This window comes from Flavobacterium sp. MFBS3-15 (assembly GCF_026107645.2).
Lineage (GTDB): Bacteria > Bacteroidota > Bacteroidia > Flavobacteriales > Flavobacteriaceae > Flavobacterium.
Map to the genome: position 1 here is coordinate 1 of NZ_JAPCHV010000002.1, position 57,671 is coordinate 57,671.

A 57,671-nucleotide genomic window follows, 5' to 3' on the forward strand; every position below is an offset into this window, starting at 1 on the left:
CACGATGTAGAAACAGTCTTTGCACAGATAAAAAACAATAAAGGCTTCCGCAGGTATAACCTGCGCGGCAAAGCCAAGGCTGAAGTGGAAACAGCATTGCTTGCTATCGCCCACAACCTCAAAAAATGCCCTGCAAAAGGGTAATATTGCAGGGTTTTTATCTTTTTTAAAACGTATAACCTTTTATGGGCTAAAAAGGAGACTTTAAAATGTCAAAATCAGCATGCAAAGAAAAGTAAACTTAATTAAAATGAAAAAGGGGCTATCCTTTTGAGACAGCCCCTTTATTTTTATGCACTATTCAGGTTTATTTATCGTGGTTATTCTCATTAAAGCTCATCATCCAGTTGATGCCAAACTTATCAGTTAGCATCCCGAAGTAATCGCCCCAAAAAGTATTTTCCAAAGGCATCGTTACCTTTCCGCCCTCTGACAGTGCTTTGAAAATTGTATCGGCCTCATCTTTGCTATCGGCAGTAACTGAAACTGCAAAGTTATTGCCCTGTACAAACGACGGAGCCCAGTCGCCGCCTGTATCGCTGCCCATCAGTACTGATTTACCGATTGGGAGTGAAACGTGCATGATCTTGTTTTTATCTCCCTCAGGTACAGTGTAGTCATCGCTCGGAGGCATTTCGCCAAAACGTCCGATGTAGGTGAACTCGCCGCCGAACACGCTTTTGTAAAAGTTGAACGCCTGCTCACAGTCGCCGTTAAAGTTCAGGTAGGTGTTTGTTGTTGCCATAGTTTTTGTTTGTTTTGGTTGGTAAGTATCTTAGATTAATCGTTTACTGCATATTTTTCGCGCAGGTAGGCTATAGAGGCATCCATCAGTTTTTTTAGTTGGTTAATATCAATGTTCGAAAGTTTTTTTACGTAAATGCAGGCTTTTCCCATTTTAAATTTCCCCAGGCCTTCCAGCAGGTGTTCGTGCTCTTGCAGCCCTGTAAATACATACAGTGATATAGCCGATTTTCGTGGAGAAAACCCGGCTATTGGCATTGCCCCGCCATGGCCGCTATCGTACTTGTAGTCATACCTGCCAAAGCCCACAATGCTCGGCCCCCACATTTTTGCCGGATGCCCGGTGTGCTCCTGCATGATTTTTATCAGCTCAAAGCTGTCCTGTTTCTTCTGTTCGGTATCGGCAAAGGAATTGATGAACTCTTCTACATTTGCCTCGCTTGCTTTGGTTTTTATTTCTGCCATGGTAAAATGTAATTATGGATAGCTAAGTTAATTAAAAACTCGGAATACCATTTTGTCAATTTATGAAGAACATTTTCCCGGCAGTATTTTGCTAAAAAATCTTTCTCTTTATTCTGCTTAGTGTCTCCGGCTGGATTCCCAGGTAGCTGGCAATGTAGTGCTGCGGGATTTCGGCAATGATTTCAGGGCGTTCCTTAAAAAGCTTTAGGTAGCGCTCTCTGGGCTGGTCATAGATGAGGCTTAGCTGGCGCTTTTTGCTTCGCAGCAGTAGTATCTCATAAAGCTTAAAGAAAACGTTAAGCAGGTTAGGGTAGCGAACAATAAGGGCTTCGAGTTCGTCAATAGATATTTCATAGCATTCGGTATCCCGTAAAGCCTGAAGGTTCATGGCGGTAGGAACTTTTTCCCGTAGTGAAAAAATATCAGTCATTATGAAGGGCGCAAAATGGAATCCCGAAGTTATTTCGCGGCCTTCATTCATATAGTAGCTCCTCATCACTCCATGATCCAGGTAGTAAATATGCTTAACCAGATGGCCTTCGGTAAAAATATGGTTCATGCGCTTTACCTGCATGGGGCGGAATAGCAAGGCATAGGCTTCAAATTCCTCATCGGTAAGCGTGGCCATTGTTGCGGTAAAGGTTTTAAGGCGTTCTTTCATAAAAAAGGAAACGTTAAAATATTCGTTTGCGTATACGGCTAAGCGTTTCGGGCTGTATGCCGAGGAAACTTGCAATGTAATGCTGCGGAATTTCGGCAATTACATTGGGGCGTTCCTTAAACAGGTTCACATAGCGTTCGGTAGGGGTGTCGTATATGAAGGAGATCTGCCGCTTTATGCTCAGCCGGAATAAATGCTCATACATCTTAAAGAAGACCTTTAGCAGGTCTGGATTTTGGAAAGCCAATTCCTCAATTTCAGCAAAATCCACCTCATAGCATTCCGAATCTTTTATGGCCTGTACGTTCATCAGGGTGGGAACATTATCCCGCACTGAGAACAGGTCGGTCATCATATAGGGACTGAAGAAAAAATTGCACGTATGCTCCACACCCTCTTTCAGGTAATACCCCCGCAACACCCCGGTATTTACATAATACAGCTTGTTTACATTGTCGCCTTCGCGGAAGAGATGGTCCAGCCTGCGCACGTTTACAAGCCGGAACAAATCGGCATACCGGTTAAAATCCTCGTCGGACAGCGGTGCAAATTGGGTGGTAAATGCCTTTAATGCTTCTCTCATAATGATGGTAATTAACGGTTAAGATAACACTTATTATCATACGCGCCTGAAATTCAAATTTGGTTATGATTATAGCTCAAATGCGACACTTTTTTGGTGTAGCGACGTTGCATTGCAACGTCGCTATGGATATAAGAACATCTCGATTAGGGATCAAAATTTTTAAATTCGTGTAGATCCGTCCAAATCTGCGTCATTCGCAGCCTGTCCAGCTTTAGCAGGGTCCCATTTAAAACTGGACCTTATACCCAAAATCAGGAAAAAAACCTATCTGGTCTACCTGGTCTACCCGATTGGTAAGCCGGTTGTACTCACGTGCGAAGACGTTCTCGTTATTCGTCACGTTTTGCAGATCGATGTAAAACTGGTGCGATACCTTTTTGCGGCTGCTGTTCAGCTTCATGCCAAATTTCAGGTCCATACGAAAATACGCATCATACTGTTGGCTGAAAGCTTTATCATCCTGTAAAATTTCATAGCCCGCTGCCTGGCTTGCCTGAAGGTCTACCGGTGTGTAGTGCCTCCCACCTGCAGTGCTGAGGCGCGAATCGACAAATATAACATTCCTGCCGCTGCCCACCTTAAACTCTTTCCCGCCAAGGATGTTGAACACATAACCGTTATTGAATGGCGAATCGCGCTCTATGCCATCGCTGCCGGTGTATTTGGCTTCAAACAACGAACCCGTTGCAAGGCCGTACCATCCGTCTGACAGGAATTTTTCTACGGTCAGTTCGAGTCCCATATTGTGACCCGTGCCTTTGCTCACCAATCCGAATTTATCAATGCTGAAACCGAAATCTGCTCCTTCGGTCAGTGAGGAATAGCTGCCAGGTGTCGCTTCAACAGCGGCACGGCTGATGTCCTGGTAGTAGGCTTCGATCTTGGTACGCCATCCGTTGCCGGGCCGGAAATCATACCCCACTACATAGTGGTTGCTGCGTACCAGGTCTAGGTCACGGTTGGTCTGTACCAAGTTGCCGCCAATGTTTTCGTTAAGGAAGAGCAGGGGAGCAGCCACATTCTGGTGGTGCAGGCCGTAGCCAAAGCTAATGCTGTGCGATGGCGTCATGGTCCAGGTGAGTGAAGCGCGGGGTTCAGCAACGAATTCCTCATTGAGGGAGAAATACTGCGCGTGCAACCCGGCATTCAGCACAAGGCTTTCCACCAGGCGGAACTGTCCCTGCGCATAGGGCTGGAATACGGTGTAATTGTCATCGGTATCGATGAGGTTTACAAAATCCTCATAGCCGTCACCGTCATTGTCGGCCTGCCTTTCGCGTGAGGACAGCTCGGCGCGAAGACTGTACTGTTCCAGCATCACGCCGCTGCGCAGGGTAAAGCGGTTGCTGAATTTGGCATTGTAAACCGAAGAGATGGTAAACCGGGTTTCGTTATTGTCCACATCGGCATAGGGAAGGGGATTGGCCTCTGGTGTGCCGTAATTGAAAATGCGTTCCTGCTCCACGGTATTGCCGCTGAACGAGCCTCCTATGCTGGTCTTTACAGAAGAAAAATCGTTGAGGGCAACTGAGTGTGTCAGTCCTAATACGCCGAATTGCGATACCACATCCATGTTCTCATCTTTCGCTGCAAAAAGGTCGTCCTCATCTACCTCATTACCCCTGAAGTCGATGTAGGAACGTGCGGCTATGCCAAAGAGCGAAAAGCTGCCAATCTTTGTCTTTCCAAAATCAATGTTGAAAGAGAAGTCGGCATAGTTGGGTTGCGCGCTCGTACCGCCCGCGCCTACAGTGCCCGCAAGGCCGTACCTTCCGTTCACCAGGAACGATCCCTCTTTGCCCATCGGCCCTTCCGCCATGGCTTCGGCACCGCTGAAGGCGCCCGCGGCAAGAGTGTATTCATAATTGTCGCTGTTCCCCTTCCGGAAGGCAATGTCGAAAACCCCGCCCAGTGCATTGCCATACTCTGCCGGAAAGGCTGAGGTGATGAAGTCGGAGTTGGCCATCATGTTGGCATTCAGCGCCGATACAGGGCTTCCTGTTGTGCCCAGCGATGCAAAGTGGTTGGGGTTGGGCACAGGTATGCCCTCAATGCGCCACAGCAGGCCGGTAGGGGAGTTGCCGCGCACCACAATGTCATTACGGCTGTCATCGGGGGCAGATACGCCGGCAAAGTTGGTCGCAAGCCGTGCCACGTCGCTCCGCCCGCCTGCATATTTGGTGATTTCCTCCACGCTTACCTGTCGTGCGCTAACGGCGGCCAGCTTGTTACGCGGTTTGTCCTTGGATGGCCCGGCGGTCAGTACCACTTCATCCAGGGTGTTGTAGCTTTCGGCCATGCGCACATCGGCAGGAACATCCTTTCCGCTTACTACATCGATGTCCGCCAGCAGGAATGTTTCATAACCCATATACCTTACTTTCAGGCTTACACGCCCTACAGGCAGGTTGTCCAGGCGGTAGTCGCCATTGGCGTTGCTCGTTGCGGTAACGGTGCTGTCGGCAAGGAAAATTACGGTCGCACCCTCAAGCGGCTGGTCGGTAATGTTGTCGGTAATACGGCCGCGGATAGCCCCGGTTTGAGCCAATGCGCCTACTCCGGAAAACACCAGTAAGATAAAAAGGAATTTCTTCATAATGAGAGATTTTTGATTGATATCGCAAATCTATCAGCGGAACAAAGTTACGGACGTTGACTTTTGTCAATAAATTTTAGTGTATAAAAAAATGTAATTCAGACCTCACCCCCCGGCCACCTCTCCGAAGGAGAGGGGAGCCACTCATACGTAACTAAGATTCTGCTGCATGAGTGTAGCTGCTCACCTCTCCTTTGGAGAGGGGCTGGGGGTGAGGTTTATTAGGCAGGAGTGTTACGCCCCGTCACCTTCCCCTTGTGGGAGGGCCGGGGAGGGGACTAACCCTGCTCCCTCTCCCCTTCACAAAGTGGAGCCGCGATTGCTTCTTCGTATCCCTTCAACGCATCTTCCAGCTTTTTTTTAATGCGCCTTTTCAGGTCGTGGGGGGCGAGTACTTTCAGGCCTTCGCCAAAGCCTATCAGCAGGCGCTCCAACTCATAATTCCGTTTGACGTGCAACGATACGACAACGCTGCCGTCATCATTTTGCTGTTCCAGTACCTGCGAGGGATGAAAAGGCTTCGTCAGTACATAAGGCGCATTGTGGCAGTCAATCCAAAGCTCGACCTTTTGGGTTGGCATCCCCTGGTTTACCGTAATGCCCACCACGTTTTTATAAAATACTTCGGCATCAAAATCTTCGTCGATGTAAGGTGTCCTGAAATCAAAGTCAATGGCGATGATCCTGTCGAGCGCGAGGTTTGTTATGTTGCGTGCCCTTATCTTCCGGCCAACCAGGAACCAACGGTTATTGAATTCCTTTAGAATAAAAGGCGTGAAAATGAATTTGTTTTCGACGGTTGAGGTAAACGACCGGTAGGTTATGACCAGCACCACCTTTTTCACAATGGCCTGGTAAAGGGTATCGAGGAAGTGCAGGCCTTTCAGGTTCTCATTCTTATCCAGGTAAATAACCGGGCGGGTGTGCGATTTTTCGGCATAGATCTTATCCTCGAGCCGCTGGAGAATGTCCGACACATCGCTGAAAAGCGAAAAATCCTTGAACTGCTTGAGCATCGACACGGTTTCGGTCAGTACATTGATGTCGGTTTCCGTTAGCGGGATGTCGGTTATGGAATAGTCGTCGTCATCATATTTATAGTACTTCTTATCATATACTACGATGGGTGCATTATACCCCAATTTTTCGCTGCGCATCAGCTGTATGTCGAGCTGCGTGGTGCGTTTGCTCACGGGGTTTTCCTTACCTTCATATTCAAACAGGGCATCGGAGCACGCATCCATCAGGTCTTCCAGAGTCCATTGGCGGTAGCGGTTTTGCAGGCATTTATCGATGGCTTTATAGCGTATGAGGGCATTTTTGTTTTGTGCCATTTGGAGGGCTTTGTTTAAAATTTTAATTTTAACCACATAGGTACATAGGATTATAGTAGTACATGATTCTAAAACAGGTAGTCAAACATAGTGAAGCGAAGCTTCAGGCTTTGTGTCCTTTACTGACACTTTTTAACCATGCCAATAGCTATGTATCTATGTGGTTAAAATAATTTCTGAGGTTTGATTATCCAAAAATAAAATTTCTTTTTTACTGCGCAAAATAATTGCGCAGCTGGGTTTGCATCTTTGTACCATCAAAATAAAACAACCATGAGTACAATGATCAACGGAAGCGACCTGTTAGCTATAGGTTATTCAGAAGGGAAAATTTTAGGCCTTGCACTGCGTATCAACCGCGGAAGGAACGGCTACACCCGCGAGCAGATGATGCAGCACTATGCGGCGATATTGGCCAACCCCGAAAGCTATGTTGGCGACCGCGTGTTCGGGAAGCTGGCAGCGTTAATGATTGAAAAGGCCAACGAGAAGCCGGAAGATTTTATCGCATTAAATGAAAGCCCTGTAGCTTTCTCAGCGTATGGCCTTGACCATATTGAAGAAGGCGCGCTAAAGCAAATGAGGACTGCCATGCAGCTACCCGTAACGGTTGCCGGTGCGTTGATGCCCGACGCCCACCAGGGGTACGGCCTGCCGATAGGCGGGGTATTGGCAACACGAAACGCAATCATTCCGTATGGTGTGGGTGTGGACATTGGGTGCAGGATGGCGCTTTCGGTATACGATATTACTGAGGATTATTTTTACCAGAACCACGATATTTTTAAAAGAGAGCTGATGGAGCACACCAAGTTTGGTGCGGGCCACGGATTCAGCGGACAATATAAATCGGAGCACGCTGTACTGGACAGCAGGGATTTTGATACCAACCCGTTAACCAAAAGCCTGAAAGACAAAGCCTGGTCACAACTGGGTTCGTCGGGTGGCGGTAACCACTTTGTGGAATTCGGGATCCTTGAGTTTGAAAAGGACGATGCGGCACTGAACATCCCTAAAGGGAAGTACGTGGCCTTGCTGACACACTCGGGTTCGAGGGGATTCGGCGCTACCATCGCCGGGCATTATACCAAAATGGCAAAGGCAGTTTGTAAATTACCGGATGTCGCCAGTAACCTTGCCTACCTCGACATGTCGTCTGAACTGGGGCAGGAATACTGGATCGCGATGAACCTTGCGGGCGATTATGCTTCGGCGTGCCACGAGGTGATCCACAACAAGCTGCAAAAGGCGCTGGGCGCTACTGTGCTGGCCAAAGTGGAGAACCACCATAACTTCGCCTGGAAGGAAATGCATAACGGCGAGGAGGTCATCGTCCATCGAAAAGGGGCAACTCCTGCAGGTAAGGGCGTGATGGGTATCATTCCGGGAAGTATGACGGCACCGGGATTCCTGGTGAGGGGTAAAGGCGAGGAGAATGCCATCAATTCGGCATCGCACGGCGCGGGAAGGCAGATGAGCCGTACCCAGGCCGAGAAGACCATTACCCAAACGCAGATGCACAACATCCTTGCCGACCACGGCGTAACCCTGATAGGCGCGGGCCTTGACGAAGCGCCGATGGCTTATAAGGACATCAATGTGGTAATGGCCTCGCAGCAGGAGCTGGTGGATGTGGTAGCGAAATTCACCCCGAAGATGGTGAGAATGGCGGATGACGGGAGCAGGGAGGATTGATAATACTTAATGTAGTTGATGAAGATATTCTTCTTTTGTCTTGAAACAAAAGAAGCAAAAATTCAAGGCTCCAAATATTTCACTTAAAATCTACGGCAAAGCTTCTGCCATCGCGACCCAAGCCGCTTGAACAAAGTTCTTCGCTCGTGGGTCACTCTCCACCGGCCGGCGCTGAACCTTCGCCTTGATTTTTACGTGAAATATTTAAGGCCAAGCTTCACTCAGATGCACTTACTCATGTTTTAAAACGATGATTTGCAGCACGAGTCTTACGTCCCGTCACCCTCCCCTTTGGGGAGGGCCGGGGAGGGGACTGGCCGGCATGAGTGTAGCTGCTCCCCTCTCCTTTGGAGAGGGGCTGGGGGTGAGGTCTATAACGGTTAGCTCAAAAAAACCTCGTCAATTAAAATATTTTCCTACTTTTGCACCGCAATGAGAAACAATTTTTTACATACAAGCCTGTCTTTTGGACAAATAAGCGAGCGCAAAGACGGATATCTTCCGGCCACGCGTTACGGATGCGGCATGTATTGTAGATTTTTGGAGCAGAATTTATAGTCCCAACTTACAATAATTACATGAAAGCGTCCTGGTTACAGGGCGCTTTTTTTGTTTAAAGGCTTATGAACAGAACGAAAAACAATAACAAACGAAAAAAAATAAAAAATAAACCATCTCAATGTTTAATGCATAAATGCAATAGCGAAATATAACATTGGAAAGTAATTGGATGAGAGACAGTCATTTGATGCCAACCGGGAAATCTGCAGGAGTGCGGACAGGATTTGTTTTGCCTGAAAATAAAACATAAGTAATTGATAATCAACAAATTAATTTAAAATTTATTTGCACGATAAAAATATTTGACATTATCTTTGCCACAGAAAATCAGGAGATACTGATAAGCGTTTAAATAATAAATAAAAGCAATAATGCGTCATTATAACAACATAATAGATTTAAAAGACCTTAGCCTGGATGGGCATAAAGGATTTGGAAAGCCGGGCTTCGATCCGGACAAGATAAGCAGGTGCAATCACACGTGACATAGGATATCTATATCTTATAGCATTATGAAGCACCTTTTACGGGTGCTTTTTTTATGCCCAAAAATTACTAACCGTTTGAAAATTATTTAACCACATAGGTACATAGGGTTTCTATCACTCACTAATTATTGAGGATAAGGGTACATAATCACACACAGTGAAGCGAAGCTTCAGGCTCTGTGAACTTAATTTGGCCTTGTGGCCGGCATCTGACAGCTATGTATCTATGTGGTTAAAATTAATGGCTGTTAACTTAATGATCTAGTAGCTTAACCAGGTAGAGCAGCCCGCCGCGGCGGGAAGGTTGCAGGTTCAACTCCTGCCGGGATCACTTACGTTCTTAGAAAGGAACAGGCTCATTGGGGTAATGGCTATCCTTCCCGGCTGTCTCCCGGGAGATACGGGTTCAATTCCCGTATGAGCCGCACATGGTGCTTTTAGTTTAAGCGGTAAAATCCCGGATTGTGGTTCCGGAGTTCGCGGGTTCGATTCCCCGAAAGCACCCAAATTTATTGAATCCGGGAAGATAACGGTGGCTGCGTCCCGCTTGTGGGCGGGAAGGCCGCAGGTTCGAATCCTGCTTCCCGGACAAAACGGAAGTACGCCAAAGTTGGAGCGTTGGGGCAGACTGTAAATTTTGCCAGGATTTGTTTAACCAGATAGGTACATAGTTTTTGACGGATGCTATAGTGTGTAACGTAGTCACACAGAGCCTGAAGCTTCGCTTCACTATGTTTGCCTATATCCATTTAGAATGGATCACAAATGCTATGAAGCCTATGTTTCTATGTGGTTAAATAAATTTTAAGGCAGTTATTAAATCTGTCGTTGTTAGTTGTACCTAGCAGGTTCGAATCCTGTTACTTCCACAAAATTGCAGGAGTGGCGGAATGGAAGACGCGGCTGATTCAGGGTCAGTATTTTGGGAGTTCGACTCTCCCTTCCTGTACAAAAGGAACAGTGGTGTACAAGGTGTTGCACGCTTGTTTGAAGCACAAGAGGCATCCGTTCGATTCGGGTCTGTTCCACAAAAACAATGAAGTTTAATTTTAAAAACAAGAAACCATGAGACAGGACATTTTAAAGCGATTTTTGACCAATACCGATGAAACAGGGCGCTTCCTGATGAAGTCGCGCTACACGGGCATCATCTATTTTGTTGAGCCTGTCTACAATGGCAAGACCCCGGAATGGGGCGATGTAGACCCGGCCACGAAAAAGCTGACGGGCAATTACGGCTCCAAATATACGGGCGCGGTCACTAAGAAAGAGTCCCTGATAACCGAAGAAAACGGCTTTACCAACATAGGCTATTTCAAGGGCAGCCCCTTTGGGGCGATAGAGATGCGGGACCGTGAGCACCAGAAAAGGATGGGGCTTTTGTAAATAATTTTTACTGCGCAGAATAGTTGCGTACAAAGGAATGAACCTTTGTAGCATAAATACGAAACAGTAAATTAAAATATCAGGCGGGTCGTGTTGGGTGTTTCTGTATAACACTATTGCAGGATGCCTTGCCCGAAAGGGTATCGGGCGTTCCTGTCCAACCCGGCCTGAAGGTTTCCGGGAGGTTTTCCAAATAACGCCCCACCATAGGATCTATGGGTCGCGGGTTCGACTCCCGTTCACATCTCAAAAGTGTGATAGCTCAGTTGGTAGAGCAATAGACAAAATCAGGTTCGATTCCTGTACCGTTTTACGGTGACAATTGGATGTCAGTCACACTTCCACGTGTGATCAGGAGCAGCATAAGCTCTTTAAAGAAATGCACCTTGGAAAATAGGGTTGCGGCTGTCGGCCAAGCACTTTACTGTGTAAGGCACTATTGGAGAGGCCAGCAAAAACAGCCGGGATCTTTGGCGAAGGCCAGGGCCAAAGGCAGGAGGGGAGCAGGAGTGCCTGTTCTTTCGGAATGCACAACGCAATGGCCGGGACTGGGGAGCAGGTTGTTTTTCCGCCTGTCCGGGAGGAGGGCCGCAGCTTGTTTTCCTTTTAAAAATAATGTTGAATCAATTAACGGCTAATTATTTAACCACATTGATACATAGGATTAATAGTAGAGAAATTAGAGGGAACATATTTGCACATAGATGAAGCAACGCTTCATGCTTTGTGTCACTTATCCCTAATCCTTGGAAATATATAAGGGCTATGTCCCTATGTGGTTAAAATTTAGGCGGTTGCTAAAAAAAATAGAAATTATGTTCAGAAAATTACTAATTAAGGCATACCAGGTAGGACTGGTATTTAAAAACAGGAAATTGATCGAAGTGTTGCAGGAAGGCGACTACTGGATCTGGGGAAATATGGACGTGCTCATTTACGACATGGCGCTGCCTTTTACACCTTCCATTGAGCTCAACGTGCTGTTGCAGAACGAAAAGCTGGCTGCGATGCTGGAAGTGGTTGAGGTAGCCGACAACGAGATCGTGCTGCAGTTTGTAAACGGCAACTTTAAGGAAGTGCTTACGGCAGGGCGTTATGCGTTCTGGAAAGGGTTCGTCAACTACGGCTTTGTCAGGGCCGGCCTTTCCAAAGCTGAGATCACCGAGGGCATTGCGGTGGCGCACCTTGAAAACATCAGGATCAGGCCTTATGTGAGGAAATTCCAGGTGCAGGCGTTTGAAAAGGGGTTGCTGTACATCAACGGCGCTTTTGCAAAGGAGCTTGGTGCGGGTACGCACTACTTTTGGAACAACGCCATCTCTGTGGAGGTGAAGACGGCCGACATGAGGCAGCAGCAACTGGAAATTGCCGGGCAGGAATTGCTGACCAAAGATAAGGCGGCGGTGCGTATCAACTTCTTTGTGAGGTATAAAGTTACCGACATCGTGAAGGCGGTGGAGGACAACAAAGACTTCGAAAAGCAGCTGCATGTAGCGATGCAGCTGGCATTGAGGGCCTTTGTTGGAGGATATACGCTTGACGAACTGCTTGGCAGGAAGGATGCCGTGGCGCAGGAGATACTGGCCAATGCCGAAGGGAAAATCGAAGGCCTGGGCATCGCGGTTTCCGATGCCGGCATCAGGGACATCATCCTGCCCGGAGACATGAAGGAAATCATGAACCAGGTGCTTGTGGCCGAGAAGAAGGCACAGGCCAACAGCATCATGAGGCGTGAAGAGACGGCAGCGACCCGCAGCCTCCTGAACACAGCAAAGCTGATGGAGGAAAACGAAATGCTGTGGAAATTGAAAGAGATGGAATACGTTGAAAAGATTGCCGACAGGATTGGGGAAATCACCGTGTCCGGCGGCGGAAACATCGTAGGCCAGCTTAAAGAACTATTTTTTAAATAATGTAAAAAGCAGCTGAGTGCAGAAATTTTTTTAGGTGCACCCTAAAATCATATTGATTATACCCCTAAAATCATCATGGGGGACCTCAAAAGCCTGCATGCGGCTGCTTTAAAATACCCTAAAAACAATGAAAATAACACATAAAATCATCATCATCGACCTCGAAGCCACGTGCTGGAAAAATGAGGTCCCGCCGAAAGGCCAGGAGAGCGAAATCATAGAGATCGGCCTCAGCGTACTGAATACCGAAACCGGTGAAATCACCCAAAATCAGGGCATATTGGTAAAGCCCACCCGCTCGGAGGTCAGCCCGTTTTGCACGGAACTAACGACTATTACACAACAACTGCTTGATGAGCAGGGTGTTTCGTTTGAAGAAGCCATTGAAATGGTCGCCGACCAGTATGACCCTAAGGAGCATACCTGGGCAAGTTACGGCCAGTATGACCTGAACATGCTGCGCAGGCAGTGCCGTAACCGCAATATCCCGTACCCGATGGGGGAGGACCACATCAACGTGAAGACGTTCTTTACACAGGTGCGGGGCTTAGCGCGGCCTACAGGCATGAACGGCGCGCTCAACATACTGAATATCCCGCTGGAAGGCACCCACCACCGCGGCGTGGACGATGCGAAGAACATCGCTAAAGTGCTGAACTGGTGCGTACAGAACTATTAAATGCGGTTTTTTGGATTTGAATTGGGAAGCGGCTGTCCGGAAGGATGGCCGTTTTTCATTTATAGAATGTTGTTAATCAGTTGGTTGTTGGTTTATTCCGGTTAGTTTCAGTTCGGAGCTTTTATCCATAATGATGGTTTGGGTTGGGTAGGCAAAATCGATGCTTTCCTTTTCGAATGCGGCAAAAATGTCGAGGTAAACCGCCTGCTGGTTGTCCATGTAGGTGTTATAATCAGGGTCGGTTACATAATACACAAACTCGAAATTGAGGCTTGAATCGCCATAACCTGAAAAGTGCCCCCTGTCAAACTGAAGCTGTGGCTTACTTTCTATTATTTCTTTAACCATTCCGGGTATCTTAGCCAATTGACTGTGAGTGGTTTGGTAGGTTACCCCCAGTGAAAACACAATCCTCCGTCTTTCCATGCGCTTGTAGTTGCGCAGCCTGGAGTTGGTAAGGTCGGTATTGGAACATATTAGCTGCTCACCGCTAAGGGTACGTATTCTTGTAGTCTTGATACCGATATATTCAATGATTCCATTGTCATTGTTGAGGGTAACAAAGTCCCCTATTTCAAACGGCCGGTCAAAAAAGATGACGAAATAGCTGAAGAGATCGCCCAGTACTGCCTGCGCCGCCAGCGCTATTGCGATACCACCAACTCCCAACCCGGCAATGAGTGTGGTTACATTATAGCCAAGATTATCGATAAGGAAGATGATTCCGCACATCCAAATGATGATATTGATGATAGCAATCAGGCCACCGGCCTGTTTTAGCTTGCTTTCACTGTCTTCGCCATGGTCTATGAAGGAATACACGAACTTTTTGAAAGCTGCGCTTATGATTTTGAGTACAAAAAAGGTAATGCTGACCAGGTAGGCAATGTGGATGATCTTGTCTGCTGTAGGATTGAATTTAAGTGTAAGCAGCGAAAAATAGACAGCACTGATGTAAAGCATTGGCAACACTGATTTTTCAATGATCTCCAGAATGAAATTATCCCAGGTAGTTACTGTCCTGAGTGCCCATTTTTTGAGCCTTTTTATGACATAAAATTTAACTATTTTAAGAAGTATAATGGCCGCAGCAATAATCCCTGCCGCTATAATCCATTGTAAAACAGTATTGTTTAGAAATGTTGTTTGTAAAATGTTGTCCATGCTTAATTTTCCTTAAATGAAAGCACTCAGAAGGAAAGAAGGTATTTAAAACGAAGTAAACTTATCTTTGGCTGTGGGGTTTAGGATGAGAAAATTTCATAAACCAAAGATGCAGCAATAACGAATTATGTACACTCCCATTACATCCTGAATGTGTGCTGATAATCTGTATTTTCAAAAATAGTCATTCAAAAGACCGTATCCAAGCCATCCCTGAAAAAAGCCTTATTTTTAAGACTATTTAACCATTTCGAAACATTGTAATACCATGGAGTTTTAATTGCAGGACTTTGGAAAACGGGTGCGGGGCAATGTAAATTTTATGAATATTAGTTTGCCGGATTTTACCTTAAAGCATCGCGTACAGATTCCTCTTCTGTTATGAATGACAGATTAATAGCGGTTTCAATCAAAGCCAGGTGCGAATAGGCTTGTGGGAAATTACCCAATAGCCTCTTAGTCTCAAAATCAATATCTTCACTGAAGAGGCCCAGGTGGTTGCTGTATGAGAGCAGCTGTGCAAACAGGGTTTCTGCTTTTTTCTTTTCCCCGATTTTAAACAGGCTGTTGATGAACCAAAAAGTACAAATTGTAAATGAAGAAGTAGGCAGGCCAAAGTCGTCCTTGTTCTTATATCGGTACAGCAGGCCATTGTGGCTCAGTTCTTTATCTATTGCTTTGACGGTCAAAACATATCGTGGATCCATAGCTTCGATAAATCCATAGTTTTCCATTAACAGGACTGACGCATCAAGGTCGGATGAACCATACGATTGGGTAAAGGCTTGTACTTCCTCATTCCATGCATTTTCTAATATATCTTCACGGATGGCCTTAGCTATAGTCTCCCATTTGTCAGCTTTGTTGTTTTTGCCAAAGATGCGGGCTACTTTTATGGCCCTGTCTATGGCCGTCCAGCACAACACTTTTGAAAATGTGAAATGGCGCTCTTCGGTACGGAACTCCCAAATTCCCTTATCGGGCTCCTGCCAATGGCGCTCTACCACCCATACAATACCTTTTGTGATGTTCCATAGCTCTTCTCCGTTTTCGATATCATTGCTAAAATGTGTTAGCTGTTGGTAAATAACGTCCATCAGGATGCCATAAATGTCGTTTTGGCGTTGAGAATAGGCTGCGTTTCCAATGCGTACAGGTTTAGAACCCATATATCCTGATAAATGATCCAGTGTTTCTTCTGTAAGCTGCTTTTCACCATTAATGCCATACATGATCTGGAGTTTTTCATCTTTATCAGGCACCAGGTTGATAATGAAGCGAAGGTAGTCTTTCGCCATTTCATTGTGTCCAAGTTCATGTACTACTTTCACAACCATTGAGGCATCGCGTATCCAGCAGAAACGATAGTCCCAGTTACGTACCTCTCCAATTGTTTCCGGCAGCGAAGTTGTAGCTGCTGCCAGCACAGCGCCAGTTTTTTCATAGCACAATAGCTTTAATGTAATGGCGCTACGGGCTATCTGTGAATTATATTTCCTATATGATGTGGTTCGGTCACTCCAGTCGAGCCAATAGGTTTTAGTGCGTTCATATTCCAGTCTCACTTTATGGAGGCTAGGCAGAAATATTTTTTCATTATACCCCAAAACGATAAAGCTGTCATCTTCGAGCAGTATTTCTTCACCTTTCTTAATGGCCTCCTTAGACAAACCGGTGTAGAGAAACAATGAGTCAAATTTTGTAGTATTTGTAACACTTACTATAAATTCATTCTTTACATAACTTTGTGTTTCATCCTGGGCGTACTCAAGCTTTGGGTCATAATGGATGCTGAAGCGGGGATGGCCTGAAATTTTCCTGATATACCTGATGATTTCGGGAGGGGAGTGGTATTTGCCATTGTCTTTGCGGTAACGGGGCATAAAGTCTATTACTTCGAAAGCGTTCCTGCCATTATTAAAAGTAGTAGACATAATAGCAGTATTGTCAAGATATTGTTGGTTTATCACATAATCGTCAGCTACAATTATGTTAAAACGACCGCCTTTTTTTTCGTCAAGTATGCTTGCAAAAATGGAGGGAGAATCAAATTCAGGGAGGCAGCACCAATCAATAGATCCTTTGTCAGATATTAATGCCGCGCTTCGGCAATTGCCTATTATGCCGTAATTCAAATTAATCATAAAGTCCTGTTTTGGATAGGTTTTGGCTTCTATTTTTTTTAAATTTACAAAAAGCATCTTACTAATCCAAAACACTTTTGATGAATAAAACAATAATAGTATCTAACAGATTGCCTATTGACCTACAATTAAACAACAACGAATTGCAAGTAAAAGCCAGTGTGGGCGGGCTTGCCACAGGGATGAAGTCAGTACATGCCGAAGGTAACGGCATATGGATAGGCTGGGCCGGGCTTACTGAAGAACAAATTGGCCCTGGGCTTGCTGAAAGTGTAGATTCCGCATTGTCTAATGAAAAGTGTGTACGCGTTCCGTTAACGGCACAGGACATTGAAAACTATTATTATGGATTTAGTAATAAAGCCTTATGGCCTTTGTTTCATTATTTTCAGGCGTATACCGAATTTGAGCTGGCAGATTGGGAGTCATATCGTGAGGTGAATCAAAAATTTGCGGATGTTGTACTACGGCATGCCAATGAGGGAGACACGGTTTGGGTGCACGACTATCAGTTGCTATTGCTGCCGAAGCTTCTTCGCGAAAAAAGGCCTGACCTTATTGTTGGCTTTTTCCTCCATATACCTTTTCCCTCCTACGAACTTTTCAGGACCTGCCCGTGGCGGGATGAATTGCTTCACGGTATGCTGGGAGCTGATTTAATAGGTTTTCATACTTATGATTATGTACGCCATTTCCTTTCATCGGCCAGCAGGCTGGCCGGCCTTGAAATACGGATTAATGAAATAACCTACGGAGAGAGGGTCATAAAGGCCGATTTTTTCCCGATGGGAATAGATTATAACCGCTTTCAGGAGGCCGCTAATCGACATTATTCACGTAAAGGAGAGTCAAAATCCGATTTGATGCGCAGTATTGAGCAGCACCATTCCTTTAATAATGATGCCCGGCTGGTGCTGTCCATTGACCGTATGGATTATACCAAAGGCATTCCTAACCGCATATTGGCGTTTGAGTATTTTCTCAATAAGTATCCCAAGTATAAAGAAAAGGTACGCCTTGTAATGCTTGCGGTGCCTTCAAGGGAAAACGTACCACAGTATCAAAAGCTAAAACGGGAAACAGATGAGCTTGTAGGCAGGATAAATGGTAAATTTGCCACGGTTAACTGGACTCCTATTTGGTATTTTTACCGTTCGATGCCGTTTGAAAACCTGATCGACTTGTATGTGAGTTCTCATGTCGCGATGATTACACCCATTCGCGATGGAATGAACCTTGTGGCTAAAGAATATGTGGCTACAAGAACTGAAGGCACAGGAGTACTGATATTGAGTGAAATGGCGGGGGCAGCGAAAGAAATGCACGATGCATTATTGGTAAATCCCAATAATTTTGAACAAATTGCGAATACACTCAACTATGCGCTGGAAATGCCTGCTGAAGAGCAAAAATTGAGACTTAAGTCGTTACAGGAACGTTTGTCGCGATACAATGTAGAACGTTGGGCCGATGCATTCCTGACATCGCTGGGAACAATAAAAGAGCATGTGCAGCCGTCATTGTCGGTCAAACTGGAGCAAAGCCATGCTGAGGCTATGAAGAAACAGTTCAATTCGGCTAAAAAAAGGTTGTTGCTGCTGGATTACGATGGTACTCTGGTTGGCTTTAAAAATCATCCTTCTGAAGCTATACCTGATGAGGAACTGTATTCTTTGCTTGACACATTTGCCGCTGATCCGGATACAGACCTTGTAATAATAAGTGGCAGGGATCGTAACACGATTAATACCTGGTTTGGCGGTAAAGATTATACATTGGTTACGGATCATGGTGTCTGGCTTCGAAGAAAAGGCAAAGAATGGGCAAGCCTTGAGCGGCTTAACAGTGAATGGAAAGAAAGTGTAAGGCCTATAATGGAGAGTTTTGCAGACAATACCCCGGGTACTTTTGTAGAAGAAAAAGACTTTTCACTGGCATGGCACTACAGGCGTGCGGATGCCGACCTGGCCGCATTCAGGACAATGGAGATTAAGCATGTGCTTACCGGATTGCTTGGAAACAATTCACTGTCTGTTCTGGAAGGAAATAAGGTAATCGAAGTAAAGAGCAGTAACATTAATAAGGGCCGGGCTACTGCCAGGCTTTTAGCTGATATAGGCTACGACTTTATTTTTGCCATTGGAGACGACTGGACAGATGAGTATATGTTTGAGGAGTTGCCAACTAATGCATGGACGATTAAGGTGGGCAGCAAGAAGACAGCTGCGAAATATTTTATAAAGGAAACGGATGAGGTGAGGGTGATACTTGCAAACCTAACTAAATAAAGCCGAAAAACCTGTACGGTTTTTATTTAATACGCTTGCTTAATCCTAAGCTGATGCCTAAATTTGCGGATATGGCAAAACTTATCAACCTCAAAATTTTCGCACATTTTTTCCAATCCTCATCCGCTGGGGGAATTTTACTGCTTATATGTGTCGCGATTTCCCTGACGATAGCCAATACCGGCCTCGCAGACGGTTTTAACAATCTGCTTACTTCGGAAATTGGTTACGATAGCGCAAACCTGCATTTGCGCTATCCTGTTATTTTGTGGATAAACGATGGCCTCATGGCTATCTTTTTCCTGCTTGTAGGCCTCGAAATAAAAAGGGAAATAGTAGAAGGGGAGCTGTCTTCTATCCGGCACGCATCATTGCCGGTGCTTGCTGCTATAGGCGGTGTAGTAGTACCGGCACTTATATATTATGCATTCAATACAGGCCTGCCTTCTTCAAAAGGCTGGGGGATACCTATGGCCACCGATATTGCTTTTGCCCTGGGTATAGTTTCCTTACTTGGCAATAAAGTGCCTTCCGGACTAAAAATATTTCTGGCAGCCCTTGCCATTGTAGATGACCTGATGGCCATACTTGTCATTGCAATATTCTATTCTTCAGAGCTTCACCTAAGTTATCTTGGATATGCCGGAGGTGTATTTGCTTTGTTGGTGGTCTTTAACAGGACAGGAGTGAAAAACATTTTTTTCTACATTATCCCTGGTATCATTATGTGGTATCTTATTCACCATTCCGGCATACACGCAACTATTGCAGGTGTTCTTACAGCCATTACGCTTCCTACAAATGATACCGATGAAGATTCGCCTCTTGAAAAGCTCGAACACGCCCTTACAAGGCCTGTAAACTTTTTGATCATGCCGCTGTTTGCAATTGCCAATACCAATATCACTTTTGAGTCGGGAATGGTAGACGGACTTGCAGGCAATCTGGGACTTGGAATCCTTTTGGGGCTTTTTCTTGGGAAGCCTGTCGGCATTTTTCTTATGTCATGGCTTTCGGTTAAAGTAAAGGTCTCCGAACTTCCTGAGAATACCAGATGGCCTCATGTACTTGGAGTAGGAATACTTGGCGGTATCGGTTTTACAATGTCTATATTCATAGCGTTGCTTTCTTTTAGCGATCCTTTTAGGCAAACAGAGGCTAAATTTGCGATCCTTGTAGCATCGGTGCTTTCCGGTATAGCAGGTTTCATGCTTTTAAGCCTTTATAATAAAAGAAAAAAGAACAAAGCATAATATAATTCTGATAATCAGTCTTATAAGTCCGGTTTCTGAGAAGCTTCCGGACTAAAAATCTATGGGATTATTTTTCTGGTTTTGAGCCAGGAAATGCAATCCAGCGTCCAAAATTTGCTTGTTCCTTCAACACCAAGCCCAAATCCGTGCTTTCCTTTCTCATATATATGCAGCTCAGCAGCTACGTTGTTTTTTTTCAGAGCCAAAAAATAATTAATGCTGTTTTCAACAGGTACCGAAAGATCGTCTGATGCATGAACGAGGAATGTGGGGGGAGTTTCTGTACTGACTTGTGATTCATTGGAATGTTTTGCAACCAGTTCAGCTGAAGGGCTGGCTCCTAACAAATTTTTTCTTGATCCTTGGTGGGTAATGTCATCCCTCATGGAAATCACCGGGTAGATTAGCAATGCAAAATCAGGGCGCGCGTTTATGTTTAGATCTTCAGAATATACAATTTCATTGTATCTAGTGCATAATGTTGCAGCCAAATGCCCTCCGGCAGAAAACCCCAGTACTCCAATGTTATTTGGGTCAATACCCCATTTCGAGGCATTTTGCCTGATTAACCGCATAGCTTTTTGCGCATCCTGCAACGGACCTGTTTCCTTGTTTGTCATGATACGCTCATCGAATAGCCTGTATTTTAGCACAAAAGCTGTTATACGCTGCGTATTCAACCATTCTGCAACTTTTTTGCCTTCCTTATCTATAGAAAGATGTGCATATCCGCCACCCGGAAAAATAAGTACAGCTGTGCCGTTGGATTTAATCTTTTTAGGACTGTAAACAGTCAGGGTTGGAATTGTCACCTTACTGATTTTTTGCAATATACCATCTTTAAATGTTGCATCTTCATTATAATTTGAAGCAGCGATTGCACCAGGTATGGGATCAACCCATATTGAAATTATTTCCTCTTGTGCCTTTAATTTCAAACCTAGTACAAGGTGAAGGAATAGTAAAGCATGTCTTATCCATAATGCTTAATTTTCAGATAATTATAAATTAAAGACAGAAATTATGGCAGAAATTAAAATTGAAAAGAAAAAACCTCAATTAACTGCATTATGGGTTTATAACTTCACTACTTTTAACAATTTTTTAACAATGTGTGAAAATTTGGAAGCAAGTCGAATTCACTTGTTATATTTGTAAAATCTATGATCACCCCAATGTTTAAAAATCCTTATCCTAAATCACCTGAAAAATTTACATTTTTTATAATTGTTGTATTATACTTATTGCCATTACTCTCATTTAGTCAAAATTTTACAGATTCCCTTCGCCATTTAATGAAACATGCTAATGAGCTTCGTATGGCCCAGCTAAACGTAGAAATGGCAACATATTATCTGACTACAAGCCCGGATTCATCGATATATTACGCCCACAGAGCTATCGATATCGGGCGGAAAAATAACAATCCTGTTATCCTTATCAGGTCGTATGCTAAAATTGGAGAGGCATACCAGAAGCAGAACAAGATGAAAGAGGCCATTTCGAATTATCTTAAAGGCCTTGAGCTGGCAGAAAAACATAATGAAAAATCGCTAGCGGGTACCATATACAACGGGATAGGGGTTTGCTACTTTTACCAGAACAACCCTAAAAAAGCCGAACAATACTTAAAGCTGGCAGCTGAGGCAAAGAAAGATGCTAATGACTATCAGTACTATGCAATCATTTCAATCAACCTTGCCGTACTCCAAATCTCGACCCAGTCTCCTAAAGAAGCGGTGAAAACCTTAATGGATGCCGAAAGGACACTTTTAAAAAATAAGCAGCCTGAATACCTGGCCACGGTATATAATTCTCTTGGCGCGGCATATCAGGAGATAAAACCCGACTCTTGCCTTTATTTTTATGAAAAATGCATAGCGCTTGCCGATAAGTATAATGACCTCACCAACCAGATGACTGCCAATCAAAATATAGGAGACTACTATTTTGCCAGACACGACTATCCTTCAGCAATTAGGTACATGAAGAAGGCTATTGAGGTGAATAATAAGCGCTCGGAGGATACGTACAAGCCGGCATTGTATGACCGCATCGGCCTGATCTATGAAGCCATGGGCGATTTCAGGAATGCCTACAATTACAAGAAACTCGAAAATGAGGCCCGCCAGCGCATATTTTCTGTGCAGAAGCAAAAGGAGGTTGACGAATTGGAAATCAGATATCAAACAGAAAAGAAGGAGAAAGAGATACAATTGAACAAGCAGGAAATTGAGCGGGGTAAAAACCAGCGTAACCAATTACTTTTTGGTGCAGTATTGATATTTCTTGTTGCCGGTTTTGTACTATATCTCGTTTTCCAGCGTAGAAGGATCATTCAGCAATTTGAACAGGAAAAGCTAAAGATGTTTGAGAATATCTTTCACGAGATTCGTACTCCGCTTACCCTTATTGAAGGCCCGATACATTTGATGAAGAATGATAGTGATTCAAAATTCAGTGAACAGTTGGTGCTTGTTGAACGGAATTCTAAAAGGCTGATGCGTTTGGTAAACGAGTTGCTGGATGCATCCAAACTGGGTAAAGGAAGTTTTCAATTACATTACGTATCAGGTAATTTGGGTAAATTTATTAGTGATATAGTTGACAGCTTTTCGAATGAGGCTTTTTCCGAAGACAAAACTGTCATTGTCGATACAGAACATAGTGAAGGATATTATTCTTTTCCATCCAATGTCCTGGAGAAAATATTATCGAACCTTATTGGCAACGCGATAAAATACAGTCCGGCCGGTAGTGAGGTGAAAGTTACTTCGAAGGTTCATGAAGATAAGCTGTATATAGAAGTTAAAGATAATGGCCCCGGAATTCCCGAAAACGAACAAAAAAAGGTATTCAGGAGATTTTTCAGGGGTAAATATTCATCGGGTACAAATGGTACGGGTATTGGCCTGTCATTGGTAAAAGAGCTGGTAGAACTGGCGCATGGAAGCATACAGATGCAAAGCACACCTTCAGGGACCGCCTTTACAGTTACGCTGCCGGTAAAGCAATTGCAAAATGTCCCTGAAGCCATTTATTCGGATACCGATACCCCGACACTCCTGCTGGCAGAAGATGATGCCGATACCGCTGCCTTTACCATTTCGGTACTACAGGACAGCTTCAGGGTCATCCACGCCAAAAATGGGCAGGAAGCGATAAGCATAATTAACGAAAACCTGCCCGACATTGTCCTTTCTGACATCATGATGCCTGTAAAGGATGGTATTCAATTACTAAGGGGCATTCGTTCGGAAGAACTGTATAATCATCTTCCCGTAATACTGTTCTCGGCAAAGGCATCATTAGAGAGCCGCCTGCAGGGTCTTAGCCACGGTGCCGATGCTTACATTGCAAAGCCTTTTTCGCCCGATGAGCTCAGGCTGACCGTACACAACCTTTTCACTACAATGCAGCGCAACAAGCAGCTGTACCAGTCGGCAATAAAATCGGCAAAGACATTCGAAGAGCGGATAAAAAGCGATAATGCATATATAAATAAAGTAATCGAAAGCATTATAAGAAACATTGGCGATGCTGAATATTCGGTTAACGAGCTTTCATCGGACATGGCTGTGAGCCGAAGCCAACTACACAGGAAGCTTGCGGCGCACACGGGATTCTCTACCACAAACTTTATACGCATGGTGCGCCTCGAAAGAGCCAGGGACATGCTGCTTGCGAATGAAGGCAACATTTCGGAAATAGCATACAAATGCGGGTTTAACAGCCAGTCCTATTTCACAAAATCATTTACAGAGTATTTCGGTGAATCGCCAAGCCAATTCTCTAAAAATCAATAGATTTTCGGGATGTGCAACAATGGTACACAATAGCGCAACATTGTTTAATGTACATTTATAAGCATTAATTTATATTTGCAACAAAAAAAGAACAATTAATCAATCAAATCAATATGATGAAGAAATTTTTACTCTTCTCTTTATTTCTTTTTGGATTCGTTTCATATGCTAACAACGAATGTGGGGATGCAATAGCACTAACCCCCGGTATAACCTGCAATTACACAATGGGAACATTTAGTGGCGCGACACTAAGTGGAACGGCGCCATCGTGTACCAGCCAGTCACTTCAGGATGTTTGGTACAAGTTTACTGCGACCGAAGCTACAATGCGTATATCGTTAAGCGCAACGTCGGGGCTTAACCATGGCTTCCAGGTGCTGCAAGGGGGCTGCGGCGGAGCTGTAATGGCATGTGTAAATGCCACTCCGGCCGGAAATGCAGAGGCTTACTCTGATAATACGTTTATTATCGGCCAGGAATATCACATACGCGTATTGAACGCAGCTGCGTCATCCAGCACGGCTTCATTCGGTATTTGTGTGACAAATATTCCCCCGCCTGCCAATGACCTTTGTGCCAATGCGCAACAGTTAATACCGGGGCTTGATTGTACAAACACCACAGGTACTTTCAGTGGTTCTCTTAAGGATGGCAATATACCTTCATGTGGCACCTATACCTCGCAGGATGTTTGGTATAAGTTTACAGCGACACATGTGACCATGAGGATAGATCTTGAAGCCTCATCAAACCTGAACCATGGCTTTGAGTTGTATAATGGTGGATGCAATGGTACTTTGGTCGCCTGCGTAAACGAAAGCAGCACAGGATTTAGCGAGAACTATTTTGATAATAATTTCATAGTAGGGCAGGAATACTATATAAGGGTTATTAATACTTCAGAAAATCTAAGCACCCGTACATTCAATATTTGCGTTAAGAACTATCCTACGCCTGCCAATGACCTTTGTGCCAATGCGCAACAGTTAATCCCGGGGCTTGATTGTACGAACACCACAGGTACATTTAGCGGTTCTCTCAAGGATGGCAATATACCTTCATGTGGCGCCTCTACCTCGCAGGATGTTTGGTATAAGTTTACAGCGACCCATGTGACCATGAGGATAGATCTTGAATCCTCCTCATCAAACCTGAACGATGGGTTTGAGTTATATAGTGGTGGATGCAATGGCACTTTGATTACCTGCGTAAACGAAAGCATCTCAGGATTTAGCGAGAAATATTTTAATAATAATTTCATAGTAGGGCAGGAATACTATATAAGGGTTATTAATACCTCAGAGAATCTAAGCACCCGCACATTCAATATTTGCGTCAAGAACTATCCTACGCCGGCCAATGATCTTTGTGCCAATGCGATACAACTGACTCCCGGGCTTACCTGCACAAATACATCGGGTACCTTTAGCGGTTCGCTGAAAGACGGTGGTATCCCTGCATGTGCTACTAATGCTTCCCAGGATGTTTGGTATAAATTTACCGCTACCGATAAGTTGATGGAAATTGATGTTAACGGAGCATCAAATGTGAATATTGCTTTTGAGCTTTACCAGGGCGGTTGCAATGGGACGCTGGTATCCTGTCAAAATTTTTATTCCACTGACAGTACCGAATATTACTTTGGCAGTAATTTCATAATTGGGCAGGAATACTATATACGGGTTATTAATCCGTTAAGCTCACTGGATACAAGAAATTTCCAGGTATGTGTTATAAAATACCCGCCACCGGCCAATGACCTTTGTGCCAATGCAATACAGCTGACCCCCGGACTCACATGTACAGATACTTCAGGCACCTTTAAAGGGGCGCTCAAAGACGGTGGTGTCCCTGCATGTGCTACTAATGCTTCCCAGGATGTTTGGTATAAATTTACAGCTACCGACGTTATGATGGAAATAGATGTTGACGGAGCATCCAATGTGAATATTGCTTTTGAACTTTACCAGGGCGGCTGCAACGGAACGCTTGTAGCTTGTACAGACTCATTTGCCAATGATAATCTTGAGTTTTATTTTGCCAGTAATTTCATAATAGGGCAGGAATACTATATACGGGTTATTAATCCGTTAAGTACATTAGATACAAGAAACTTCGAGTTATGTGTAGTAAAGTTCCCGCCACCGGCAAACGACCTTTGCGCGAATGCCATACAGTTAACCCCGGGGCTTAGTTGTACAAACACTACAGGCACTTTTAGAGGATCTCTTAAAGATGGCGGCATTCCATCTTGTGCAGCCAGTGCTTCACAGGATGTTTGGTATAAATTTACCGCTACCGACGTTATGATGGAGATTGATATTGCGGGTGCTACAAATGTTAACGTAGGTTTTGAGCTTTACCAGGGCGGTTGCAACGGAACGCTGATAGCTTGTAAAAACTCCTTTGCCAATGATAATCTTGAATATTATTTCGCCAACGATTTTATCATAGGACAGGAATACTATATCCGCGTTATTAATCCAATAAGTAACTTAGAGAAAAGAAACTTCGAGTTATGTGTAGTAAAATACCCGCCACCGGCCAATGACCTTTGTACCAATGCAACACAGCTCACTCCGGGTACAGGATGCAACTACATAACCGGGACTTTTAAAGGATCTGTGTTAGACGGACTCGTACCTACATGCGCCACGGGAGCCCAACAGGACGTGTGGTACAAATTTACCGCGACCGATGTTACCAACAGTATTACGCTCGACATTACAACCAGCCTGAACCATGGTTTCGAAATCATACAAGGCGGATGTAACGGCACAGTGATTGCGTGTGTAAATTCAGGCGGGGCAGGCGCATTTGAGAGTTACTACAGTAATGATTTTGTGCCCGGGCAGGAATACTACATTAGAGTGTTCAATGCCACTAACATGCATCCTCTTAGTAATTTCAAGATATGCCTTACCAAATATCCAACACCTGCCAATGACCTTTGCGCGAATGCGACAGAAGTATTCCCCGGAACTACATGCACCTATGTGGGCGGAACATTCATAGGATCAACACTTGATGGACCAGCAGCAATGTGTCCTTCGGGAACAACAACGCAGGACATTTGGTACAAGTTTGTAGCTACAGAGCAGACCTATAGCATCTACCTTAACCCGGTTTCTTTCTTTAACCCCGGTTTCCAGATTTTCGAAGGAAGCTGCTCCGCTGCTCCAATTGCCTGCGTGAATAACTTTGGCAGCAATGTATCTGAATATTATATTAACAACAACTTTATTATAGGACAAACCTATTACGTACGCTTTTTCAACGCTTTGAATGGATATTCATCGGACAATATTTCATTCTGCATTACAAAATATCCTAAACCGGCCAATGACACCTGTGAAAATGCCAGGGTTCTTTACCAGAATACCACTTGTTCGCAGGTGGGTGCCACGATGAGCGGCGCCATGTTTAATGGGCCTGCAATTTCATGCGCGCCACAGGCAGGGCAGGATGTTTGGTTCAGGTTCATCGCCGAAGGAACTTCTGCAAATATTTACGTCGGACCTATGTCTGGACGTGACCTTGGTTTCCAGGTGTTTGATGGTGGATGCTCCGGGACTCCAATCGCGTGTATCAACAGTGTTGGGGTAAATCTCAGCGAGACCGGAACGGCTTCCAACCTTATCCAGGGCCAGGAATACTACATCAGGGTATTCAATGTGTACCAGGGGCTTACAACCGATACTTTCTCGATTTGCGTTTATGGAGCGATTCAGCCTTGTAATGCTTCGGTATCAATAGTTGCTTCCACAGGTCAGGTTTGTGCGGGTAGCGAAGTTACTTTTACAGCAACACCTGTAAATGGCGGCGCAACACCGCAATATCAATGGAAACGCAATGGCAACAATGTAGGTACAAACACCCCTGTATATGCAACTTCCAACCTTGTTAATGGAGATAACATTTCGGTTGTTATGACAAGCAGCGTGCAATGCCCGTCTGTTCCAACAGTAGCGAGCAATATAATTACAATGACTGTTGCCACTCCGGTAGTGCCTGTGTTTACCCAGGTTTCGGCTATCTGTACCGGAGGTACATTCTCGCTTCCTGCGACGTCAAATAACGGTGTAACTGGAACATGGAGCCCCGCTATAAATAATATGGCTACTACCACATACACATTCACGCCCAATACAGGACAGTGCGCGTCTGTAACCACAATGACCGTAGCTGTGAATAGTAGCATCACACCAACATTTACACAAGTCCCTGCCATCTGTACAGGCGGAACGTTCAATCTGCCTTCTACTTCTAATAATGGCATCAGCGGGACGTGGAGCCCGGCCTTGAACAATACAGCAACCACGACGTATACATTTACACCGAACGCGGGCCAATGTGCGGTTGCAACCAGTATGACAGTAACTGTAAATAGTAACAATGTGACACCTGTATTTACACAAATTGGGGCCATTTGCTCAGGAGGCACAATTATGTTACCTGCTGTTTCCAATAACGGTATTTCGGGCATATGGAGTCCATCTGTAAATAATACAGCCACGACAACCTATACATTTACACCGAATGCGGGACAATGCGCCATTCCGGTTACCATGACAGTAACTGTGAACAGCAACGTAACTCCAACTTTTGTGCAGGTACCTGCCATTTGCGAAGGGGGATCGTTCAGCCTGCCAGTTACTTCGACTAATGGTATAAGCGGTACATGGAGCCCCGCAATTAATAATACTGCTACAACAACGTATGTATTCACCCCAAATGCAGGCCAGTGCGCCGTTTTCACCACTATGACTGTAAATGTAACGAACAGTGTTACACCAACCTTCACACAGGTTCCGGCAATATGCCAGGGAGGTACGTTTACATTGCCTGTGGTTTCCAATAACGGCATTACAGGAACGTGGAGCCCGGCTGTAAACAACAATACTACAACCACCTACACTTTTACCCCAAATGCAGGCCAATGTGCGACTACAGCCACTATGACGGTGACGGTAAATAATAATGTTACACCGGTATTCTCCCAAGTTGCGGCAATATGTCCTGGAGGGTCATTCACGCTTCCAACGGTTTCAACCAATGGTATTATAGGAACTTGGAGCCCGGCTGTAAACAACAATGCTACAACCACCTACACCTTTACCCCAAATGCAGGCCAGTGCGCTTCGACTGCGACAATGACGGTAACGGTGAACAGCAGTACGACGCCGACATTCAACCAAATTGCACCGGTATGCCAGGGAGGTTCATTTACGCTCCCAACGATTTCCAATAACGGTATTGCCGGAACCTGGAGCCCGGCAGTAAACAGCAATGCGACAACAACTTATACGTTTACCCCAAATGCAGGGCAATGTGCTGCTCAGGCTAGTATGACGGTAATTGTAAATATTATAAATGCAGGTGTTACCGTTGCAGACGCTACAATTACAGCAAGTGCTACAGGAGCGAGTTACCAATGGATAAACTGTGAAACCAACCAGCCTATAAATGACGCTACTGGAACATCGTTCATTGCAACGACTAATGGCTCCTATGCAGTTATCGTGACGCAAAATGGGTGCTCTGAAACTTCTCAATGCATTTCCATAACCAATTTAGCCAAAGATGTATTTGTACAAAAGGGGTGGAAGGTATATCCAAATCCCGTGGTCGATCAATTATTTATTGAGACAGAAGAGGCTACCGATATCGTGATAACCGATATGACAGGGAAAACGGTTAGCAGCCAGTCTTTGAATTCAGGTATAAACACAATTGACACAGGCTCATTAAGCGCCGGAATGTACTTTGTAAAGTCCATCTCAGGGACACATGTGAAATTTATCAAGCGATAACCCTATTGATCAAAAGTTGCAAAATGGGCTGTCTCGAATTGAGATAGCCTCTTTTTTTATTTTTACTATTATTAATCCTGTATCATTATTTTAGGACTAGTCAGTCGTTAAATGATATTTGCTGAAAATCGAACACCAATCAGGAATAAGGTTAATTAAAGCTGGATGCGTAAAACCCTCCACAAGATGCTGGCCGATGAGGTAGCAATTGAAAAAAAGGAAGGCGCTTACCCAAATTACCGAGTATGTAAAAAAGCTTTGCAATGCCAGAAATCTTCTTGTAAACGAAAAAAACGATGTGGAAGATTACTATCTGATGATGTCCGATTACAACTCAGTCATCAATAAACTTGAAAAACAACTTGGCGATACAAATTTCGAAAAGGAGACATTGAAGATTTAATGGGCAAGGGACTTAACAACTTGATTTTCTTGGGTTCAGCTTATGATAACGGCACACTTGCCGATGCGAGTGAGATGATTGGTTTAATTTATCCCGAAAATTTCACGTTTCGCGGAAACAGTTTCAAAACCGCTAGAGTTAACGAAATTACGAATTTTATATATCTGGTTAACAAGGAGTTGAAGTCAATAAAAACGGGACAAAAGACGATTTTTTCGCTTTGTCCCGAGTAGTGACCTCGACTGGATTCAAACCAGTAACCTTCTGAGCCGTAATCAGATGCGCTATTCAGTTGCGCCACGAGGCCGTTATGGTTGCAAATCTTCCTTTTTACAAGGTGTTCGTAGAACTTGTTTGCGGGTGCAAATATACATAATAATGCGTAACTTGCAAACCTAAATCAACATAAAACCACAAAAAAATGACACTGAACCAGTATGTGCGTGACATTCAGGATTTTCCGAAGCCCGGAATTATATTTAAAGATATTACACCGCTTTTGGCCAACCCAAAAGCCGTAAAAGAATGCATGGCGCTGCTTATCAATAACCTGCGTGACCGAAACATCGATAAAGTAGTGGGCGTGGAGAGCCGGGGTTTCTTTTTTGCTACCCTGCTGGCGTACGAGTTAGGTGCAGGATTTGTACCTGTACGCAAGCCGAAGAAACTGCCTTTTGAGACCATTTCTGCATCCTATGAATTGGAGTATGGCACTGACACCCTGGAGATACATACAGATGCGATTAAAAAGGGTGACAGGATACTCATTCACGACGATGTACTTGCTACGGGCGGTACTGCAAAGGCTGTATGCGAACTCGTGGAAAAATTAGGAGGTGAAATCGTACAGTGTAACTTCCTCATGGAACTGTCATTCCTTAATGGCAGGGAAAAACTGGCAGGCCATGAGGTATACTCTCCCCTGGTTTATTAGTCTGGGCTGTCGAAACGTTGGATTATATTAATCCAACGCCCTTGTGGTTACCCAATATTTCCAGGCTATAATGGCTTGCTGGAATTTGGTAGCCTTGGCTAGGTCAAGCTGCTCTTTGGTGTAATTGGGCAGCAGCCATTTGTTCAGTTTTGCTAAAAGTTTAAACATGGCGCATTGTTTTAACTACTAAGTTACAAAACAAGGTTTTATAGAGTTCATGTTTTCTCATAATAAATTGTTATTTGTTGTCGCAAAAAAAATTAAGGCCGCCTTGCGGCGACCTCATATTTAACATAACTAACCCTAAATATTTATGCCTTTTTGTTAAGCTGCTTCCTCGCTTTTTCAAGTTCTTTCCTTGATTGCTCGAGTTCCTTGCGCGACTCTTCAATTTCTTTTTTAGCCTTTTCCAGTTCTTCCTTAGCTGCTTTCTGGTCTTCTTCGGCCATTTCCTTATTACGGAATTTTTCAAATCCCTGCGCTTTCATATCCTCTGCATGTTTTCTCAACTGTTCTATGGTTTCAGAGTCAAAGGTTCCTGAAAACTGGAAGTCGCCATCTTTTATTATTCCCATAAATTGCTGCATATTTGGAAAGTCTTCAATCCTGATGTCAAAATCCATCGGCATGTCGAAGTTAAAATCCATGCTACCCTCAGGCATAACGAAGCTGTGCATTTCGGGGCCTATTTTCATCTGGAACGGTCCGGTGGCTTTAGTGATAATTTCCACAGCGCCTTCTTTTCCTTCTTTCCCGTATTTCTTTTTAGCTTCTTTCCCTTTTAGCATGTTTAGTTCGGCTATTTCCTGGCCCAATGGCAACTTTATAGGATTGCCTTTTTTCTGCTTCACGCCATTGATTACGATAAGCATGTCGGTATCGCCAATTTTCAGGCTGTTCACAGACCAATGGCCTTCAGGTGATGCTGGCATTTGTGGCATTTGAGGCATCATGTCGCTATTCATGCCATACGATTTAATAATTTTATGCTTTTGTACTCGTGTGCTGTCTTTTTTAAAATCTTCAAAGTCGCCGTCAGAGTCGATCCGGAATGCCTGTGCCCTTACAAAATTTCCCTGCCCAAGGCTATTGCCGAAAGTAATGGTGTTGCGGCCTGAGTTGCCTTTTTCGATTTCAATGGTAAACGGAGCGATAGGCTGGTGGCCTGCTACTTCGTATACCTGCGACTGGCCTTTGTCTTTTACGGTAACTTTAATCCCCGTTATCTCTTTGTCGAGGTTTCTGGTTACGTTTTCATAGTTTACATCGGCATTGTACTCATCTTTTATGAGTTGTTTGCTTTGCTCAAGCTCATCGTCCTGGGTGTCTTTATTAATCTCAATGGCAAACTTTACCTGCGTGTCAGCCAATTTAACAGCCTGTTTAACCGATTGTTTTTCCTGTGCCACAGTTTTTACCTGAAACACCAGCATGAAGGCGGCCAGGAGCGGAAGCATAGTGGCATACTTCCATGAGTTTAGGCTTTTTGATCGTTTTTTGTTTAACATAACTATACGTTTTTTGATTAATGATTGATAAAAATGATTGGTAAGGTTAATGCAGTCAGGCTGTACTGTAATTTTGAGTAATGTCTTTTGGTAGGCCTGCTTGTCCTCCATGAGTTTTATAGCGCCTGCATCGGCGATGAACTCAAGATTTTGCGAAATTGATTTTTTGTACATCCACATCAGTGGGTTGAACCAGAAGGCGATGCAAAACAACTGGCTGATAATCATGTCAAGGCTATGCTTCTGGCTGCTGTGTACTTTTTCATGTATTATAATGCCTTCCAGCTCTTCCTGTTTCAGCTGTGCCGAATTGAACACTATATAATTAAAGAACGAGAATGGCGACTGTGCTTTTTCCGAGTCGATGAGCCTGAAACGGCCGTCTTTTACAACGATGTTGCCGCCCAGTATACGCCTTATGGCTAAAAAATCGAGTACAAAGCGTATGGCAAAAAGTGCCACTCCTGCCAGATAGATGCCCCCCAATACATCAAACCAGTTGATGGTTATGGTTTCGGGTTGCGAAATGGCCCCGGCGGTGAGTTGCTCCTGATACTGTTTATACAGCATCAATTGCTCCAGAGTTACCGTGCGCGAGGCGGTTTCGGCAAAAGGCGCAGGGTCTACCCATATTGTTTTCGTGTATACCAGCAGGGGCATGGCTGCTGCTGTAAACAATCCTGCCAACAGGAACCACCTGTTGGAGTTGAAAAAAGTTTCTTTTTTAAGCAAAGCATGGTATGCAATAAAAAACAGGGCAATTAACCCGCATGCCTTAGCCATGTAGATGATAAAATTTTCCATATCATTTCCTGTTTTCGATCATGTCAAGTATTTCACGGAGCTCGGCGGCGCTGATTTTCTCTTCCTTCGCAAAGAAGGATACCATGCTCTTATAAGAGTTATTGAAATAGTTTTCAATAGCGGTATTCATAAAACCCTTCCTGTATTCTTCCCTGGTCACAACAGGAAAGTACTGGTGCGTGTTGCCGTATGCATTGTGGCCTACATACTTTTTATCCTCAAGGTTTCGGATGATAGTAGATAGCGTGTTGTAGTGTGGCTTATCATCCTTTATTTCCTCCAGCACATCTTTTACGAAAGCTTTTTCCAGCTTCCATAGTATGTGCATGATCTCTTCTTCTTTATTGGTCAGTTTTTGCATGATTTCGAATTTGTATGATCCAAAACTAAAACTATTTTTTTAGTTACGCAACTATTTTTATAGTTTAAAAACTAAAAATGTCGTTTTTTATTGTGCGGATAAATAAAATCGCTCAGGGATACCAACCTAATTATTCTATTTGGATAAATTTTTCATCTGTCCACCTGAATATTTCCGGTTTAAGTGACGTAGAAAATTCATCCATTTCATCATTTGATGCGTCTATTAGTGATGTCGAGTTTGCAATCAGTAAAAAACTGTCTTTTTTATAAGTAAAACCATAATAACCATCTTGTTGCTTAAGGCCTATTGGATCCGTAAATATTTTACCATTACTCCGATCAACTATAAAGAGTTGTTGGCAAAACGTACCGCATCCCTTCTCGAAAATAGTGTAATGTCCACCAAAATTTATTCCACGCTTACAGCCTTGTGTTATGAATGCTACGTATTCCGGATCATCGGCATAAGGATTGCTGTTAAAGTTTGGCGATGCTGGTTTCCCTGAAAAGACGGCTGCTTTATATTGGCCAAATGAATGTTTGAGCATATATGGGAATGCCTTTTTAATCCTTGAAAGACTGTCTTTTTTGATTTCCGTTTCTCTTTCAGGAGTGAAAACGACGTGTTTTGAATTTTTATTTGAAACCTTAATTGTATCGGTTTGATGTTGCTTTATAGCCGAAGTTTCACTATTATGCGATTTTTCAGATCGATTGCAAGATTGTATAATGATTGCTATAAAAAAGATTATGGAAAGTTTCATAAGTAGTTTAAGCTTATGCTACTAAATTAAATAAAATTTTATTCAAATAGATTTGTATTAGCTTTCTTTTTTCAGCAGAAGCCTTTGTAGCACGATACAGCACACAAAAGAAAATACACCGAAAAGCCCCATGAAAAGCCAGTTAGCATTGTAGCCCCATTTGCCGATGATGGTCATGCCCAGTTTGGCGCTGGCAATGTGGGCAAGGCTGAACATCATGGTGTACCAGCCCATGTACAGCCCTTCCTGCCCGCGTGGCGCACGGCCAAAAGCAAAGGAGTTTGAGAAGGGGAAGTTGAACATTTCGCCGAACGTAACAAAAATTATGCTGATGATGAGCATGCCTATCCAGCCATCATAGATGAGTACCAGGTAGCTTAGCGCTACAAGGAATGCGCCCCAGCCCACAACCCTGAGTTTAGGTACGTGTTTTCTTTCGAAAATGCTTACAAGCGGCATTTCGAGAGCGAAAACCATCAAGCCGTTGAATGACATCAATAGCCCGGTGTGGAATTCCGTAAGCCCATATTGTTCCCTGTGGTAGAGCGGGAGCGTGGTGAAGAGCTGGAAGAAGACCATGGCAGTAGCAAAACTGCAAAACAGGAACAGCCAGAAAAGTTTGTCGTTCCTTAATGTGCGTGTGTTAGCTGTTTCGTCGGTAAAGGTTTCCGGTGAGGCTACTTTCTCTTTTTCCTTTACCAAAAGGCGGAAGATGAGGATGGATATGATACAGGATGCACCATCAATCCAAAACAAGCCTTTGTAGCCTATGGCCACAATGATAAGCCCTCCCATTGCAGGCCCCGCTGCAAAGCCAAGGTTTACGGCCAGCCTTACGAGTGTCATGGCACGGGTACGGTTTTCAGGCTTCGCATAGGTACTTACCGAAACGAACATGGCCGGGCGAAACATATCGGCAATGACCATGATGCTGAACATTGCGATGCAAAGCCCTTCAAATGAAGTGATATGCTGTATCACAAAGAACATTAGCCCGCTGGTAAACAGGCTGAATACCATTATTTTATAAAAGCCTATCTTGTCTGACAGCTTTCCGCCGAGCCATGAACCCAGCAGCGACCCAAGGCCGAAGCATACCATTACAGTGCCTACCTGGCTATAACTAAAGTGCAGGTTTTCTTTCAGGTATTTGGAGAGGAAAGGCAGCACCATGGTACCTGCACGGTTGATGAAGGTAATGATTGCCAATATCCATATCTCCCTGCGAAAACCGCGGAAGTTATTGATATAGCGTGAAATGGCCTGCCGGAACATGGTTGGGTTTGTTTTGCTTCAAAGGTACAAATCCTTTTAGTGCTATGTAATTTTAGGCAATAATTCTTACATGATATAATAGTTATCCTCAGAGATTCTCAAAGGAGAGTGAACGTCTGGTGAATACTTTAAAGAAGCCAATATTCCGTACTTTTGTAAAAATATCAAATATGAAAATTATCCTTACCGCTTTTGCGATTACAGTTTGCTTATATACAAATGCCCAGGAATGCTCTGTTGAAAATTCCAAAAAGTACCAGCAAAACCTGAATGAAGAGTATGCCGACCCCAAAAAGTCACCGTTACTGAAAGAGGATCTTGCGGCTTTTGAATCTCTCGATTTTTATCCGGTTGACCTTAGTTATTGTGTTGAGGCTAAGTTGGTACGTACGCCAGATGAAAAGCCATTCAAAATGCCTACCACGGGAAGCAGGAAGCCGATGTACGTAAAGTATGGAGAACTTCATTTTACGCTTAAAGGTAAAAAATGCAAACTTGACGTATTGCAGAGCATTGACCTCTCTAAGTTGGACGAATATAAAGACTACCTGTTCCTGGCCTTTACCGATCTTACTTCCGGTAACGGGAGTTACGGCGGCGGGAGGTACATCGACCTGAAAATACCACAGGGTGATACCATGAACATTGACTTTAATACGGCTTACAACCCCTACTGTGCTTACAATCACGGCTACTCGTGCCCGATTCCGCCAAAGCAAAATGACCTTCAGGTTGAGGTGAAGGCGGGGGTAAGGATGAAAAATTCCAAATAACAAGCTCCAAATTCTAATCTTGTGAAATATCAGGATTTTAGGTTCCCTTGAAATTAACAGTAAGTACGCTTGAGCCAAACCCCTCCCTGTCCTTTGGAGAGGGCAGGGTGAGGTAAAAAAATCCCAAACACCATTACAGCGTTTGGGATTTAGGGAGGAATAAAAAAGTTGCGGGTCAGTAGTTGTTGTTTATTCAGCCAATGCAAAAGCTTTTCCTACAGTCGTTTCCTTTTCTACATTGATAAGGATAAACGACCTGTCACCTGTATTTCCGGCCTGTATAGCAATGAGGTTATTGAGGGTGATAGTGCCTGTAATGTATCCGGAATCAGCATTGCTATAGGACTCCTCAACTTCTTCAAAATAATGTTTCAGGGCAGGGGCGTCCGATTTCTTATGGCGAAGAAGTACTTTTAGCAATGCTTCATTGGTAAGGGCAGTGTCTTCCTCGCGGTATATCTTCTTGTATTCGTAGCGGTAATCGTAGCTCAGCGCTGAAATGTCTGAGAGTACTGCCGAGGCTGTTGGCAGTGAACCTGCACCGCGCCCTACAAAGAAATGCGTATCGGCAAAACTTGTCTTTGTGATCACGCCGTTAAAGACATCGTCTACATTGAACAGGCGGTCATCCGGTGTGACGAATTTTGGAATCACAAAAGCAGAGATACTGCCGGTTTCATTTTTGAATGCCTGGGCTATAAGCTTTATCTTCAGATTTTTTTCACGGGCATATTTAAGTTCAAGTTCCCCTACGCCGTCAATGCCTATGTTAAAAATGTCTTTTGGTTTTGCAACGTGCCCAAACGCATGGGCAAGCAGTATGGTCAGCTTGTACTTGGCATCAAAACCACCGGTATCAAGTATTGGGTTGCTTTCGGCGAAGCCTTTTTCCTGGGCTTGCAACAGGGCCTCATCATAGGAAAGGTTCTCGCTGAATGTCTTGGTCAGGATGTAATTTGTCGAACCATTCACAATGCCCTCGATCGATTCGAGCAGGTCATTGTCGTAATATTCCTCAAGGTTACGGATTATAGGCATGCTGGCACAGCAGGCAGCTTCATAAAGCAATGGCACATTGTATTCTTTTTGCAGTTCAAGGAGTTCGGTAAAATGCTCAGCGATCATTTTTTTATTGGCTGATACCACTGCCTTGCCTTTTTTCAATGCAGCCGAAACGATTTCAAAAGCGGCATCTGCATCATCAATGAGTTCAACGACCACATTGATGCTTTCATCGTGCAGTATATCGTTTTTATCAAAGGTAAAATGCTCCTTGCCGATTGCCCTTTTTTTATCACGGTCCTTTACACAGATGTTTTTAATGTTGGCCTGAAGTGTAGGTGTTTTTTGCAGTACTTCATAAAGGCCGAGTCCGACACAGCCGAACCCAAACAATCCGATATTTAAATTTTTTCTTGACATTGGTGCTATGTTAGACTGTTACAGAATCGGCTATGGTATTTTCGGCGAATGCAAGGGCAAAAGCCTGCTTCAGGTCCGCTATAAGATCGTCGGCATCTTCAAGGCCAACAGAGAGGCGGATTAGGCTGTCAGTTACACCTGACTGGTAGCGCTTTTCTGCAGGAATAGATTTATGGGTCATTTCGCATGGCAGGCAACACAGGCTCTTAACGCCGCCAAGGCTTTCGGCCAGCTTGAATAATTTGGTTGAGGAAACGATCTGCGAAGCCAGTTTTTTATCATCTACCACAAGGTCAAACGCAATCACGCCGCCAAAGTACTTCTGCTGCTTTTTGGCCACCTCATGGTTGTGGTGGGTGGGCAGTCCGGGGTAATATACATTTTTAATGAGCTTTTCTTCCAAAAGGAATTCAGCGATTTTTTGTGCATTTTCCGAGTGTTGCCTGATTCTGAGGGTAAGTGTTTCGATTCCGCGTATCACCAGCCAGCTGTCGAATGGCCCTAATATGGCTCCTGATGCATTCTGGATGAACTTTATCTTGTCGCCCAGTTCCTGTGTTGATGTAACCACCAATCCTGCGATAAGGTCGCTGTGGCCGGAAATGTATTTGGTAGCGCTGTGTATCACGATGTCCGCGCCAAGGTTAATCGGTTTTTGCGATGCCGGCGACGCAAAGGTATTGTCTACGCACAGCAGCACGTTGTTTGCCTTTGCAATTTCTGCTATCGCGGCAATGTCGGATATTTTCAGCGTCGGGTTGGTAGGCGATTCAATCCAGATGAGTTTCGTTTTAGCTGTTATGGCATCTGCTACGTTGGCAGCATTAGTCGTATCCACATACTTTATGCTGATGCCGAATTTTTGGTATATGTGGGTAAACAGCCGGAAGGCCCCACCGTAAATGTCATCCACTGCAATTACCTCATCGCCGGCCTCCAGCAATTTTATTACCGCATCTATGGCAGCAAGGCCGCTGGCAAAGGCATAACCGCTGGTACCGTTTTCCAGTTTGGCAATGGTATCCTCAAGCACTTTGCGGGTTGGGTTGTTGCTGCGTGCATAGTCAAAACCTTTGTGTACGCCGGGTGCGCCCTGCACAAATGTCGATGTCTGGTAAATAGGGGTGGAGATGCTTCCTGTTAAAGGGTCTACGGGAATGCTGTGTAAAATTTGGGTCTGCTCTTTCATTTTTTCTCTGATTTAGATGTTTAACTTTTTTCTCGTCCGTAAAAAAATCCTAAACCAGTCTATCGAAAGGGCATTAAAACAAAAAATGCCCTCCCGATAAGTCAGAAGAGCATATAATATTTTGATGTATTATCTACTATTTTCTAAGCTTATCTTTCCCGCAATGCAGGGGTTGAATGTGGCACCTTATCACGCAAAACGCGACAGGTTGCCAAGACGTCATAGGGTCAATTCCCTCGGTCTTTCTGGATAAGAATGTTTTTTAAAGAACTTGCTGCAAATGTAGGTGACAATGTTTTTAATTTCCAAATTTATTTTGAAATTTTTTGAAATAAAATTTACAAACAGCTTGTTTTCAATATTTTGTGATTGGTTGGCGTTTGGCAAATAGACACGAAGGTTACAAAAAAGAATAAAAAAAGTAAAATCAGCCTTTAAAAAGAAAACCAAACCCTAAAGATTTCAGCATCCTTTTTTCAAAGGCCCAAAAGAATTTGAACTGCCCCGAAATGAAGCCGAAAAAAACCAGCAAAACCTGGTATATTGGAAAGATAAGGATGAGGTAGAGTGGCCAGTATAGCCATGGCGAAAGCAGGTCTTTTGTAAAGCCAAAATAGGCCAATATTGGTTTTGAAACCAGAGCTGATGACGACCCGGTGACAGCAAATACAATAAAAACAACCACCAGTTGGTAGTTGCTTGTTATTCCCCAGCGTTTTTTTAGTTTTTCCATGTTGGCCTTGCTGAGGCAAATATACCGGTTTTATGGGAATGGGACAACACCTCCGAGCTTTTGGTTGTTACTTATCTGGAAATAGACCAAATAATTATAAAGCAGGTAATTCACTTCGTAACCATAGTCAATGTTCGAATCATATTCAATGCGCATTTGGTAAAGGTTTCCGTAGCGTTGTGCCTGCAGTACGCGGCTGTTCCACTCCATGACCCAGAGGCGGTTTTTGTTTTCCAGATAAGGCTGTCCGTAATAACCGCGCTGGCGTGCCCTCGAAACGAGCCAGCTGTTAAATCCGGGATCGATAATGATGATTTCATACTCTAATGAGTCGTTCGCAATACGTACAGTGTCGTTTGCAGTACCCGCAATACCTGTTTCTGTTGCATTAGCATTTGCGTTGGCAGGGTATAGGGCGTCATTTTTTGCACCACAGCCTATGGCTATGCCCAGTATGGTTATTATGATTATGGCATATGTTTTCATGGCATTGGACTGTTTAGGATATAAATTTAAAAAAATAAAGGCCCCAATGTTTTATTTGGCGCCTTTATTCTCATTTTCCATACGGAACTAATTATGCCCTGCCTGTTGCAGGTGTGGGAGTGCTGGTGCTGGCTTTAGAAGCTGTGTCAGCAGCATGGTTGGTTACCTTATCGGCAATTTCACCACCTTTTTGCACTACCTCGTCAAATTTCTTTTTTGCAGTTTCCTTAACGGTATTGTACTTGTCTGCAAGGTCGCTTCCAAGTTCTTCCGCTTTGCTGATTACTCCGTCAAGATATCCTTTTCTTTTAAGGATAATGCCTACTACTGCAAGGGCTGCAACTCCGGCTGCAATCCCTATAATTAACTTTTTGTTACTCATAGCTGTATAAATTAGAATTAGTGAATATTGTGAATCGATTATTTATCTTTCCTGTCACGGCTGCCTGCTCTTTTTTCCTGGTCGGGATTCAGGTTCCGTCTTTCGTTTTCAGCCATATTTTCTGCATTATTACGGCTTACATTAGCTTTTTCCTCATAGCCTTTTCCCATGTTGTGCTGAGGCGCCGGGGTTCCGGGCTCACTGCCTTGTTCTCCCGGAATATACTCCCTGTTATCTGATTGTATCATGATATTATGTTTTAGTTATTCAATTCTCCTTTGTCCGGGTGCAGCAGCCTTTCTGCAGCTTCCGGATGGTTGTTGGGCACCAGTGTAAAATTTTGCTTATAAGAGCTGTACATTGCAGGTTCATAATTATTCCTGTTTGGCTTGGTGCCAGCTGAATCATTGTGATCGATGCAGCCTTTTTCCCTTGTGCAGTTCGATGCGTGATGTGTCGTTTCCATGGCTTTTTCCATTTATAATTAATGTTATGTCCTGAATTCTTTTACTAAGTTAGGTATTGTAAATCGCTGTGTCTGCTAAGGTTATCTTAAATTTGGTGATTGTAACAAGGAATTAACGCAACGTTATAGTATAGTTGGCAAAAGGCAGTATGGATGTTAAAGTTATTGGCAATCGTACCATTTATTCGGGAATAAAAGCTAAACCACATATACCTCCACTTAGGATTTTTTAATCCTTCTAGTATTAAAAAAAATCCTCCGCATTTTTGCGGAGGATCAGGTCAATATTATTTTGGTAAAGCAAATGAACAGAAGCTGCTTTACGGAAAAGATCGAATGCTATAGGGCCGGATCGCTAATCATTATACAAAAAGCGGGTGGTCCTCTTCATCATAAATATCATACTCTACACCTTCTTCAAGCTCTGCTTCGGTAACATAACCGACTAACTTGACAATTCCGAATCCGGCTAACGCTGCGAGTAAAAATTTAAGCAATTTCATGGTGTATAATTTTAAAGGTTGCAATTTTTGGCGATTTGTTAATCAATCAGCCATTTCCTGAGGTAAAATTACATATAAGGAAATATTTGCAAACCGTTTTTAGTAAAATTTTAATACTTAAACACCTGTTTTGCAGTGAAAAGGTAATTTTGTGTAATGAAATTTAAAACCATCTGCCCAGCATTATACCCAGCCACACAAACAGGAGCCCTGCAAGCACACTTGCGGCTATGTAAGCAAAAGCGATGAGGGTTTGGCCACTGGTCATGAGCGTGGTATTTTCGTAAGCAAAAGCAGAGTAGGTAGTAAAGCCGCCGCAAAAACCTGTAACAAAAAGTAACCTGAAATTATCGCTGATGCCAGGCTGTTTTTCAATAATGGCCATAAAGACCCCAATCAAAAGGCAGCCCAGCATATTGATGAGGAATGTAGCAAGCGGAAAAGTACTGTGCCAATATTTATTGACAAGCATCGCCGAAAGGTAACGCAGTATGCTGCCTATCGCGCCGCCCAATCCGACAAGTAATATTGATTTGATCATAAATATTTCACCATTGTTATTTTATCGGCAGGGCTGTCATCTCCAAAAAAGTTTTCAATGATACCGCATTCCCTGAATCCTAAATTGGAATATAGCTTCCTTCCGCCCGTATTAGTTGAATAAACCTCCAGCCAAATGATTTTCAGTGGTGAGCTTTCCTGTGCCCAACTCATCAAAGTTTCTATAAGGAAGCGTCCGATTTTTCGGTTTTGCCATTCGTGCGCAATGCCCATTCCTATCATACCGGTATGGAAAAGCTTCTTTCTCTGGTTGCCGGACAGATCTATGTTGCCAATGAGTTGGTTGCCGTGTTCGGCCACGAGCAGCAGGCTATTCTCTTCGTTACGGAAACGTTTTATCAGGTCCTTTTCCATGGCAATGTCGTTCCTGTATTCAAACTCATACAGCGGAATGGAGCGGGTATCCTTAATATAACTTTTCTTGAGTTCAATGAGGGCCAGTGCATCTTCCTCCGTTGCTTCGCGAACGATGATCTCTTTGCTGTCAGCGGTAAAACGGGTAACGGGCTTTAGCTTCATTAAGGTAATTTGAATTCAGGATTGTAAATCAATCCGATGATATTGCCCCATTCATCTTTTACCGAGGCCACTACGATTTCGCCGCCCACGTTTTGAGGTGCTTCATGCTCCGTAGCGCCCAGGCTCAGGAAACGCTGATATTCTGCTTCAATGTCTTCTACTCCCCAATAGGTTACGATGTTGTCGCCTGTCACAGCTTCATCCGGCTGCAGGCCAAGTTCATATCCTGCTATGTTGAATCCCACATAAAAGGGTTCGTCAAAATAAGGTTCGGTTTGGAAAGCCAGAGCATACCATTCCTTTGCCTTTTGAAGGTTGCTTACTTTGTAGCCCACTGTTCGTAACCCGAGTATAGTTGATTTCATTTTCATTGATTTTTGATTACCGTAAAGTTAAATTATTTCGCTTAACCCCCGTAAATCGTATTTTAAATTGTTGTAAAAAGATTAAATTTTTATATTTACCATCGTTTATATATCGAAATGTTATAATTAGATGGAGCGGATACCGGAACTATATAAATACAAACACATATCTTTTGACCTGTGGCTCACACTGATAAAGTCAAATCCCGAATTTAAGAACAGGAGGAACCTCTTATTCAAAGAGTACTTCAATATCGATAAGCCGATTGACGTGGTTGCTGCCGCAATCCGTAAATTTGATATACTTACCAACAGCATCAATGAAAAGGCAGGAAAAAACTTCGATACTTTCGAGATCTACTATCTTATACTGGACCACCTTGGTATCGATATAGCTTTTTTTGATCGAACTCACCTTGGTGAATTCTACACCCTTACCGAAGACCTGCTAATGCAATATAAGCCGGTGCTGCTGCACGATTATATTCCGTCTTTATTTGAGAAGCTTCATTCGGAAGGCATTACAATGAACATCCTGAGCAATACCGCCTTCATCAAGGGGAGCGCCTTACGCAAGGTCATTGCACATCATGGATTGGACAGGTACTTCTCTTTCCAGCTATATTCTGACGAGACGGGCTTTTCCAAGCCAGCGCCGCAGATGTATCAATTGGCCTATGATGAAATCAGGAAAATTGGCAATATCGAAAAATCGCAAGTCCTTCATGTGGGAGATAATAAAGTTTCTGACTACAATGGTGCACTTGCTTTTGGCTTCAATGCCTATTTATTAATCAATACCCCAATTAATGAACCACACCTACAGCCTGCATAAAATTACCGATACGATCAGTTGCCCATTCAGTGAGGCTGAATACAGCAGGTTCAAGTTCGGCGACAATGCCTATGCCGAAAAATTTGCCGATGAGCTCTTCGAAGGCTTCATTGCGCAGCACAAGGACCTGATCCTTTCGCATAACGAAATTGTGATCCTGCCAAGCCCGTACCACGCCATACCTACGGCTTCCAACTTCCTGTGCCATTATTTTAAATTACGCATCAACCATTTTCTGTATGAGAATGGCAGGAAGGCGGTATCGGAATCAAAGATCTACCGCAACCAGACCTATACCACCGATTATGGTAACCTTGACTATGCCGAGCGGGTAAAGCTGATTGGCAACGATACCTATTACATCGACAGGAATTACATAGGCAACAAGCTGTGCCTCCTGCTGGATGATATCAAGATAACCGGCAGCCATGAGCACATTGTGAAAAAAATACTCAACCAGTACGAGGTAGAGGGGACTTTTGTATTCCTTTACTATGCCGAACTGGTAAACAAAGACATCCATCCCAATATAGAAAACTACTACAATTATTTCTTTGTGAAAGATGTACAAAGCCTCATGGAGGTAAGCGGCTCCCCTTCATTTGAGTTCAATACACGCATCGTAAAATATATTTTGAAGTTGGAGGAAAACGATTTTTCGCTACTTTTATCCTCCATGAACAAAAAAATGCGGCAGAAGCTGTTTGCCCTTGCGGTAAGTAACAACTACCACACTATTGATGAGTATAAAACCAATCTTGATAATATTAACCACAGTTTAACCAATAAAAATACGAATAGTTATGGCTATCAATTTACAGAAAGGCCAGCGTGAAACGCTAAATGCACCTAAATTCACAATAGGCCTCGGCTGGGACACCAACACATCATCAACAGGAGCGGCATTCGACCTTGATGCATCCGTATTCATCATGGGCGAGAACCGCAAGCTTGTTGCCGATGAATTCTTTGTATTTTATAATAATCTTACTTCTCCTGATGAGGCTGTACAGCACACAGGCGATAACCTTACCGGTGATGGTGACGGAGATGATGAGTCGATTAATGTAGACCTTTCTAAAATTGACCCAAGGGCTACTGAAATATGCATTGTAGTTACAATTCACGATGCCGAAACGCGCAAGCAAAACTTCGGGCAGGTGAGGAACTCCTTTGTACGCATTGTAGATGCCAACGGCACCGAGCTCGTAAAATATGAGTTGGAAGAAGATTTCTCTATAGAGACTGCCGTGGAATTTGGCCGTATCTACAAGAGGAATAACGAATGGAAATTTGAAGCGGTAGGCGTTGGCCAGCGTGGCGGCCTTCAGGAATATTTGAATAAGTATAACTAATAAAGTATCCTGACTTCACACGATGTGGCAACGATAAACATGTTATTTAACGTAATTGTTATTTTGCACCGTTGTCAGTTCGAGCGAAGTCGAGAACAAAATATAAACCAATGGCTATAAACTTAGAAAAAGGACAGCGCATTAACCTCGAGAAGAGTAACGGTTCCAAATTGCAGAACATCTGCGTGGGCATCAACTGGGGCGCTATTGAGAAAAAAGGATTATTTGGTACAAAAAAAGAACCGGTAGACCTTGATGCAAGCTGTGCCGTATACGACGAAAATAAAAGGGTAATTGACACCGTGAGCTTCAGGCAGCTGAAGAGCAACGACCAGGCAATCCGCCACAGCGGTGACGACCTTACGGGCGACCTTAACGGTGATGACGGGTTGGACAATGAAGTAATTACAGTAGATCTTTCGAGACTTTCACCGAATGCACACTACCTTGGCTTTTTCATCAACAGTTTCCGCGGGCAGGACTTTAAGGACATACCTTTCGCTTCCATCAGGATTTATGAGGGTACTCCAACCCGCGTGCAGGAGGTATTTGCCAAATATGACATTGCTAACGATAAAGCCTTTGAAGGCAGTGTGTCGATGGTACTGGGTGTATTCTACAAAAGGAATGGCGATTGGAAATTCAATGCGGTAGGCGTTCCTACACGCGACAGGAAACTTGAAGAAACCGTGGTTACGATACAGCAAAACCACCTGTAATACCAAAACAATGGAAAATAATGAAGTTACGGTAACAGCCCTTTCGGGGCCAATGGATAAGGAAGGTAATGTAAACCTCGCTGCTATAACCGAACAGCAAATGGCCGATTACAGGCCGATTGCCAACCAGTTGGATGAGCGCGATGCCAACTCCATACTGAACTATGGCGCCGAAATACAAAACACCATATCCAAGCAGAGCGATACGTTCTTAAGCAATGTAAGGGCGCAGCAGGCAGGAGATGTGGGCACGCTTATCAACGAGCTTTTGGCTGAGCTAAACTACATTGACGTAGATGAGCTGAACCAAAATGCGTTTCAGCGTTTCATTTCGAAGATACCTTTGCTGAGCAAGATGGTGACTGATGTAAAGAAGCTGTTCCAGAAATACGACAAGATCACTGCCAATGTAGACAGGATAAGCAACAAGGTAAAAGCCGGGATGATCAATTCGGTTAAAGACAATACCTCGCTTCAAACCATGTTCGACGGCAACGTGCAGCTTATTAAGGAAATTGAGAAGTTCATCATCGCAGGGCAGATCCGATACAAGGAACTGAATGAGGAGCTGGCACAAATGGAGGCCAATCCATCTCAGTACCAAGATTATGAAATTTCGGACAAGCGTACCTTCATTAACAGGCTCGACAAGAGGCTGGCCGACATGAAGGTGGTTCGCTTTATCCTGATACAGTCGCTGGCGCAAATACGGGTAGTACAAAACAACAACACCTCATTGGCCGAAAAGGCGCAGTCGATACTGACTACCACCATGCCGGTTTGGAAAAACCAGCTTACGCTTGCAGTAGCATTGCAAAGGCAGAGGCAGAATATTGAGGTGCAGCGCAAGGTATCGGAAACGACCAATACCATCCTCAGGAAAAATGCTGAAATGCTTCAGCAGAACAGCATAGAAGTAGCAAGGGAGAATGAAAACACGATCGTATCGCTTGAAACGCTTAGGGAAACAACAAAATCGCTTATAGATACGCTTGCTGAAGTGAAGCAGATACACGAGCAGGGATCCCAGACACGAAGGGAACTCGATGCCGGGCTGCAAAACCTGGAGGCCGAGCTGAAGAAGAATGTGGTAAGCTAAATGAGCGGAAGATTTTAATGTAGATGACGCAGGAGCAGGACGAAATATATGTACAGATAATTAAAGACAGCAGCAAGAGGCTCAGGGTTTTAAAAACACTATCAAATTTTTTTAGCCACAAGGACCTCTTTGCCGTTTTTATCCGTACTCAGGTGATACATAACCTGTTTGATACGAACAGGAACCTCGACCCGCACAAGCTGGAGTTGTTCCATGTGCAGTACACAAGCAGCCTCATCGACCTGTTCCAAAAGCTGAAAAAGTCAAAAGAGCAGCAATATTTACTGATTTCGGACGAAATTTACATAAATGATGATTTGGTACGCAAGCTTGAAAGCGAGTCGGTTGCTGTTGACTTCACTGCCGAAGTCAGGGACCATTCGGCCAATATGGCTGCCAAATTGAAGCAGTTGTATAACATGCTGGCTTCGGGTGAGCAGGCGATTTTCGGCTGGGGCGACATTATGCTTTTTGCCGCTAAAAGGGCAGGGGAATTTTATCGGGAAATCGATGCGTCGCAGTTTTTGGAACTGACCGAAATGGACTCCCGCAGCGCCTACCGCAATGAGTTTGCCAGTATTGAGAAAAAACTCCTCGGCCGGCTGAACATTAACCGATTCAGGGTAAAGTTTGCCTGCGGTCTGGTACACGGGAATGAAATTATCGAGGTGTTTGATTTTATGGATTCGAATGACAAGTTCATTTTCATAGCCAGCGCCAAGTCATTTTATTTCCTGGACAGTGAAACGGCCAAAGGATTTGACCTGTCGAAGAACCTTTCGTCAAAGAGCAGGATTATATTCGACCTGAAGGCTAAGACCGATGCGCTCAGGGAAAAGCAGGCAACGGTAAAAACATTCCTTCCCCCGGATGTGGAGGAAGTGCTGGAAGGCTACCTGGAGAAGATCTCGGGAGTGGATTTCCTCGATGAGCTGCAAAACGTAGACGAGCAGACCAACATTTTAAGGGCAATGCTTAACATTAATATTAATTCGAAATAACCAACCAATTACAATAAAACAATGGCAATTAATTTAGAAAAAGGACAAAGACAAAATATAGCGGCCCCGAAGTTTACCGTGGGTCTTGGATGGGACGCTAACACCGGCAGCGGTGAAGCCTATGACATCGACGGGTCGGTATTCATTTTGGGAGCAAACGGCAAGCTGGTAAGCGACAGCCATTTTGTTTTCTATAATAACCTGTCATCCCCGGATGGCGCAGTCGTACATACTGGCGATAACCTAACCGGCGAAGGTGCAGGCGACGACGAGACGGTAAACGTAGACCTTTCGAAAATTTCCGCTGATGTGGCTGAGATATGCTTCGTGGTAACTATCCACAAAGCGGCCGACAGGAGGCAGAACTTTGGGCAGATACGCAACTCGTTCATCAGGATCGTGGATACCAACGGTACTGAGCTTGTTAAATATGAGCTGGATGAGGATTTTTCAATTGAGACAGCAGTGGAGTTTGGCCGCATATATAAAAGGAATGACGAATGGAAATTCGAGGCTGTAGGTAACGGCATGAAAGGCGGCCTGCAGGACTTTTTGGGTAAATACAATTAATTACGATGTAGAGACGTAGCATTGCTACGTCTGTTTCATAAAATTATGGCAGACGTTGCATGCAACGTCTCTAACGGTGTTTAAAAGAATATTCCCGCTTGGGAACCTATGTAATAACAATGCTATTATCAACCAATAAAACATAATACAAATGGCAATTAATTTAACTAAAGGTCAGAAGATCGACCTTAGGAAAACTTCGGGCGAAAGCCTTACTAACTTCTGCGTGGGTGTAAACTGGGGCGCTATCGAGACGAAAGGCGGTTTTCTTGGCCTTGGCAAAAAAGTAACCAATATCGATCTTGACCTTAGCTGCATCATGATCGATGAGCAAAACAATATCTGCGACCACCTGTACTCTCCGCTTTACCGTGTTGAGGTACTGCAGCAATTTGGCCTTCCTAAAGGCAAGCTGGTATCGGTAGACAATGCGCTGAAGCACACCGGCGACGACCTCCAGGGTGATACCGGTGGTGATGACGGCCTTGACAACGAAATCATTACTGTAGACCTTACCCGCATTAATCCGAACGTAAGCCAGATATTTTTCTTCCTGAACAATGCCGGGCGTGAGGATTTCTCACAGATACCTTACTCAAAGATCAGGATGTACGAAGGGACGCCTACAAGGGTGAACTCGGTATTTGCTTCCTATAACGTTTCTGCCGAAGGGCAATATGCAGGCAAGCAATCGATCATCATGGGCAAGCTTTATAAAAGGAACGGTGAGTGGAAATTCAGCGCGATAGGCGACCCTACAGAAGATGTATTCCTCGGGCAGACCATCAAAAGGATCGTTCAGTCCTACCTGTAAGCCATGAAGGTAAAAAATATTGAAGGCCTTCGCGTTTCCGAGATCAGGGAAATGGTAGGCCAGGGTGGGAAGTTCGTTTATTTTCCCTATACAATCTCAATTGTGCTTGCAACTTTTAAAAGGCCGTCGTCCATCTATTTCATAAGGCCGGGCGAGGGTACTTTCAGGTACTCCTACAAGCATGTGGCTGTCAATGGCGTATTGGGCTGGTGGGGCATCCCCTGGGGTCCTATCTATACCATTGGCGCCATGTACAACCAGTTTAGCGGAGGCAAGGATGTTACGCAGGCCGTGATGAGCGAATTGATACAGAACGATCCGGAAGCGAATACATCTACATACAATATCAACGGCACCGTTTCATACAATACGCAGCCGCAGGGCGACAGCCAATCTCCCTATAACGTTCCAAGGAACTAATACACCGACTATGAGAAGATTACCGGTTTATTTTTTGCTTGATACATCGGGATCCATGTACGGCGAACCCATACATGCCCTGAATAACGCCCTCAGCGGGATGGTAAATACCCTTCGCAGCGATGCGCAGGCGCTTGATTCGCTATGGCTCAGCATCATCACATTCGACCGTGAGGTGAAGGAAGTCGTTCCGCTTACGGAGCTCGTGCAGTTCCGCCTGCCTGAGATTACCTGTCCGCAAAGCGGCCCGACCAATACCGGTGCCGCGCTTGAGTTTGTGCTTAATAAAGTGGAGCAGGACATCATTAAAAGTTCAGAGACCCAAAAAGGCGACTGGAAACCGCTACTGTTCGTATTTACCGACGGCAAGCCTTCGGATGTACAGCTGTACCGTGAAATGACTCCGAAAGTGCGTGCGTATAACTTTGGTGCTGTGGTGGGCTGTGCGGCCGGGCATTTAGCCAACGATGCCATGCTCAGGGAGCTTACAGATAATGTGGTACACCTTGATTCGGCTGACAGCCAGACCCTGAAGACCTTCTTCAAATGGGTGTCCGAAACCATAGAGCAGGGCAACAGGAGCCAGGGAACGGGTGAGGAAAACCGCCTCCCGCCGCCACCGGACGAGATTACCGTTGTTATTTAATTTTTAATAATCCGTTTTGTTTTTAACGTGCTGATTTGTCATTTGACTGTGTCGAACCACTTCGTTAGGTTTCGACGATAGGAGAAAACTCAAAAATTGATCGAGATTTCTCTCTCCGCAAGCTGCGTTCGAAATGACACGAGGACAAAATTTAAAATCATGAGAAGGCTACCGATATATTTTTTGATTGATATTTCTGAGTCCATGGTAGGCGAACCCATCCAGCAAGTGGAGGAGGGGCTTGCCACCATTATACAGGCATTAAAATCTGACCCGCATGCGCTGGAAACCGTATGGGTTTCCATCATTGTGTTTGCCGGGCAGGCCAAAACACTGGTTCCGCTACAGGAGATCGTGAGTTTTTACCCGCCGAAGTTTCCCATTGGTAGCGGCACCTCCCTGAGTAAGGGCCTGGGGCACCTGATGTACGAACTGCGGAGCAATATCGTAAAGACGACCTACGAGCAGAAAGGCGACTGGAAACCCATCGTGTTCCTGTTTACGGACGGCGTTCCTACCGATGACACCTCTGCGGCCATTGCCGAATGGAAGCAGAACTGGGCGCGCACGGCCAACATGGTTGCCATTTCCTTTGGGGATGAGACCGACATGAGGCTGCTGGGCGAGCTGAGCAACGACGTAATGCACTTTAAGAACACCAGCGCGCAGTCGTATAAGGAGTTCTTCAGGTGGGTTACCGATTCCATCAAGACGAGCAGCATCAGCGTTGAGAATAATTCTACAGGCTTTGAGCTGGCCAAAACGGACGATGAGACCATATCGAAAATCGACCTGAGCAAGCCTGGCGACTATGACCGCGGAGGGTATGTTGACGATAACTTTGTGGTATTCGCGGCACAATGCCAAAACACCAAGCGCCCGTACCTGATGAAGTATGGCAAGGTCTCGCAGCCTTCTAATTTCGGTGGGATGAACTTCGAGACCCGCGCCTTCAGGCTCATGGGGGCCTATCCTGTGGATAACTCGTATTACGAGCTGGCCGACAAATCCTACGAGAACAACGTGAGCAGCGAAGAGCTGATAGGCGCACCTACGTGCCCGTGCTGCGGCAACCAGTACGGACTGGCTGTATGCTCATGCCGCAAAATCCATTGCATAGGAGATGAGGAAGTAAGCACCTGCCCCTGGTGTGGTTCGCAGGGCCGGTATACCTCTGGCGGCGGTAATAACGGCGGCTTCAACATAGGCAGGGCGCAGGGGTAATGAACGACATCCAAAAATACATTTTTACGCTCCTGGGCAATCAGGGCATACACAGTCCGCAGCAATTTGAAAAGGAATTCCTTGAGTTTGCCGCGCGGGAAGAAAATATTAAAAACGTAAGTCTCATAAGGCAATTACAGATACAAATGACACAGGCTTGGGAGATCAGGGCAAGGCGGCTGGAGATAGCCGGGCAATACATTACTTTCCCCAACGGGATGGCAGGCAAGCCATACACTGCCGTGTTCGATTTTGAAGCGTTGAATCTCACCGACCTTACCTTTCATACGCTTACCGGCTTTGAAAGCACGGGGTTGGAATATGACGCGGCATCCGGAACCATATCCGGTACACCGGAACAGGCAGGCGACATTACGCTTGAATTTGCCTACAATTTTGAAGGCGAGGACGAAGGCGCTGAGCCTAATGTCAAAAAGCTTTCCATCATCGTCAATGCCGACCCGAAGTCCCTATGGAAGGATATTCCCAGCGATGCCAATGGGCTGTATGCCAAACCCGATAACGTTGCCGAGACCGTGCAGCTGGGCGGGAAAACCCTTGTGGTGGCATCGCGCCGCGGCAGGTCGCACGCCAATACCGGTGGCTACCGCGATGATGATTACGACTATGCCGAACTGGAAAACGGCTGGAGCGTGATCGCGGTTTCAGACGGGGCGGGTTCGGCACTGGCAGGCCGTAAAGGTTCGGAGATTGCCTGCAATGCGGTGGTATATTACCTGAAGCACAGGTTTACTGCAACACAGTCTGCAGCGATAGACGAAGCGGTTTCGGCGAATGCCAAAGAGAAAATAAAGGAGCTGGCACTGCCATACCTCTTGGGGGCAGCAAACCATGCCTTTGAAGAAATAGAGAACTTTTCGCGTGAGGCGGAGATGCCCCTGAATAGCTTTCATGCCACGCTGGTTTTTGCATTAGTGAAGCACTATCCGCAGGGATCGGTTTTCATGACGTTCAGCATTGGCGACTGCCCGATGGCTTTGGTAAATAAAGACATGACGGGAGTGACCCTGATGAACAAGCTGGATGTGGGCGAATTTGGCGGCGGGACACGCTTTGTGACGATGCCCGAAATTTTCAGGGCGGACGATTTTGAGGAACGATTTACCTTTGAAATGGTAACGGATTTCTCTTATTTTGTACTAATGACTGACGGGATATACGACCCGAAATTTGAAGTGGAGGCCAACCTTGATAAAATAGAAAGGTGGCAGCGCTTTTTTGAAGACCTTGACCTTGAACGAAAAAGCAGAGAAGCGTTGCCTGGCATGAGGAGAGGCAATGATGACATACGGGACAGGCTTGCCGAATGGATGGATTTCTGGAGTCCCGGCAACCATGATGACCGGACGCTGGCGATTTTATTTTAAGTTCATTTGTTGATGTGTTGATTTGTTTATGGCTTTGTACGCTTGAACTTTTTTAACCACATAGTGACATAGGCTTTTTGTGCGGCTAAAAAGTTAAGCAGGCATTACATTTGAATAGTCATACATAGAATGAAGCAAAGCTTCAAACGTATGTGTCCTGATTGATGGACAATAATGTATATTGAGAAACATAGGCTATGTACCTATGTGGTTAAATTGTTTTCAACATGTGGCCTGATCGGAGCCACATTTTAAAAGTATAAATGGAAATAAGGACTGTACGTTCGGTGAACGACCCCAATAAAACCTATGAGCTTGTCGATAACGGCGAGCCGATGCGCGGCGGGATGAAGGATGTGTACTTCAGCCCGGATAAGTCGTATGTGGTGGCGTTTTTCCGCGATAAGCTCGACGATAACCAAAAGGAGCGCCTCAAGCGCATTACCAGCTACTACCTGCCCCAGATTAAGAATAAGGAGGCCGCGGACTATTACCTTGAAGAGGTGTTCCGCTGGCCAACGGATGTTGTCGATTATCAGGGGCTGACGGGCATCATCGTACCTGCTTACAAAGGCAAGTTCTTTTTTGCCAAAGGCCATGAAACGGGTGACCTTATCAAAGGCAAGGAAAAGAATGGGAAATGGTTTGCCGCCGCGAAGTTCCGGAATGAGCAGTTCCCGCTCAGGGTGGCCAAATCGGAGCTGGGCAACTGGCTGAGCTATTTCCAGATATGCGTGAACCTGGTGCGCGGCGTAAAGAAAATGCACGCGATGGGTTTGGCGCACTCTGACCTTTCCTACAACAACGTACTGATTGACCCTGTGGAGAAAGCAGCCTGCATGATCGACCTGGACGGGTTGGTAGTGCCGGGACTATTCCCCGCGGAAGTGATCGGTACAGCCGAATTCATCGCACCCGAAGTTTTGGCAACAAAGCATCTGGACAAGAATGACCCTAACCGGAAATTGCCCAGCAGGCTGACCGACCTGCACGCGCTTCCGGTACTGATATACATGTTCCTGCTGCACCGCCATCCGCTGAAGGGCGGGAAAGTGCATGACCTGGACACCGAAAAAGACGACCTGCTGTCGATGGGGGAGAAGGCGCTGTTCATTGAGCACCCGACCGACCAGACCAACAGGCCAAAACCCAACCGCTTCTCGAAATGGGACATGCCATGGGCGGACATTAATGCATTGCCGTATACCATTACAGGACCATACCTGACGGAGATGTTTAACCGTGCGTTTATTGAGGGGCTGCACGACCCGCAACTGCGCCCGCCTGCCGAGGCCTGGGAACAGGTACTGCTGAAAACGGTAGACCTGATGCAGAAATGCGAAAACGCCAATTGCTCCCAGCAATGGTATGTATTCGACAACTCGAGCGCGCCGAAATGCCCGTTTTGTGGCACAAAGCATCAGGGAACATTGCCAATGCTCGATTTTTATTACGAATTTAGCCCCGGCGTATGGAAGCCGGACAACCAAAGGCTGATGGTGTACAACAACCAGTACCTTTTCAACTGGCACGTGAACCGCAATATTGTGCGAAACGAAAGGCTCGACCCGAGGGAGAAGATCCCGGTAGGGTATTTTACTTTTTTTGAAGGCAAGTGGGTGTTTGTAAACCAAAAACTGGAACACATGAAGGATGTGACCGAAGGAAAAGACGTTCCGACAGGATCGATGGTGGAACTGACGAACGGAAAGAAAATACTGCTATCTTCGCAGGAAGGAGGCAGGCTTGCACTGATCACCATTACTAATAATAACAATTAACACTAACATTTGAGATGCAGACAGACAGTTTTTTTAACCACCCGGGACTGATAGCCGGTTTTGCGGTAGTGGTCATCATCATGCTTTTGCTTGACCTTGGCGTTTTCAATAAGAAGAGCCATGCCGTTACAAACAAAGAGGCCATTATCTGGTCCCTCGTATGGATTTCTTTATCAATGGTATTCAGCGGGGTAATCTACTGGGTATTTAGTGCTGAATCGCCGGAACTGGCCCTTGAAAAGTTTTCACAGTTCCAATCGGCGTACTGGATTGAAAAAGCCCTATCGGTAGATAACCTTTTTGTATTCATACTCGTATTCGGCTTTTTTAATGTACCGAAAGAGAACCACCACAAAGTACTGTTCTGGGGTATCATTGGAGCGCTGGTGCTTCGTGCGGTATTCATTTTCAGCGGCGTAGGGCTTATCAAGCTTACCTATCTACCGGAGATGAACATTTTTGGTTACGATGTGAAGATCAATGTGGTAATGACGCTGTTCGGTATCTTCCTGATCTATGCAGGTATCAAATCATGGTTTGCCGATGATGATGACGATGAGGAAAAAGACTTCAACACAAGTCCCGGCGCAAGGGTAGTGCACAAGTTCTTTAAAGTAAGCAAAAACTACGATAAGGATAAATTCTTTACCATTGAGAACGGTAAAAAACTGGCCACGCCGCTATTGGTGGTAGTGGGGGTTATCGAGTTTACCGATCTTCTTTTCGCAGTGGATTCGATCCCGGCTATCTTCGCCATTGCACCGGACGACCCGTTCATCCTGTATACATCGAACATTTTTGCGATACTGGGGCTAAGGGCGCTGTACTTCCTGTTGGCGAACTTTATCCACCTGTTCAGCAAATTAAAATACGGCCTTGCCATTATCCTGTCGTTCATCGGCGTGAAAATGGTCATCGCACCCATATTCCATATCGAATCCATCCATTCGTTGATGGTGGTTGGCGGTGTATTGGTGCTTTCGGTTATCGCATCGTTGATGTTCCCGGACAAAAAAGAAGAAACTGCGGAGTAACTACAGGAGTTTTATAACTATGATTAACCTGACATGTTAAAAACCTGTCAGGTTTTTTAATGTTTAACCTCACCCCAACCCCTCTCCAAAGGAGAGGGGCAAGCTTCACTCGAGCGGAAGCTGTGGATATAAATTACTAATTCTTATCGTTACAGTGAGTCTTGTAACGATTTTATTGTCGGCATCCGACTCCCCTCTCCTTTGGAGAGGGGTTGGGGGTAAGGTCTGAAAAGATTTAACTCGTAAGTTTATCAGGAAATCTAACATCCCTATATAGGTAAATTAAATATACTCTTATTATATTTGCTGTTCTTACAGACAAAACTAACGTAACAAACATGAAACTATTACAAGGAAAAACGGCTATCATAACCGGCGCGAGCAGGGGCATAGGCCGTGGCATTGCTGTTGTTTTCGCACAGCACGGTGCCAATGTGGCATTTACATACAGCGCTTCGGTTGAGGCGGCACAGGCACTGGAGGAAGAACTAAAAGGATACGGCATATCGGCGAAAGGCTACCAAAGCAACGCGGCCGATTTCAACGAGGCACAGAAGCTGGTTGACGATGTTGTGGCGACTTTCGGTACTGTGGATATACTTATCAATAATGCCGGTATCACCAAGGATAACCTCCTGATGAGGATATCGGAAGAAGATTTCGACAAAGTGATCGAGGTGAACCTGAAATCGGTTTTCAACATGACCAAGGCCGTACAGCGCACGATGCTCAAGGCACGCAGCGGGTCGATCATCAACATGAGCTCGGTAGTGGGTGTGAAAGGCAATGCCGGGCAGACCAACTATGCGGCTTCAAAGGCCGGCGTGATCGGGTTTACAAAGTCGGTAGCGCTGGAACTGGGTTCAAGGAACATCCGCTGCAACGCTATTGCACCGGGCTTCATTGAGACCGAAATGACCGGCAAGCTGCCTGAAGACGTGGTTAAGGGCTGGGCCGAAGCGATTCCGTTGAAGCGCGGCGGTACGCCTGAAGATGTAGCGAATGCCTGTGTATTCCTGGCTTCGGACATGGCTGCCTATGTAACAGGACAGACACTGAATGTGGATGGCGGAATGCTTACATAATAAAAATCTGAAAAACGCGATACTATAGAATGACTGCATCCACTGTTTTATGGCTACTACTGTCGGCACTGGCAGCATTTGCATTATCGTTTTACCAATATCTTTTCAAAGCCAAAAAGAGAAGCAGGCTGCATATCTTTTTGGCTTTGCTTCGTTTTATAACTTTGTTCTCGATTTTCGTACTGCTCATCAATCCGGTGATTACGCACAAAGACCTTGAAACGGTAAAAACGCCACTGCCTATACTGCTGGATAATTCGCAGTCCATAAAAGAACTCGGGCAGGATTCACTGGCAAAGCAATTGGCTGAGAAACTCACATCGAACAGTGCTTTAAAGGACAAATTCGATGTACAGCTCTATACATTCGATGAAGGGTTTGAGTCGGGTAAAGCCCCTGATTTTACCGGAAAGCAAACACATATTGACCAGGCGGCACAAAACCTGACGCAATTGTACCGCAATGCGGCCTATCCGGTGGTAATGCTGTCCGATGGCAACCAGACCATAGGCAATGACTATGTGTACAGCTTCCGTGAAAATACCTCAGTTTACCCATTAGTCTTAGGTGATACCACCACATTCCTTGACCTTCGGGTAAGCCAGGTGAATGTGAACAAGTATGCTTTTTTAAAGAATAAGTTCCCTGTTGAAGTATTCCTGCAATACAGC

Annotated in this window: 53 protein-coding genes, 7 tRNA genes and 1 riboswitch (1 of these 61 running past the window's edge); of the genes, 34 read left to right on the forward strand and 26 right to left on the reverse strand. The window is 44.7% G+C overall.

What is annotated here, in order from left to right; genetic code table 11:
- Window positions 1–144 (forward strand): transposase (locus tag OGH69_RS01870; protein ID WP_265173098.1); only part of this gene is annotated, 144 nt, incomplete at its 5' end.
- Window positions 145–307: 163 nt separating this feature from the next.
- Here OGH69_RS01870 and OGH69_RS01875 read toward each other — a convergent pair.
- The 6 genes from OGH69_RS01875 to OGH69_RS01900 form a co-directional block, all read right to left on the reverse strand.
- Window positions 308–745 (reverse strand): VOC family protein, encoded by a 438-nt coding sequence (locus OGH69_RS01875; protein WP_265172743.1) that lies wholly within the window; start codon window positions 743–745, stop codon window positions 308–310.
- Between the two features lie 35 nt (window positions 746–780).
- Window positions 781–1,209: a DUF1801 domain-containing protein gene (locus tag OGH69_RS01880; RefSeq protein ID WP_265172744.1), complete on the reverse strand. Its 429-nt coding sequence runs from the start codon at window positions 1,207–1,209 to the stop codon at window positions 781–783.
- A gap of 91 nt (window positions 1,210–1,300) precedes the next feature.
- Complete coding sequence (locus tag OGH69_RS01885; RefSeq protein ID WP_265172745.1) at window positions 1,301–1,870, reverse strand: Crp/Fnr family transcriptional regulator; 570 nt, start codon at window positions 1,868–1,870, stop codon at window positions 1,301–1,303.
- A 13-nt stretch (window positions 1,871–1,883) separates the two neighbouring features.
- Window positions 1,884–2,453 carry a Crp/Fnr family transcriptional regulator gene (locus OGH69_RS01890; protein ID WP_265172746.1) on the reverse strand — a complete coding sequence of 190 codons (570 nt, stop codon included), beginning with the start codon at window positions 2,451–2,453 and terminating at the stop codon, window positions 1,884–1,886.
- 229 nt (window positions 2,454–2,682) lie between these two features.
- A complete protein-coding gene (locus tag OGH69_RS01895; RefSeq protein WP_265172747.1) occupies window positions 2,683–5,052 on the reverse strand; it encodes a TonB-dependent receptor in 2,370 nt (789 codons plus the stop codon).
- Between the two features lie 278 nt (window positions 5,053–5,330).
- The gene (locus tag OGH69_RS01900; RefSeq protein ID WP_265172748.1) at window positions 5,331–6,386 is read right to left on the reverse strand and encodes a helix-turn-helix transcriptional regulator; all 1,056 of its coding nucleotides are present in this window, start codon (window positions 6,384–6,386) and stop codon (window positions 5,331–5,333) included.
- A 273-nt stretch (window positions 6,387–6,659) separates the two neighbouring features.
- Between OGH69_RS01900 and OGH69_RS01905 the strand changes: the two genes are divergently transcribed.
- The 10 genes from OGH69_RS01905 to OGH69_RS01950 all read left to right on the forward strand — a co-directional run bounded on the left by OGH69_RS01905 (window position 6,660) and on the right by OGH69_RS01950 (window position 13,108).
- Window positions 6,660–8,081 (forward strand): RtcB family protein, encoded by a 1,422-nt coding sequence (locus OGH69_RS01905; protein WP_265172749.1) that lies wholly within the window; start codon window positions 6,660–6,662, stop codon window positions 8,079–8,081.
- A gap of 1,307 nt (window positions 8,082–9,388) precedes the next feature.
- Window positions 9,389–9,461, forward strand: a tRNA-OTHER gene (locus OGH69_RS01910).
- Window positions 9,462–9,483: 22 nt separating this feature from the next.
- Window positions 9,484–9,555, forward strand: a tRNA-Asp gene (locus OGH69_RS01915).
- Window positions 9,556–9,560: 5 nt separating this feature from the next.
- Window positions 9,561–9,635, forward strand: a tRNA-His gene (locus tag OGH69_RS01920).
- A gap of 13 nt (window positions 9,636–9,648) precedes the next feature.
- Window positions 9,649–9,719: transfer RNA gene (locus OGH69_RS01925), tRNA-Thr, on the forward strand.
- Window positions 9,720–10,006: 287 nt separating this feature from the next.
- A tRNA-Leu gene (locus OGH69_RS01930) sits at window positions 10,007–10,079 on the forward strand.
- A 5-nt stretch (window positions 10,080–10,084) separates the two neighbouring features.
- Window positions 10,085–10,158 (forward strand) — tRNA-Phe (locus OGH69_RS01935).
- Between the two features lie 37 nt (window positions 10,159–10,195).
- On the forward strand, window positions 10,196–10,516 hold the full coding sequence (locus OGH69_RS01940) for a hypothetical protein (protein ID WP_265172750.1): 321 nt from the start codon (window positions 10,196–10,198) through the stop codon (window positions 10,514–10,516).
- A gap of 815 nt (window positions 10,517–11,331) precedes the next feature.
- A complete protein-coding gene (locus OGH69_RS01945) occupies window positions 11,332–12,429 on the forward strand; it encodes a slipin family protein (RefSeq protein ID WP_265172751.1) in 1,098 nt (365 codons plus the stop codon).
- Between the two features lie 127 nt (window positions 12,430–12,556).
- The gene (locus tag OGH69_RS01950; RefSeq protein WP_265172752.1) at window positions 12,557–13,108 is read left to right on the forward strand and encodes a 3'-5' exonuclease; all 552 of its coding nucleotides are present in this window, start codon (window positions 12,557–12,559) and stop codon (window positions 13,106–13,108) included.
- Window positions 13,109–13,180: 72 nt separating this feature from the next.
- On the opposite strand, the gene OGH69_RS01955 is transcribed toward OGH69_RS01950, so the two are convergent.
- Together OGH69_RS01955 and OGH69_RS01960 are read right to left on the reverse strand one after the other, a co-directional pair.
- Window positions 13,181–14,272, reverse strand: coding sequence for a mechanosensitive ion channel family protein (locus tag OGH69_RS01955; RefSeq protein WP_265172753.1), 1,092 nt, complete (start codon window positions 14,270–14,272; stop codon window positions 13,181–13,183).
- Between the two features lie 344 nt (window positions 14,273–14,616).
- Window positions 14,617–16,416, reverse strand: coding sequence for a glycoside hydrolase family 15 protein (locus tag OGH69_RS01960; RefSeq protein ID WP_265172754.1), 1,800 nt, complete (start codon window positions 16,414–16,416; stop codon window positions 14,617–14,619).
- 80 nt (window positions 16,417–16,496) lie between these two features.
- Here OGH69_RS01960 and OGH69_RS01965 point away from each other — a divergent pair, with 80 nt between their 5' ends.
- Together OGH69_RS01965 and nhaA are read left to right on the forward strand one after the other, a co-directional pair.
- Entirely contained in the window at window positions 16,497–18,704 is a 2,208-nt protein-coding gene (locus OGH69_RS01965) for a bifunctional alpha,alpha-trehalose-phosphate synthase (UDP-forming)/trehalose-phosphatase (protein ID WP_265172755.1), read from the forward strand.
- A 71-nt stretch (window positions 18,705–18,775) separates the two neighbouring features.
- Window positions 18,776–19,957, forward strand: a complete 1,182-nt coding sequence (gene nhaA, locus OGH69_RS01970; protein ID WP_265172756.1) for a Na+/H+ antiporter NhaA — start codon at window positions 18,776–18,778, stop codon at window positions 19,955–19,957.
- 59 nt (window positions 19,958–20,016) lie between these two features.
- Here the strand turns inward: nhaA and OGH69_RS01975 are convergent, their stop codons facing one another.
- Window positions 20,017–20,895 carry an alpha/beta hydrolase gene (locus OGH69_RS01975; protein WP_265172757.1) on the reverse strand — a complete coding sequence of 293 codons (879 nt, stop codon included), beginning with the start codon at window positions 20,893–20,895 and terminating at the stop codon, window positions 20,017–20,019.
- Window positions 20,896–21,252: 357 nt separating this feature from the next.
- Between OGH69_RS01975 and OGH69_RS01980 the strand changes: the two genes are divergently transcribed.
- The 3 genes from OGH69_RS01980 (at window position 21,253) to OGH69_RS01990 (ending at window position 29,982) form a co-directional block, all read left to right on the forward strand.
- Window positions 21,253–23,763 carry a hybrid sensor histidine kinase/response regulator transcription factor gene (locus OGH69_RS01980; protein WP_265172758.1) on the forward strand — a complete coding sequence of 837 codons (2,511 nt, stop codon included), beginning with the start codon at window positions 21,253–21,255 and terminating at the stop codon, window positions 23,761–23,763.
- A gap of 227 nt (window positions 23,764–23,990) precedes the next feature.
- On the forward strand, window positions 23,991–29,579 hold the full coding sequence (locus tag OGH69_RS01985; RefSeq protein WP_265172759.1) for a T9SS type A sorting domain-containing protein: 5,589 nt from the start codon (window positions 23,991–23,993) through the stop codon (window positions 29,577–29,579).
- A gap of 208 nt (window positions 29,580–29,787) precedes the next feature.
- The gene (locus OGH69_RS01990; RefSeq protein ID WP_265172760.1) at window positions 29,788–29,982 is read left to right on the forward strand and encodes a hypothetical protein; all 195 of its coding nucleotides are present in this window, start codon (window positions 29,788–29,790) and stop codon (window positions 29,980–29,982) included.
- Window positions 29,983–30,215: 233 nt separating this feature from the next.
- Here the strand turns inward: OGH69_RS01990 and OGH69_RS01995 are convergent.
- Window positions 30,216–30,289: transfer RNA gene (locus tag OGH69_RS01995), tRNA-Arg, on the reverse strand.
- Window positions 30,290–30,403: 114 nt separating this feature from the next.
- Between OGH69_RS01995 and OGH69_RS02000 the strand changes: the two genes are divergently transcribed.
- A complete protein-coding gene (locus OGH69_RS02000; RefSeq protein WP_265172761.1) occupies window positions 30,404–30,916 on the forward strand; it encodes an adenine phosphoribosyltransferase in 513 nt (170 codons plus the stop codon).
- A gap of 27 nt (window positions 30,917–30,943) precedes the next feature.
- Here OGH69_RS02000 and OGH69_RS02005 read toward each other — a convergent pair whose 3' ends face one another.
- The 5 genes from OGH69_RS02005 to OGH69_RS02025 form a co-directional block, all read right to left on the reverse strand.
- Window positions 30,944–31,084 (reverse strand): SsrA-binding protein, encoded by a 141-nt coding sequence (locus OGH69_RS02005; RefSeq protein ID WP_265172762.1) that lies wholly within the window; start codon window positions 31,082–31,084, stop codon window positions 30,944–30,946.
- Between the two features lie 143 nt (window positions 31,085–31,227).
- Window positions 31,228–33,228 carry a M56 family metallopeptidase gene (locus tag OGH69_RS02010; protein WP_265172763.1) on the reverse strand — a complete coding sequence of 667 codons (2,001 nt, stop codon included), beginning with the start codon at window positions 33,226–33,228 and terminating at the stop codon, window positions 31,228–31,230.
- Window position 33,229: 1 nt separating this feature from the next.
- On the reverse strand, window positions 33,230–33,589 hold the full coding sequence (locus tag OGH69_RS02015) for a BlaI/MecI/CopY family transcriptional regulator (protein WP_265172764.1): 360 nt from the start codon (window positions 33,587–33,589) through the stop codon (window positions 33,230–33,232).
- A gap of 130 nt (window positions 33,590–33,719) precedes the next feature.
- On the reverse strand, window positions 33,720–34,355 hold the full coding sequence (locus OGH69_RS02020; protein ID WP_265172765.1) for a hypothetical protein: 636 nt from the start codon (window positions 34,353–34,355) through the stop codon (window positions 33,720–33,722).
- A gap of 57 nt (window positions 34,356–34,412) precedes the next feature.
- The gene (locus OGH69_RS02025; protein WP_265172766.1) at window positions 34,413–35,630 is read right to left on the reverse strand and encodes an MDR family MFS transporter; all 1,218 of its coding nucleotides are present in this window, start codon (window positions 35,628–35,630) and stop codon (window positions 34,413–34,415) included.
- Between the two features lie 170 nt (window positions 35,631–35,800).
- On the opposite strand from OGH69_RS02025, the gene OGH69_RS02030 reads away from it, so the two are divergent.
- Window positions 35,801–36,403, forward strand: coding sequence for a DUF1684 domain-containing protein (locus OGH69_RS02030; RefSeq protein WP_265172767.1), 603 nt, complete (start codon window positions 35,801–35,803; stop codon window positions 36,401–36,403).
- A gap of 189 nt (window positions 36,404–36,592) precedes the next feature.
- Here the strand turns inward: OGH69_RS02030 and OGH69_RS02035 are convergent, their stop codons facing one another.
- The 11 genes from OGH69_RS02035 to OGH69_RS02085 form a co-directional block, all read right to left on the reverse strand.
- On the reverse strand, window positions 36,593–37,825 hold the full coding sequence (locus OGH69_RS02035; RefSeq protein WP_265172768.1) for a homoserine dehydrogenase: 1,233 nt from the start codon (window positions 37,823–37,825) through the stop codon (window positions 36,593–36,595).
- 10 nt (window positions 37,826–37,835) lie between these two features.
- The gene (locus OGH69_RS02040) at window positions 37,836–39,014 is read right to left on the reverse strand and encodes a trans-sulfuration enzyme family protein (RefSeq protein ID WP_265172769.1); all 1,179 of its coding nucleotides are present in this window, start codon (window positions 39,012–39,014) and stop codon (window positions 37,836–37,838) included.
- A gap of 146 nt (window positions 39,015–39,160) precedes the next feature.
- Window positions 39,161–39,270: riboswitch (SAM riboswitch) on the reverse strand.
- Between the two features lie 171 nt (window positions 39,271–39,441).
- The gene (locus OGH69_RS02045) at window positions 39,442–39,747 is read right to left on the reverse strand and encodes a DUF6787 family protein (RefSeq protein ID WP_265172770.1); all 306 of its coding nucleotides are present in this window, start codon (window positions 39,745–39,747) and stop codon (window positions 39,442–39,444) included.
- Window positions 39,748–39,777: 30 nt separating this feature from the next.
- Window positions 39,778–40,233 (reverse strand): DUF6146 family protein, encoded by a 456-nt coding sequence (locus OGH69_RS02050; protein WP_265172771.1) that lies wholly within the window; start codon window positions 40,231–40,233, stop codon window positions 39,778–39,780.
- Between the two features lie 91 nt (window positions 40,234–40,324).
- Window positions 40,325–40,615, reverse strand: coding sequence for a hypothetical protein (locus tag OGH69_RS02055; RefSeq protein ID WP_265172772.1), 291 nt, complete (start codon window positions 40,613–40,615; stop codon window positions 40,325–40,327).
- 38 nt (window positions 40,616–40,653) lie between these two features.
- Window positions 40,654–40,863 (reverse strand): hypothetical protein, encoded by a 210-nt coding sequence (locus OGH69_RS02060; RefSeq protein WP_265172773.1) that lies wholly within the window; start codon window positions 40,861–40,863, stop codon window positions 40,654–40,656.
- 11 nt (window positions 40,864–40,874) lie between these two features.
- Window positions 40,875–41,081: a hypothetical protein gene (locus OGH69_RS02065; protein ID WP_265172774.1), complete on the reverse strand. Its 207-nt coding sequence runs from the start codon at window positions 41,079–41,081 to the stop codon at window positions 40,875–40,877.
- A gap of 362 nt (window positions 41,082–41,443) precedes the next feature.
- Entirely contained in the window at window positions 41,444–41,584 is a 141-nt protein-coding gene (locus OGH69_RS02070) for a hypothetical protein (RefSeq protein ID WP_265172775.1), read from the reverse strand.
- 163 nt (window positions 41,585–41,747) lie between these two features.
- A complete protein-coding gene (gene crcB, locus OGH69_RS02075) occupies window positions 41,748–42,125 on the reverse strand; it encodes a fluoride efflux transporter CrcB (RefSeq protein WP_265172776.1) in 378 nt (125 codons plus the stop codon).
- Window positions 42,122–42,664, reverse strand: a complete 543-nt coding sequence (locus tag OGH69_RS02080) for a GNAT family N-acetyltransferase (RefSeq protein WP_265172777.1) — start codon at window positions 42,662–42,664, stop codon at window positions 42,122–42,124. The genes crcB and OGH69_RS02080 overlap by 4 nt, the downstream gene beginning before the upstream one ends.
- Window positions 42,664–43,029 (reverse strand): VOC family protein, encoded by a 366-nt coding sequence (locus OGH69_RS02085; protein WP_265172778.1) that lies wholly within the window; start codon window positions 43,027–43,029, stop codon window positions 42,664–42,666. Before OGH69_RS02085 ends, OGH69_RS02080 begins: the two co-directional genes overlap by 1 nt.
- A 130-nt stretch (window positions 43,030–43,159) precedes the next feature.
- Between OGH69_RS02085 and OGH69_RS02090 the strand changes: the two genes are divergently transcribed.
- The 16 genes from OGH69_RS02090 to OGH69_RS02165 all read left to right on the forward strand — a co-directional run.
- Window positions 43,160–43,864, forward strand: coding sequence for an HAD family hydrolase (locus OGH69_RS02090; RefSeq protein ID WP_265172779.1), 705 nt, complete (start codon window positions 43,160–43,162; stop codon window positions 43,862–43,864).
- Window positions 43,839–44,699 (forward strand): phosphoribosyltransferase family protein, encoded by an 861-nt coding sequence (locus OGH69_RS02095; protein WP_265172780.1) that lies wholly within the window; start codon window positions 43,839–43,841, stop codon window positions 44,697–44,699. Before OGH69_RS02090 ends, OGH69_RS02095 begins: the two co-directional genes overlap by 26 nt.
- Window positions 44,668–45,219 carry a TerD family protein gene (locus tag OGH69_RS02100; RefSeq protein ID WP_265172781.1) on the forward strand — a complete coding sequence of 184 codons (552 nt, stop codon included), beginning with the start codon at window positions 44,668–44,670 and terminating at the stop codon, window positions 45,217–45,219. The genes OGH69_RS02095 and OGH69_RS02100 overlap by 32 nt, the downstream gene beginning before the upstream one ends.
- A gap of 110 nt (window positions 45,220–45,329) precedes the next feature.
- Complete coding sequence (locus OGH69_RS02105; RefSeq protein ID WP_265172782.1) at window positions 45,330–45,938, forward strand: TerD family protein; 609 nt, start codon at window positions 45,330–45,332, stop codon at window positions 45,936–45,938.
- 10 nt (window positions 45,939–45,948) lie between these two features.
- The gene (locus OGH69_RS02110; RefSeq protein WP_265172783.1) at window positions 45,949–47,037 is read left to right on the forward strand and encodes a toxic anion resistance protein; all 1,089 of its coding nucleotides are present in this window, start codon (window positions 45,949–45,951) and stop codon (window positions 47,035–47,037) included.
- A 23-nt stretch (window positions 47,038–47,060) separates the two neighbouring features.
- Window positions 47,061–48,038 (forward strand): hypothetical protein, encoded by a 978-nt coding sequence (locus OGH69_RS02115; RefSeq protein ID WP_265172784.1) that lies wholly within the window; start codon window positions 47,061–47,063, stop codon window positions 48,036–48,038.
- Between the two features lie 21 nt (window positions 48,039–48,059).
- The gene (locus OGH69_RS02120; protein ID WP_265172785.1) at window positions 48,060–48,608 is read left to right on the forward strand and encodes a TerD family protein; all 549 of its coding nucleotides are present in this window, start codon (window positions 48,060–48,062) and stop codon (window positions 48,606–48,608) included.
- Window positions 48,609–48,759: 151 nt separating this feature from the next.
- The gene (locus OGH69_RS02125) at window positions 48,760–49,422 is read left to right on the forward strand and encodes a TerD family protein (protein WP_265172786.1); all 663 of its coding nucleotides are present in this window, start codon (window positions 48,760–48,762) and stop codon (window positions 49,420–49,422) included.
- 3 nt (window positions 49,423–49,425) lie between these two features.
- Window positions 49,426–49,842, forward strand: coding sequence for a hypothetical protein (locus OGH69_RS02130; protein ID WP_265172787.1), 417 nt, complete (start codon window positions 49,426–49,428; stop codon window positions 49,840–49,842).
- Between the two features lie 10 nt (window positions 49,843–49,852).
- A complete protein-coding gene (locus OGH69_RS02135; RefSeq protein WP_265172788.1) occupies window positions 49,853–50,488 on the forward strand; it encodes a vWA domain-containing protein in 636 nt (211 codons plus the stop codon).
- A 159-nt stretch (window positions 50,489–50,647) separates the two neighbouring features.
- Window positions 50,648–51,712 (forward strand): TerY-C metal binding domain-containing protein, encoded by a 1,065-nt coding sequence (locus OGH69_RS02140; protein WP_265172789.1) that lies wholly within the window; start codon window positions 50,648–50,650, stop codon window positions 51,710–51,712.
- Window positions 51,712–53,100 (forward strand): PP2C family serine/threonine-protein phosphatase, encoded by a 1,389-nt coding sequence (locus OGH69_RS02145; RefSeq protein ID WP_265172790.1) that lies wholly within the window; start codon window positions 51,712–51,714, stop codon window positions 53,098–53,100. The genes OGH69_RS02140 and OGH69_RS02145 overlap by 1 nt, the downstream gene beginning before the upstream one ends.
- A gap of 263 nt (window positions 53,101–53,363) precedes the next feature.
- Window positions 53,364–54,881 carry a helix-hairpin-helix domain-containing protein gene (locus OGH69_RS02150; RefSeq protein ID WP_265172791.1) on the forward strand — a complete coding sequence of 506 codons (1,518 nt, stop codon included), beginning with the start codon at window positions 53,364–53,366 and terminating at the stop codon, window positions 54,879–54,881.
- A 14-nt stretch (window positions 54,882–54,895) separates the two neighbouring features.
- On the forward strand, window positions 54,896–55,915 hold the full coding sequence (locus OGH69_RS02155; protein WP_265172792.1) for a TerC/Alx family metal homeostasis membrane protein: 1,020 nt from the start codon (window positions 54,896–54,898) through the stop codon (window positions 55,913–55,915).
- Window positions 55,916–56,253: 338 nt separating this feature from the next.
- The gene (gene fabG, locus OGH69_RS02160; RefSeq protein WP_265172793.1) at window positions 56,254–57,000 is read left to right on the forward strand and encodes a 3-oxoacyl-[acyl-carrier-protein] reductase; all 747 of its coding nucleotides are present in this window, start codon (window positions 56,254–56,256) and stop codon (window positions 56,998–57,000) included.
- Window positions 57,001–57,029: 29 nt separating this feature from the next.
- A protein-coding gene (locus OGH69_RS02165) for a hypothetical protein (protein WP_265172794.1) crosses the window boundary here: on the forward strand, window positions 57,030–57,671 show its 5' end (the start). It continues 1,386 nt past the right edge of the window; the window shows 642 of its 2,028 coding nt (coding positions 1–642); its start codon is at window positions 57,030–57,032; its stop codon lies beyond the right edge, outside the window.

What these genes read in the sequence shown, in the direction of transcription:
- OGH69_RS01875 (WP_265172743.1), bottom strand. Translation starts at nt 745, where the DNA reads ATGGCAACAACAAACACCTACCTGAACTTTAACGGCGACTGTGAGCAG.
- OGH69_RS01880 (WP_265172744.1), bottom strand. Translation starts at nt 1,209, where the DNA reads ATGGCAGAAATAAAAACCAAAGCAAGCGAGGCAAATGTAGAAGAGTTC.
- OGH69_RS01885 (WP_265172745.1), bottom strand. Translation starts at nt 1,870, where the DNA reads ATGAAAGAACGCCTTAAAACCTTTACCGCAACAATGGCCACGCTTACC.
- OGH69_RS01890 (WP_265172746.1), bottom strand. Translation starts at nt 2,453, where the DNA reads ATGAGAGAAGCATTAAAGGCATTTACCACCCAATTTGCACCGCTGTCC.
- OGH69_RS01895 (WP_265172747.1), bottom strand. Translation starts at nt 5,052, where the DNA reads ATGAAGAAATTCCTTTTTATCTTACTGGTGTTTTCCGGAGTAGGCGCA.
- OGH69_RS01900 (WP_265172748.1), bottom strand. Translation starts at nt 6,386, where the DNA reads ATGGCACAAAACAAAAATGCCCTCATACGCTATAAAGCCATCGATAAA.
- OGH69_RS01905 (WP_265172749.1), top strand. Translation starts at nt 6,660, where the DNA reads ATGAGTACAATGATCAACGGAAGCGACCTGTTAGCTATAGGTTATTCA.
- OGH69_RS01940 (WP_265172750.1), top strand. Translation starts at nt 10,196, where the DNA reads ATGAGACAGGACATTTTAAAGCGATTTTTGACCAATACCGATGAAACA.
- OGH69_RS01945 (WP_265172751.1), top strand. Translation starts at nt 11,332, where the DNA reads ATGTTCAGAAAATTACTAATTAAGGCATACCAGGTAGGACTGGTATTT.
- OGH69_RS01950 (WP_265172752.1), top strand. Translation starts at nt 12,557, where the DNA reads ATGAAAATAACACATAAAATCATCATCATCGACCTCGAAGCCACGTGC.
- OGH69_RS01955 (WP_265172753.1), bottom strand. Translation starts at nt 14,272, where the DNA reads ATGGACAACATTTTACAAACAACATTTCTAAACAATACTGTTTTACAA.
- OGH69_RS01960 (WP_265172754.1), bottom strand. Translation starts at nt 16,416, where the DNA reads ATGATTAATTTGAATTACGGCATAATAGGCAATTGCCGAAGCGCGGCA.
- OGH69_RS01965 (WP_265172755.1), top strand. Translation starts at nt 16,497, where the DNA reads ATGAATAAAACAATAATAGTATCTAACAGATTGCCTATTGACCTACAA.
- nhaA (WP_265172756.1), top strand. Translation starts at nt 18,776, where the DNA reads ATGGCAAAACTTATCAACCTCAAAATTTTCGCACATTTTTTCCAATCC.
- OGH69_RS01980 (WP_265172758.1), top strand. Translation starts at nt 21,253, where the DNA reads ATGAAACATGCTAATGAGCTTCGTATGGCCCAGCTAAACGTAGAAATG.
- OGH69_RS01985 (WP_265172759.1), top strand. Translation starts at nt 23,991, where the DNA reads ATGGGAACATTTAGTGGCGCGACACTAAGTGGAACGGCGCCATCGTGT.
- OGH69_RS02000 (WP_265172761.1), top strand. Translation starts at nt 30,404, where the DNA reads ATGACACTGAACCAGTATGTGCGTGACATTCAGGATTTTCCGAAGCCC.
- OGH69_RS02005 (WP_265172762.1), bottom strand. Translation starts at nt 31,084, where the DNA reads ATGTTTAAACTTTTAGCAAAACTGAACAAATGGCTGCTGCCCAATTAC.
- OGH69_RS02010 (WP_265172763.1), bottom strand. Translation starts at nt 33,228, where the DNA reads ATGGAAAATTTTATCATCTACATGGCTAAGGCATGCGGGTTAATTGCC.
- OGH69_RS02015 (WP_265172764.1), bottom strand. Translation starts at nt 33,589, where the DNA reads ATGCAAAAACTGACCAATAAAGAAGAAGAGATCATGCACATACTATGG.
- OGH69_RS02020 (WP_265172765.1), bottom strand. Translation starts at nt 34,355, where the DNA reads ATGAAACTTTCCATAATCTTTTTTATAGCAATCATTATACAATCTTGC.
- OGH69_RS02025 (WP_265172766.1), bottom strand. Translation starts at nt 35,630, where the DNA reads ATGTTCCGGCAGGCCATTTCACGCTATATCAATAACTTCCGCGGTTTT.
- OGH69_RS02030 (WP_265172767.1), top strand. Translation starts at nt 35,801, where the DNA reads ATGAAAATTATCCTTACCGCTTTTGCGATTACAGTTTGCTTATATACA.
- OGH69_RS02035 (WP_265172768.1), bottom strand. Translation starts at nt 37,825, where the DNA reads ATGTCAAGAAAAAATTTAAATATCGGATTGTTTGGGTTCGGCTGTGTC.
- OGH69_RS02040 (WP_265172769.1), bottom strand. Translation starts at nt 39,014, where the DNA reads ATGAAAGAGCAGACCCAAATTTTACACAGCATTCCCGTAGACCCTTTA.
- OGH69_RS02045 (WP_265172770.1), bottom strand. Translation starts at nt 39,747, where the DNA reads ATGGAAAAACTAAAAAAACGCTGGGGAATAACAAGCAACTACCAACTG.
- OGH69_RS02050 (WP_265172771.1), bottom strand. Translation starts at nt 40,233, where the DNA reads ATGAAAACATATGCCATAATCATAATAACCATACTGGGCATAGCCATA.
- OGH69_RS02055 (WP_265172772.1), bottom strand. Translation starts at nt 40,615, where the DNA reads ATGAGTAACAAAAAGTTAATTATAGGGATTGCAGCCGGAGTTGCAGCC.
- OGH69_RS02060 (WP_265172773.1), bottom strand. Translation starts at nt 40,863, where the DNA reads ATGATACAATCAGATAACAGGGAGTATATTCCGGGAGAACAAGGCAGT.
- OGH69_RS02065 (WP_265172774.1), bottom strand. Translation starts at nt 41,081, where the DNA reads ATGGAAACGACACATCACGCATCGAACTGCACAAGGGAAAAAGGCTGC.
- OGH69_RS02070 (WP_265172775.1), bottom strand. Translation starts at nt 41,584, where the DNA reads ATGAAATTGCTTAAATTTTTACTCGCAGCGTTAGCCGGATTCGGAATT.
- crcB (WP_265172776.1), bottom strand. Translation starts at nt 42,125, where the DNA reads ATGATCAAATCAATATTACTTGTCGGATTGGGCGGCGCGATAGGCAGC.
- OGH69_RS02080 (WP_265172777.1), bottom strand. Translation starts at nt 42,664, where the DNA reads ATGAAGCTAAAGCCCGTTACCCGTTTTACCGCTGACAGCAAAGAGATC.
- OGH69_RS02085 (WP_265172778.1), bottom strand. Translation starts at nt 43,029, where the DNA reads ATGAAATCAACTATACTCGGGTTACGAACAGTGGGCTACAAAGTAAGC.
- OGH69_RS02090 (WP_265172779.1), top strand. Translation starts at nt 43,160, where the DNA reads ATGGAGCGGATACCGGAACTATATAAATACAAACACATATCTTTTGAC.
- OGH69_RS02095 (WP_265172780.1), top strand. Translation starts at nt 43,839, where the DNA reads ATGAACCACACCTACAGCCTGCATAAAATTACCGATACGATCAGTTGC.
- OGH69_RS02100 (WP_265172781.1), top strand. Translation starts at nt 44,668, where the DNA reads ATGGCTATCAATTTACAGAAAGGCCAGCGTGAAACGCTAAATGCACCT.
- OGH69_RS02105 (WP_265172782.1), top strand. Translation starts at nt 45,330, where the DNA reads ATGGCTATAAACTTAGAAAAAGGACAGCGCATTAACCTCGAGAAGAGT.
- OGH69_RS02110 (WP_265172783.1), top strand. Translation starts at nt 45,949, where the DNA reads ATGGAAAATAATGAAGTTACGGTAACAGCCCTTTCGGGGCCAATGGAT.
- OGH69_RS02115 (WP_265172784.1), top strand. Translation starts at nt 47,061, where the DNA reads ATGACGCAGGAGCAGGACGAAATATATGTACAGATAATTAAAGACAGC.
- OGH69_RS02120 (WP_265172785.1), top strand. Translation starts at nt 48,060, where the DNA reads ATGGCAATTAATTTAGAAAAAGGACAAAGACAAAATATAGCGGCCCCG.
- OGH69_RS02125 (WP_265172786.1), top strand. Translation starts at nt 48,760, where the DNA reads ATGGCAATTAATTTAACTAAAGGTCAGAAGATCGACCTTAGGAAAACT.
- OGH69_RS02130 (WP_265172787.1), top strand. Translation starts at nt 49,426, where the DNA reads ATGAAGGTAAAAAATATTGAAGGCCTTCGCGTTTCCGAGATCAGGGAA.
- OGH69_RS02135 (WP_265172788.1), top strand. Translation starts at nt 49,853, where the DNA reads ATGAGAAGATTACCGGTTTATTTTTTGCTTGATACATCGGGATCCATG.
- OGH69_RS02140 (WP_265172789.1), top strand. Translation starts at nt 50,648, where the DNA reads ATGAGAAGGCTACCGATATATTTTTTGATTGATATTTCTGAGTCCATG.
- OGH69_RS02145 (WP_265172790.1), top strand. Translation starts at nt 51,712, where the DNA reads ATGAACGACATCCAAAAATACATTTTTACGCTCCTGGGCAATCAGGGC.
- OGH69_RS02150 (WP_265172791.1), top strand. Translation starts at nt 53,364, where the DNA reads ATGGAAATAAGGACTGTACGTTCGGTGAACGACCCCAATAAAACCTAT.
- OGH69_RS02155 (WP_265172792.1), top strand. Translation starts at nt 54,896, where the DNA reads ATGCAGACAGACAGTTTTTTTAACCACCCGGGACTGATAGCCGGTTTT.
- fabG (WP_265172793.1), top strand. Translation starts at nt 56,254, where the DNA reads ATGAAACTATTACAAGGAAAAACGGCTATCATAACCGGCGCGAGCAGG.